Annotated in this window: 47 protein-coding genes and 3 pseudogenes (2 of these 50 cut by a window edge); 14 read left to right on the top strand and 36 right to left on the bottom strand. The window is 72.9% G+C overall.

From position 1 onward, the window contains the following. From A8W25_RS27670 to pqqA, 9 genes are all read right to left on the bottom strand, one after another. A protein-coding gene (locus tag A8W25_RS27670) for a glycosyl hydrolase family 8 (RefSeq protein WP_107470803.1) crosses the window boundary here: on the bottom strand, positions 1 to 1,112 show its 5' portion. Its footprint begins 154 nt before the window's first position; the window shows 1,112 of its 1,266 coding nt (coding positions 1-1,112); it begins with the start codon at positions 1,110 to 1,112; its stop codon lies off the left edge, out of view. A gap of 10 nt (positions 1,113 to 1,122) precedes the next feature. Then, positions 1,123 to 2,001: a chitinase gene (locus A8W25_RS27665; protein ID WP_234386599.1), complete on the bottom strand. Its 879-nt coding sequence runs from the start codon at positions 1,999 to 2,001 to the stop codon at positions 1,123 to 1,125. A 304-nt stretch (positions 2,002 to 2,305) separates the two neighbouring features. Further along, complete coding sequence (locus A8W25_RS27660) at positions 2,306 to 4,105, bottom strand: discoidin domain-containing protein (protein ID WP_067166330.1); 1,800 nt, start codon at positions 4,103 to 4,105, stop codon at positions 2,306 to 2,308. Further along, complete coding sequence (locus tag A8W25_RS27655; protein WP_067167315.1) at positions 4,102 to 5,232, bottom strand: glycoside hydrolase family 88/105 protein; 1,131 nt, start codon at positions 5,230 to 5,232, stop codon at positions 4,102 to 4,104. The genes A8W25_RS27660 and A8W25_RS27655 overlap by 4 nt, the downstream gene beginning before the upstream one ends. Continuing rightward, entirely contained in the window at positions 5,142 to 6,356 is a 1,215-nt protein-coding gene (pqqE, locus tag A8W25_RS27650) for a pyrroloquinoline quinone biosynthesis protein PqqE (protein WP_234386598.1), read from the bottom strand. The genes A8W25_RS27655 and pqqE overlap by 91 nt, the downstream gene beginning before the upstream one ends. Continuing rightward, positions 6,353 to 6,640: a pyrroloquinoline quinone biosynthesis peptide chaperone PqqD gene (pqqD, locus tag A8W25_RS27645; protein WP_067166327.1), complete on the bottom strand. Its 288-nt coding sequence runs from the start codon at positions 6,638 to 6,640 to the stop codon at positions 6,353 to 6,355. Before pqqD ends, pqqE begins: the two co-directional genes overlap by 4 nt. Next, positions 6,637 to 7,395, bottom strand: coding sequence for a pyrroloquinoline-quinone synthase PqqC (gene pqqC / locus A8W25_RS27640; protein ID WP_067166325.1), 759 nt, complete (start codon positions 7,393 to 7,395; stop codon positions 6,637 to 6,639). Before pqqC ends, pqqD begins: the two co-directional genes overlap by 4 nt. Next, positions 7,392 to 8,303, bottom strand: coding sequence for a pyrroloquinoline quinone biosynthesis protein PqqB (gene pqqB, locus A8W25_RS27635; protein WP_067166323.1), 912 nt, complete (start codon positions 8,301 to 8,303; stop codon positions 7,392 to 7,394). Before pqqB ends, pqqC begins: the two co-directional genes overlap by 4 nt. Before the next feature lie 10 nt (positions 8,304 to 8,313). Then, positions 8,314 to 8,424, bottom strand: coding sequence for a pyrroloquinoline quinone precursor peptide PqqA (gene pqqA / locus A8W25_RS27630; protein ID WP_067166320.1), 111 nt, complete (start codon positions 8,422 to 8,424; stop codon positions 8,314 to 8,316). Between the two features lie 317 nt (positions 8,425 to 8,741). Between pqqA and A8W25_RS27625 the strand changes: the two genes are divergently transcribed. Beyond that, the gene (locus A8W25_RS27625) at positions 8,742 to 9,584 is read left to right on the top strand and encodes an aldo/keto reductase (RefSeq protein WP_067166317.1); all 843 of its coding nucleotides are present in this window, start codon (positions 8,742 to 8,744) and stop codon (positions 9,582 to 9,584) included. A 228-nt stretch (positions 9,585 to 9,812) separates the two neighbouring features. Here A8W25_RS27625 and A8W25_RS27620 read toward each other — a convergent pair whose 3' ends face one another. Next, the gene (locus tag A8W25_RS27620) at positions 9,813 to 10,802 is read right to left on the bottom strand and encodes a class I SAM-dependent methyltransferase (protein ID WP_079126432.1); all 990 of its coding nucleotides are present in this window, start codon (positions 10,800 to 10,802) and stop codon (positions 9,813 to 9,815) included. After that, positions 10,799 to 11,785, bottom strand: coding sequence for an AraC family transcriptional regulator (locus A8W25_RS27615; protein ID WP_067166314.1), 987 nt, complete (start codon positions 11,783 to 11,785; stop codon positions 10,799 to 10,801). The genes A8W25_RS27620 and A8W25_RS27615 overlap by 4 nt, the downstream gene beginning before the upstream one ends. 155 nt (positions 11,786 to 11,940) lie before the next feature. Here A8W25_RS27615 and A8W25_RS27610 point away from each other — a divergent pair, with 155 nt between their 5' ends. Together A8W25_RS27610 and A8W25_RS27605 are read left to right on the top strand one after the other, a co-directional pair. Continuing rightward, on the top strand, positions 11,941 to 12,852 hold the full coding sequence (locus tag A8W25_RS27610; protein ID WP_079126431.1) for an NmrA family NAD(P)-binding protein: 912 nt from the start codon (positions 11,941 to 11,943) through the stop codon (positions 12,850 to 12,852). Positions 12,853 to 13,088: 236 nt separating this feature from the next. Continuing rightward, on the top strand, positions 13,089 to 13,967 hold the full coding sequence (locus A8W25_RS27605; protein WP_067166312.1) for a sigma-70 family RNA polymerase sigma factor: 879 nt from the start codon (positions 13,089 to 13,091) through the stop codon (positions 13,965 to 13,967). Between the two features lie 36 nt (positions 13,968 to 14,003). Here the strand turns inward: A8W25_RS27605 and A8W25_RS27600 are convergent, their stop codons facing one another. Continuing rightward, the gene (locus A8W25_RS27600) at positions 14,004 to 14,315 is read right to left on the bottom strand and encodes a 4a-hydroxytetrahydrobiopterin dehydratase (protein WP_067166310.1); all 312 of its coding nucleotides are present in this window, start codon (positions 14,313 to 14,315) and stop codon (positions 14,004 to 14,006) included. A 78-nt stretch (positions 14,316 to 14,393) separates the two neighbouring features. Here A8W25_RS27600 and A8W25_RS27595 point away from each other — a divergent pair, with 78 nt between their 5' ends. Next, positions 14,394 to 15,398, top strand: a complete 1,005-nt coding sequence (locus A8W25_RS27595) for an NAD-dependent epimerase/dehydratase family protein (RefSeq protein WP_079126430.1) — start codon at positions 14,394 to 14,396, stop codon at positions 15,396 to 15,398. Positions 15,399 to 15,424: 26 nt separating this feature from the next. Here the strand turns inward: A8W25_RS27595 and A8W25_RS27590 are convergent, their stop codons facing one another. The 5 genes from A8W25_RS27590 to A8W25_RS27570 form a co-directional block, all read right to left on the bottom strand. Next, complete coding sequence (locus tag A8W25_RS27590; RefSeq protein ID WP_067166307.1) at positions 15,425 to 17,227, bottom strand: DUF2201 family putative metallopeptidase; 1,803 nt, start codon at positions 17,225 to 17,227, stop codon at positions 15,425 to 15,427. Further along, positions 17,224 to 18,285, bottom strand: a complete 1,062-nt coding sequence (locus A8W25_RS27585) for an ATP-binding protein (protein ID WP_067166304.1) — start codon at positions 18,283 to 18,285, stop codon at positions 17,224 to 17,226. Before A8W25_RS27585 ends, A8W25_RS27590 begins: the two co-directional genes overlap by 4 nt. A 77-nt stretch (positions 18,286 to 18,362) precedes the next feature. Continuing rightward, positions 18,363 to 19,745: an amino acid permease gene (locus A8W25_RS27580; protein ID WP_079126429.1), complete on the bottom strand. Its 1,383-nt coding sequence runs from the start codon at positions 19,743 to 19,745 to the stop codon at positions 18,363 to 18,365. A gap of 66 nt (positions 19,746 to 19,811) precedes the next feature. Continuing rightward, on the bottom strand, positions 19,812 to 21,938 hold the full coding sequence (locus tag A8W25_RS27575) for a phage holin family protein (protein ID WP_067166300.1): 2,127 nt from the start codon (positions 21,936 to 21,938) through the stop codon (positions 19,812 to 19,814). Between the two features lie 97 nt (positions 21,939 to 22,035). Continuing rightward, positions 22,036 to 22,440, bottom strand: coding sequence for a hypothetical protein (locus tag A8W25_RS27570; protein WP_067166297.1), 405 nt, complete (start codon positions 22,438 to 22,440; stop codon positions 22,036 to 22,038). Between the two features lie 268 nt (positions 22,441 to 22,708). On the opposite strand from A8W25_RS27570, the gene A8W25_RS27565 reads away from it, so the two are divergent. Together A8W25_RS27565 and A8W25_RS27560 are read left to right on the top strand one after the other, a co-directional pair. Then, entirely contained in the window at positions 22,709 to 23,479 is a 771-nt protein-coding gene (locus tag A8W25_RS27565; protein ID WP_067166296.1) for an MBL fold metallo-hydrolase, read from the top strand. Further along, positions 23,479 to 24,135: a DedA family protein gene (locus tag A8W25_RS27560; protein ID WP_234386628.1), complete on the top strand. Its 657-nt coding sequence runs from the start codon at positions 23,479 to 23,481 to the stop codon at positions 24,133 to 24,135. The genes A8W25_RS27565 and A8W25_RS27560 overlap by 1 nt, the downstream gene beginning before the upstream one ends. Positions 24,136 to 24,138: 3 nt before the next feature. On the opposite strand, the pseudogene A8W25_RS27555 reads toward A8W25_RS27560, so the two are convergent. The 3 genes and pseudogenes from A8W25_RS27555 to A8W25_RS27545 all read right to left on the bottom strand — a co-directional run. Next, positions 24,139 to 25,017 (bottom strand): annotated as a pseudogene (locus A8W25_RS27555) (MBL fold metallo-hydrolase); the annotation flags it as partial. 145 nt (positions 25,018 to 25,162) lie between these two features. Further along, entirely contained in the window at positions 25,163 to 26,377 is a 1,215-nt protein-coding gene (locus A8W25_RS27550) for an aminotransferase class I/II-fold pyridoxal phosphate-dependent enzyme (RefSeq protein ID WP_067166293.1), read from the bottom strand. Between the two features lie 128 nt (positions 26,378 to 26,505). Beyond that, positions 26,506 to 27,213 carry an ANTAR domain-containing response regulator gene (locus tag A8W25_RS27545; protein ID WP_067166290.1) on the bottom strand — a complete coding sequence of 236 codons (708 nt, stop codon included), beginning with the start codon at positions 27,211 to 27,213 and terminating at the stop codon, positions 26,506 to 26,508. Positions 27,214 to 27,284: 71 nt separating this feature from the next. Between A8W25_RS27545 and A8W25_RS27540 the strand changes: the two genes are divergently transcribed. After that, positions 27,285 to 28,487, top strand: a complete 1,203-nt coding sequence (locus A8W25_RS27540) for a PAS domain-containing protein (RefSeq protein WP_067166288.1) — start codon at positions 27,285 to 27,287, stop codon at positions 28,485 to 28,487. Here A8W25_RS27540 and A8W25_RS27535 read toward each other — a convergent pair. Then, positions 28,399 to 29,232 (bottom strand): RNA polymerase sigma factor SigF, encoded by an 834-nt coding sequence (locus A8W25_RS27535; protein WP_067166285.1) that lies wholly within the window; start codon positions 29,230 to 29,232, stop codon positions 28,399 to 28,401. The genes A8W25_RS27540 and A8W25_RS27535 overlap by 89 nt on opposite strands. 245 nt (positions 29,233 to 29,477) lie before the next feature. On the opposite strand from A8W25_RS27535, the gene A8W25_RS27530 reads away from it, so the two are divergent. Then, on the top strand, positions 29,478 to 29,954 hold the full coding sequence (locus tag A8W25_RS27530; protein ID WP_067166283.1) for a CBS domain-containing protein: 477 nt from the start codon (positions 29,478 to 29,480) through the stop codon (positions 29,952 to 29,954). Between the two features lie 7 nt (positions 29,955 to 29,961). On the opposite strand, the gene A8W25_RS27525 is transcribed toward A8W25_RS27530, so the two are convergent. Continuing rightward, complete coding sequence (locus A8W25_RS27525) at positions 29,962 to 30,552, bottom strand: TIGR03086 family metal-binding protein (RefSeq protein WP_067166280.1); 591 nt, start codon at positions 30,550 to 30,552, stop codon at positions 29,962 to 29,964. Between the two features lie 74 nt (positions 30,553 to 30,626). Between A8W25_RS27525 and A8W25_RS27520 the strand changes: the two are divergent. Next, positions 30,627 to 32,229 (top strand): annotated as a pseudogene (locus tag A8W25_RS27520) (bifunctional phosphatase PAP2/diacylglycerol kinase family protein). Between the two features lie 63 nt (positions 32,230 to 32,292). Here A8W25_RS27520 and A8W25_RS27515 read toward each other — a convergent pair. After that, positions 32,293 to 33,051, bottom strand: coding sequence for an MBL fold metallo-hydrolase (locus A8W25_RS27515; RefSeq protein WP_067166277.1), 759 nt, complete (start codon positions 33,049 to 33,051; stop codon positions 32,293 to 32,295). A 241-nt stretch (positions 33,052 to 33,292) separates the two neighbouring features. Between A8W25_RS27515 and A8W25_RS27510 the strand changes: the two genes are divergently transcribed. Together A8W25_RS27510 and A8W25_RS27505 are read left to right on the top strand one after the other, a co-directional pair. Then, positions 33,293 to 34,102: a methyltransferase domain-containing protein gene (locus A8W25_RS27510; protein ID WP_067166274.1), complete on the top strand. Its 810-nt coding sequence runs from the start codon at positions 33,293 to 33,295 to the stop codon at positions 34,100 to 34,102. A gap of 24 nt (positions 34,103 to 34,126) precedes the next feature. After that, positions 34,127 to 34,474 (top strand): VOC family protein, encoded by a 348-nt coding sequence (locus A8W25_RS27505; RefSeq protein WP_067166271.1) that lies wholly within the window; start codon positions 34,127 to 34,129, stop codon positions 34,472 to 34,474. A gap of 155 nt (positions 34,475 to 34,629) precedes the next feature. On the opposite strand, the gene A8W25_RS27500 is transcribed toward A8W25_RS27505, so the two are convergent. Both A8W25_RS27500 and A8W25_RS27495 read right to left on the bottom strand, forming a co-directional pair. Beyond that, a complete protein-coding gene (locus tag A8W25_RS27500; RefSeq protein ID WP_067166268.1) occupies positions 34,630 to 35,067 on the bottom strand; it encodes a YdeI/OmpD-associated family protein in 438 nt (145 codons plus the stop codon). 104 nt (positions 35,068 to 35,171) lie between these two features. Next, a complete protein-coding gene (locus A8W25_RS27495; protein ID WP_067166266.1) occupies positions 35,172 to 35,420 on the bottom strand; it encodes a lipopolysaccharide assembly protein LapA domain-containing protein in 249 nt (82 codons plus the stop codon). Positions 35,421 to 35,637: 217 nt separating this feature from the next. Here A8W25_RS27495 and A8W25_RS27490 point away from each other — a divergent pair, with 217 nt between their 5' ends. Further along, the gene (locus A8W25_RS27490; RefSeq protein WP_067166265.1) at positions 35,638 to 36,378 is read left to right on the top strand and encodes a GntR family transcriptional regulator; all 741 of its coding nucleotides are present in this window, start codon (positions 35,638 to 35,640) and stop codon (positions 36,376 to 36,378) included. Positions 36,379 to 36,410: 32 nt separating this feature from the next. Beyond that, on the top strand, positions 36,411 to 37,502 hold the full coding sequence (locus A8W25_RS27485; RefSeq protein ID WP_067166263.1) for an adenosine deaminase: 1,092 nt from the start codon (positions 36,411 to 36,413) through the stop codon (positions 37,500 to 37,502). 76 nt (positions 37,503 to 37,578) lie between these two features. Here A8W25_RS27485 and A8W25_RS27480 read toward each other — a convergent pair whose 3' ends face one another. The 7 genes from A8W25_RS27480 to A8W25_RS27450 form a co-directional block, all read right to left on the bottom strand. After that, a complete protein-coding gene (locus A8W25_RS27480; RefSeq protein ID WP_067166261.1) occupies positions 37,579 to 38,526 on the bottom strand; it encodes a S66 peptidase family protein in 948 nt (315 codons plus the stop codon). After that, complete coding sequence (locus tag A8W25_RS27475; protein ID WP_067166260.1) at positions 38,523 to 40,544, bottom strand: prolyl oligopeptidase family serine peptidase; 2,022 nt, start codon at positions 40,542 to 40,544, stop codon at positions 38,523 to 38,525. Before A8W25_RS27475 ends, A8W25_RS27480 begins: the two co-directional genes overlap by 4 nt. 15 nt (positions 40,545 to 40,559) lie before the next feature. Continuing rightward, positions 40,560 to 41,885, bottom strand: a complete 1,326-nt coding sequence (locus A8W25_RS27470) for a M20/M25/M40 family metallo-hydrolase (RefSeq protein WP_067166258.1) — start codon at positions 41,883 to 41,885, stop codon at positions 40,560 to 40,562. Further along, the gene (locus A8W25_RS27465; protein WP_067166256.1) at positions 41,878 to 42,711 is read right to left on the bottom strand and encodes a M55 family metallopeptidase; all 834 of its coding nucleotides are present in this window, start codon (positions 42,709 to 42,711) and stop codon (positions 41,878 to 41,880) included. The genes A8W25_RS27470 and A8W25_RS27465 overlap by 8 nt, the downstream gene beginning before the upstream one ends. 231 nt (positions 42,712 to 42,942) lie before the next feature. After that, positions 42,943 to 45,570: an RICIN domain-containing protein gene (locus A8W25_RS27460; protein ID WP_067166253.1), complete on the bottom strand. Its 2,628-nt coding sequence runs from the start codon at positions 45,568 to 45,570 to the stop codon at positions 42,943 to 42,945. A 41-nt stretch (positions 45,571 to 45,611) separates the two neighbouring features. Continuing rightward, on the bottom strand, positions 45,612 to 47,996 hold the full coding sequence (locus tag A8W25_RS27455) for a non-reducing end alpha-L-arabinofuranosidase family hydrolase (RefSeq protein WP_067166250.1): 2,385 nt from the start codon (positions 47,994 to 47,996) through the stop codon (positions 45,612 to 45,614). A gap of 352 nt (positions 47,997 to 48,348) precedes the next feature. Beyond that, on the bottom strand, positions 48,349 to 49,965 hold the full coding sequence (locus tag A8W25_RS27450; protein ID WP_067166247.1) for a sigma-70 family RNA polymerase sigma factor: 1,617 nt from the start codon (positions 49,963 to 49,965) through the stop codon (positions 48,349 to 48,351). Between the two features lie 352 nt (positions 49,966 to 50,317). Between A8W25_RS27450 and A8W25_RS27445 the strand changes: the two genes are divergently transcribed. Then, entirely contained in the window at positions 50,318 to 51,169 is an 852-nt protein-coding gene (locus tag A8W25_RS27445) for a lytic polysaccharide monooxygenase auxiliary activity family 9 protein (protein WP_067166244.1), read from the top strand. Positions 51,170 to 51,197: 28 nt separating this feature from the next. Here A8W25_RS27445 and A8W25_RS27440 read toward each other — a convergent pair whose 3' ends face one another. The 4 genes and pseudogenes from A8W25_RS27440 to A8W25_RS27425 form a co-directional block, all read right to left on the bottom strand. Beyond that, positions 51,198 to 51,923, bottom strand: coding sequence for a class I SAM-dependent methyltransferase (locus A8W25_RS27440; RefSeq protein ID WP_067166241.1), 726 nt, complete (start codon positions 51,921 to 51,923; stop codon positions 51,198 to 51,200). Between the two features lie 105 nt (positions 51,924 to 52,028). Then, on the bottom strand, positions 52,029 to 54,470 hold the full coding sequence (locus A8W25_RS27435; RefSeq protein WP_067166238.1) for a SpoIIE family protein phosphatase: 2,442 nt from the start codon (positions 54,468 to 54,470) through the stop codon (positions 52,029 to 52,031). Positions 54,471 to 54,604: 134 nt separating this feature from the next. Then, positions 54,605 to 55,618: pseudogene (locus A8W25_RS27430) on the bottom strand (MSCRAMM family protein); the annotation flags it as partial. A 350-nt stretch (positions 55,619 to 55,968) separates the two neighbouring features. Then, positions 55,969 to 56,388, bottom strand: partial view of an SRPBCC family protein gene (locus A8W25_RS27425; RefSeq protein ID WP_067166235.1) — the 3' portion only. Its footprint extends 24 nt past the window's final position; 420 of the gene's 444 nt are visible here — the last part of the coding sequence; its start codon lies off the right edge, out of view; its stop codon occupies positions 55,969 to 55,971.

Raw genomic sequence — 56,388 nt, 5'->3', positions numbered from 1 at the left:
GCGAACGGGGCGGTGAACGCCATGTCGTCGCCGTTCTCGAAGGCCGAGCCGTTGAGGTGGTAGCCGGTACCGATCTTGTTCGGATCGCCGCCGGCCTTGGCCTTGATCCAGCCGTTGATCTTGCGCGCGGAGGCGAGCGAGGCGGCGTCGCCGCTGGTCACGGCGTCCGCACCGATACGCCATGGGTCACGGCAGGCGTTCCAGCCGAAGTCGCCGTCGTGGGAGCTTTCGAGCACCTTGCCCGACGCGGGCCTGGGTGTCTTGTCGGTACTGACGACGAAGTCGGCCAACAGCCCGGTCGTGGAGGCGTACTTGGACTGCTGCGAGGTGATCAGGTGCTGGTGCGCGGCGCGGATCGTGTCCCAGGCGCTGTCGCCGGTGGCGGTCCGGAACGCCCGGAAGTGGTCGATCATCCAGTCCGAGGAGCGGGTGATCCAGTGGTGCGACTCGCCCGACCCGGACCAGTCACCGAGCAGCATGAGGTGGGTGGTGGAGTTGACCTCGCTCTTCTTGATGGCGGCGATGTGCTTCACCGCCAGACTCCTGTAGTCGTACGTACCGCCGCTCCCCCACTGCCGGTCGGCGAGCAGCAGTCCGTACGCCACATCGAGGTCGCCGTCGGTGGCCGAGTCGGAGCCGTCGACGCTCTTGCAGGAGGAGTCCTGCTCGGCGGCGAGCAGCCCGGAGTTGTTCACCGAGGGGTGGGCCAGGGTGTATTTCACGAGCCCGTCGAAGATCTTCCTCGCGTCGGCGTCCGCGCCCGCCATCAGCGCGGTGACGACCATCCCGTAGCCCTGCCCCTCGGCCACATAGGGGTGGTCGGCGTCCGGCGAGCGCACCTGGTACCAGCCGTTGCCGCAGTTCTGCTTCACGAACGCGGACTTCCACGCCTTGTACGTGGCGACGACCTGCTGGTCGAGCGCCGACTGCGTGCCGCTGGGCTTCAACGTGCCCGCCGCGTAGGGGAACTGGTGGCTGCCGAAGGGGACGGCCGGGCCGGCGCTCGCCGCGGCGGCGGGCTGGGTGGTGGCGAGCGCGGTGACCAGGAGGCCCGCCACGGCCGCGAGGGCACCGGCCGCGGGGAGGCGGCGTCGTATCCGCTGCTGTGTCATCTCCACTCCCTCAGCCGGTGTACTGGACGACGATCTTGGTGAAGGCGTAGGGCGCCTGGGAGACACCGCTGCAGGCGTCGCCGCTGCCGCCCGAGCCGCACTGGCGGTCCCGGTTGACCGACCAGAAGGAGAACCGCGCGATGTGGTGCTGCCTGGCGTAGCCGAGGATGGTCTGGAAGTCGCCGGTGGTGACGGTCTCACCGGCCTCGTCGGTCCTGCCGTTCATGGAGGACACACCGATGTGCCGGTACGCGGTGTCGTCGCCGTAGCCGTACGCGCTCTTCACCGCCGCCTTCAGCCCTTCGAGGGCGCTCACGGTCGCCGAGCCCATGGAGCCGCTGCGGCCCCCGAAGTCGAACGGCATGATCACCCAGCCGTCGTTGGCGAGCCCGGCGGCGGCGCCCTTCTTGATGAGGTCCTTGCCGTTGGCGTCCGGCCCACCGGGTGTGGTCCCCATGGTCACGTAGGTGACGATCCCGGGGTTGTCGGTCTTGACGATCTTCAGCGCGTCGACGACCCGCTTGCGCACGGTGGCGTTGGAGAACTCGGTGTCCTCGATGTCGATGTCCAGCGCCTTGAGGTGATACGCGTTGATCACCTTCTGGTAGGCGCCGGCCAGCGCGGAGGCGCTGGAGCACTTCTCGCCGAGCTTGTTCCCGCTCCAGCCGCCGACGGAGACGACGACATCGCCGCCCGCGCCCCGGATGGCGTTGATCGCGGACTGGTCCGAGCCGCCGGTGAGCGCCCGCGACCCGTCCCACTTCGGGTTGCAGCCGCCGTCGGAGAGGATGAACGCCAGGGTGAACCACTTGACGCCGGTGGCGGCCATGACGTCGGTGGGCTTCTGCGGGCTGCCCCAGCCCAGGTACTCGTAGGGGGCGGCGGCCATGGTGCCCGCGGCGAGCGGCGGGGAGGCGACGGTCCCGGGCGCGGAGGCGAGGGCCCTGGGGGCCGGCCGCGACCAGGGGCAGGACGAGACAGCCGAGGCCGGCGGCGACCGCGGCGGCGCGGCGTCGGGGAGCGGCAGCGTGCATGGGGGGTTCCTTCCGAGGGGGGAGGGGAAGAGGGTTAGGAAAGCTTCCTAACCAACACTGCATAGCAGTGCCTGAAGGGCCTGATGTCAATGGCCTGCGTAGGCTCAACTTCCGTTGGACATGGGCCCGTTGGGTGATTTGCGGTGGGAGCGCCCGGGATCAGCCCCGGCCGGCGCGGTCCGGGTTCGCCTTGGCGGCCGTGGCGTAGGCCGAACCCAGCCAGGACTCGTCGATCCGCAGGCGCTTGTAGCGGGCGGTGTCGGTGGAGGCCGCGTAGGTGCTGGTCACTTCGAGGCGGACGTGGCGGGTGGTGGTCGCCGGTAGGTCGATGACCGCCACACCCCGCGCGCTGGGCAGCGTCCCGGACTTCACCGGACTCCCCCAATGGGAGCCGTCCGCGCTGACGTACACCCTGTAGCCCTTGATGCGCGCCGACTGCTCGGTGTCGGAGCGCGCGTAACTCACCGAGTCCTCGCGCTGGTTGACGCCCAGGTACTGGACCTTCCTGGCCGCGCCGAGGTCGTAGTCGAGCCGCACGGGGAGGGTCTTGCCGTTGTCCCAGTACGTCAGGTGGCTGCCGTCGGCCGCCGCGGCGGCCTCGTGCCCGCTCGCGGAGGCGCTGGCGGTCACGGTGCAGGCAGAGGCGGGGATGATCCCGGCCCGCCCGGCCGTGGTCACCTTGAAGACGGTGTCGTACGGGTCCCAGCCGCCCAGACCGCGGAGGGTGAGCGTGCCGCCGGACTGGCTGTACGGGATCGCCGCGCCGGTACGGAGGTTGGTCACCCCGGTCACCCGGTAGCCGTTGTCGCGCAGCTTGAGGGTGGAGGTGGTGGGCGGGGTGATGACGTGGACGTACTGCCGGTCGGGGTCGGCCTTGCTGACGGTGGTGACGCCGTGGGCGCCGTCGTTCCAGGACCCGGGCTTGAGCCCGCCGTACAGGTACCCGCCGCCCTCGACGCCGTGCAGTGACTCCCGGATGGGGTCCAGATAGCCGTCGGCGAAGTCGTTGAAGGCGGCCTGGTTCGACGGGAACTTCCCGTTCACCTGGGCCGTTTCCGCCATGAGGGCTTTCACCGACGACCCGGCGTTGGTGACGAGCCGTCCCAGGGTGAGTTTCCTGTCGACTTCCGGATTCGATCCGTCGTACCACCAGGCGCCGGTGGACGGCAGTTTGAAGTCGGCTTCGGTGAGCCGTGGTTGGGCTGTGTAGAGCGCCTGCGGATAGTCGTAGGCGGGGCTCATCCCGGTCTTCTGCTCATTGCTGATCATATCCATGACCGGCGTGTCCTCGTTGTTGTTGCTGAGCGTGAAGGAGGGGCGTTTCCGCTGGATCTGCTCGTAGAGGTGGTGGCTCTCCCAATAGGCGTTGTCGTTGTCGATCCAGAAGCCGCCGAGGTCGGGGTAGCGGTCCATGACCTCGAAGAAGTTGTCGTAGCTGAACTGCCCGAACCCGTCACGGGTGGTCAGGTCGACACTGCTGCCCTTGTACGAGGAGTAGGCGGCGGAGTCCAGCCACTCATGGCCGCCCTGGTCGTGCCACTGGGGGTCGTCGGTCATATAGAGGATGGTCTTCAGGCCCTCGGCCTTGGCGGCCGCGATCAGCTCGCCCAGGAAGTCCCGCCCGGTCGAGCAGCTGCCGGGGATCTTCGACGGCCAGGGGCGGGCGTAGCCGAGGCGGCTGTGGAAGGTCGCGAGGACCAGATACTGCGCGTGCAGCTTCTGCGCCTCACCCACCCAGTATCCGGGCGTCCAGCCGCCGCCGGTGACGTCCGACTCCCAGCCCGAGCAACTGGTGTGCGCGGGCGCGGTCCGCTCGCCCCAGTGCAGGAAGAGCCCGGAGGTCGAGGCGCGCAGGAAGTCCTGGCGCGGGTTCTGGAGGTCGGCCCGGGCGGGCCCCTGGAGGGTCAGCGCCCCGAGCACGAGCGCGAGGACGAGCAGGATCCGGGAGCGTCTCTTCACTTGTCCTCCGCCAGTTGCTCGTTCATGATCAGGAAAGCGCCGAGGCCGTGGAAGTCGTTGGTGGCCCGGGTGCGGGCGGCGTAGTAGGCGTACTCACCGACGTTGGTACCGATGGAGATGTCGGTGAGGTCGGTCCTTCCGTCCGCGCCGAGCGAGATCCTGGCGAGGACGCCCCGGTAGCCGCGCCGGGCGACCGCTTCGTAGTGCGGGTCGAGATAGCCCTGCTGAACCGCGCGGTCCAGCGCGTAGGTGAACATGCTGGAGCAGGACGTCTCGGTCCAGTTGTCGGACCGCGCCCCCTTGTCGACGACCTGGAACCAGCGGCCGGACTTCGGGTCCTGGTAGCGCTCCAGCCCGCCCGCGAGGTTCCGCAGATGCGTCAGGAGCCCGGCGCGCCGGGGATGCCCGGTGGGCAGCGCGTCCAGGACGTTCACGAGCGCCATCGCGTACCAGCCGATGGCCCGGCACCAGTGCTCGGGGGCGAGCCCGGTGGACGCGTCGGCCCAGCTCGCGGTGCGCGACTCGTCGTAGGCGTGCTTCAGCAGACCACCTGGCACCTGCAAGTGACGTCCGTAGACGGCGAGTTGCCCGGCCGCCTCGTCATGGGCGTACGCGGCGTCGCCGAACTCCTTGCCGTACTCGACCAGGAAGGGGTTGACCATGTACACCCCGTCCGCCCACAGCTGATGGGCGCGGCTGCTGCTGTCGGCGTGCCAGAAGCCTCCGTCGGCGGTGCGGGGATAGGTGTTCAGCCGGTCGCGGATCTTCTTGGCGGCGATCCGGTAGCGGTCCTGCCCGGTCTCGTGGTGGAGGATCACGAGCAGCCGCCCCGCCTGCATGCTGTCGAGGCTGTTGAAGCTCTGGCCGATCCTGCCCGAGGCGTCCACGAACCGGTCGACGTAACTCCTGATGTAGGAGAGCAGCTTGGGGTCGTGGGTGCGCTGGTAGACCTGGTACTGACCGAAGAGGTAGAGGCCGACGGGGTACGACCAGCCGCCTATCGAGGCCGGTGTGTAGCGGGCCATGGTCGACGCGGTCATGGCGACCGACCAGTCCGTGGCGGCCCGGACGTCGGAGCGCGGGTTCGGCCCGTGCGGGGCGGCCGTGGCGGGCGCCGTGGCGGCGATCCGGCCGTGAACGCCTCGACGAGGTGGTGGTCGGGAGCGCGATGGCAGGCCGGGTCGGTCCGGGCCGGGTCGCCGGTCAGCGCGTACGCCTGGCAGCGGCAGCCGCCGAAGTCGGTGGTGCGCAGCGCGCAGCCACGGCAGGGGTCGGGCATCCAGGCGGTGCCCCGGTAGGCGTGGAACGCCGGGGACTCGCGCCAGATCCACTCCAGCGGCCGGTCCCGGACGTTGGGCGGGTCGAGGCCGGGCAGTGAGGCGGCGGCCGGGCAGGGCAGTACGGTCCCGTCGGGCGCCACGGTGAGCGAGACCGCACCCCAGCCGCCCATACAGGGCTTCGCGGTGCCGTCGAAGTAGTCGGGGACGACCCAGACGAGCTCGACACGCCCGGCGAGCCGCGCCCGCCAGCGGTCCACCGCCACGCGGGCACGCTCCAACTGGCCGCGTCCGGGGAGGAGTTGCTCGCGATTGAGCAGGGCCCACCCGTAGAACTGGGCGTTGGCCAGCTCGATGCGGTCGACGCCCCAGGCGAGTCCGAGCTCGACGATCGCGTCCAGCGCGTCCAGGTTGTCGCGGTGCAGCACCACATTGAGCCCCAGCGGCAGCCCCGCCTCCCGCACCAGGGTGGCGGCCCGCTCCTTGGCCGCGAAGGAGCGGCGGCGGCCCGCGATGCGTTCGGACGCCGACGCGTCGGCGTGCTGCACCGAGAGTTGCACGGCCCGCAGCCCGGCGCGCACCAGACCCTCCAGGCGCTCCGCGTCCAGACCGATCCCGCTGGTGACGAGCTGGGTGTAGATGCCGGCCGCGTCGGCGGCGGCGACGATCGCGGGCAGATCGCGACGCAGCAGCGGTTCACCGCCGGAGAGGTGGGTGTGGACGACGCCCAACTCCCCCGCCTGACGCATGACCTCACACCAGCCCTCGGTGTCCAGCTCGCGGGTGCGGCGCACCAGCTCCACCGGGTTCGAGCAGTACGCACAGTGCAGCGGGCAGCCGTGGGTGAGCTCGGCGAGCAGCGCCCAGGGCGGGTCGACGGCCACCCCCGGCTCGACGGCCGTCGCAGCGTCGGGGTTCAGTGCGGGATCAGGGTTCAGCGCGGGATCGGGGGTCATCGCGGGATCGGGGGTCATCGCAGCCACCCTTCCTCCCGTAACTTCCCGAGGAACGCAGGGACTTCGTCGGCCACGGGCGCGCCCGGGAAGCGCGCGCCGAGCTCGTCGACGATGGCCCGCAGATCGCGTCGGCCGTCGCACAGCCGGACGATGTGCCCGGCGGGTCCGCGCAGCACGACCACGCGCTCGGGCAGCACCAGCAGATCGCAGCCGCGCACACGGTCGTGGCGCAGCAGCACGGACCGGGAGAGCACCGGCCGCCAGGTGCCGGCCTGCGCACCCGGGACCCCGGCGGCGCTCATGACACACCCCCGGGCGCGCCCGCTCCCCCGTACTCCTGGACTCCGCCGTGCTCCACCGCGTCGAGCAGTGACCACAGGACGTCGCACTTGAAGGCGAGCGCGGCGACGGCCCGTTCCTGCTGCTCACGGGTGCGCGCCCAGGCCTTGACGAGCGCGAGCGCCTCGCCGCCGTCGCGGCCGCCCTGCTCGATACGGGTACGGAAGTATGCGAGCCCGCCGGCCTCGATCCACGGATAGTGCTCCGCGAACGCCTCGATGCGGGTGCGCATGAGACCGGGCGCGGCGAGTTCGGTGAGCGAGGCGGCGACGGCGTCGAGCGGCGGCCGCAGCCGGCAGAAGTTGACATATCCGTCGACCGCGAGCCTTACGCCCGGCAGCACTTCGGCCCCCGAGGCGAGCCGCACCCGGTCGATCCCGGCGGCCTCCCCGAGCCGCAGCCAGCGCTCGATGCCGCCTTCGCCGTCCCGCGTCCCGTCGTGGTCCTGGATGCGCCGCAGCCAGGTCCGCCGCAGCGCCGGTGTGTCGAACTTCGCCAGGACGTGGGCATCCTTGACGGGGATGTGCCGCTGGTAGTGGAAGCGGTTGAGGATCCAGCGCCGCAGCTCGTCGGGGCGCAGCTCGCCCTTGTGCATCCGTACGTTGAAGGGGTGCCGGTCGTGGTACCGCGCTTCGGCGACGGCACGCAGGCGCGACTCCAACTCCTCGCCGGTCCACGGCACTTGGACGCCGTCGACGGCGGCTCCGCCGGAACTCATATCTCGATCACCATCCGCTCGGCGGCGACTTCGATCCCCAGTTCGGCCAGCCGGACGTGCTCGGCCGCACCCGGGTCCGTAAGGGGGTTGGTGTTGTTGAGGTGGGTGTAGAGGCACCGGCCACGCACCCCGGCGAGCCGACGGGCGGTGCCGTCGGGCCCGTCGATGGGCAGATGGCCCATGGCGGTGGCGGTGCGGAGCGAGATTCCCGTACGTACGGGCTCGTCGTCGTCCCAGAACGTGCCGTCGACCAGGACGCAGTCGGCGTCCTCGACGGCCTTCCCCAGGGCGTCCGGCCAGGCGGCGAGGGCGGGGGCGTACACGGCACGGGCCCCGGTGGCGGGTTCGTGGAGCCGCAGGGCGACGACCCAGGCATCGCCGGGCGGCTCCGGGGGCGTGGGCGACGGCAGTCCGACGGCGTACCGGGGCCGTTTGGCCGAGATGGACAGGGCACTGATCTCTACGGCATCGCCGAGGAGACGGGGCTCCCTCCCCAACTCCCCCCATTCCAGAGGCGCATAGGGCCCGATCACCTCACCCAGGCGCTGTCCGGCGAGCAGTGCGTGGCGTACGGGCGGGGTCGCCCACACCTCGACTCCGGCGCGGGCCTCGCGGAGCCGGACGATGCCGAGGGTGTGGTCGAGTTCGGCGTCCGTGAGGACGACACCGGCGACGGGGGTCTCGCGCGGGCCCGGGCCGGGGTGGAGGGCGGGGGCGGCCTCGATCTGGTCGGTGAGGTCGGGTCCCGCGTTGACGACGTACCAGCGGTGGTCGGCCACCCGTACGGCCAGTGACGCGTGGCGGCGGCGCCGGTGCGGGTGGGCGCGTGCCCCGGCACAGCCGGGGCACGCGCAGTTCCACTGGGGCAGTCCGCCGCCCGCCGCGGTGCCCAGCACCTGCAGCAGCATGGCGGTGGGTCTACCGGTCGGCGAGGAAGTAGGCGGTGACTTCGAGCGCGGTCTCGACGACCACATACTCCGGAGTCACCCAGACGGGGGTTTCCTCCGATGTTTCCTTGCGTTCATTCATGGGGGCGTGCCTGCCTTTCCGTAACTTCGTGGGGGGCGGGTTCAGCTGTGAACCCTGTACGGCATATGCGGGGCAGAGGCGAACGCGGCGTTCACAAGGATGTACCGCGTTCAGTTATGTGCCATAGGGTCGCGTCTCGCGGGAGTGCGGTCAATGGTCTGAATCGAGAAGGTCGGATCTGTAGCGCGGAATTCTGATGACGCCCACCATCGGGGAAGGGTTCGGGGGACGATGCGGGGCCCGATTCGGGGAATGGTTCTGTCCGCGTGATCGTTGATGTTCCGAGTACCAACCGACGACGTAAGGATCGACCGCTCGTGAGCAAGGTCCCCTCCATCACCCTCAACAACGGCGTCGAGATGCCGCAGCTCGGTTACGGTGTCTGGCAGGTGCCGGACGACGAGGCCGCGCAGGCGGTCACGACCGCGATCGAGACCGGGTACCGGTCGATCGACACAGCCGCGATCTACGAGAACGAAGTGGGCACCGGCAAGGCGATCGCGTCGTCCGGAGTGGCCCGCGAGGAGCTGTTCGTCACCACGAAGCTGTGGAACAGCTCGAAGGAGACGTGGACGCGTGACAGCGTCCTGCGCGAGTTCGACGCATCGCTGGCGAAGCTGGGCCTCGACCACGTCGACCTGTACCTGATCCACTGGCCGCGCGCGGTGCGCGAGGACTACGTGACGATCTGGAACGCGTTCGGCGAGATCGCCAAGAGCGGCCGCGCCAGGGCGATCGGCGTCTCCAACTTCAAGGAGCCGCAGCTGCGCCGGATCATCGACGAGTCGGGCGTAGTCCCGGTGGTCAACCAGGTCGAGCTGCACCCGCAGCTCGCCCAGCCCGAGCTGCGCGCCTTCCACGCCGAGCACGGCATCGCGACCGAGGCCTGGTCGCCGCTGGGCCAGGGCAAGGGCCTCCTGGAGGTCCCGACGATCGTCGCGATCGCGCAGAAGTACGCGAAGACCCCGGCGCAGATCGTGCTGCGCTGGCACCTCCAGCTCGGCACCATCGCCATCCCGAAGTCGGTGACGCCCTCGCGCATCGCCGAGAACTTCGACGTGTTCGGCTTCGAGCTCGACACGGAGGACATCACGGCGATCGCCGCGCTCGACGAGGCGAAGCGGCTGGGGCCGGACCCGGACGACTTCGACTCCAACTGAGGCCGCACGCCCGTACCGGGGTCGTGGCGAGGGACCGCCGCCCCGACAGCTCGGTCGTCGTGAGCGGCGGGCATCGCACCGCACGGGGCGCCCGGTCCGTCTGCGGACCGTGCCGGGTTGCTCGCGTACTGCCCCGCGCCCCCGACTGCCTGGGGGCGCGGGGCAGTACGCGACCAGCCCTGTGCGGCCCGCAGACGAGCCCCGGGCCCAAAGGCGAAGTCCGCCTTCTCAGCCCGCGCGCCTCGCCGTGTGGATCGACCTGGCCGTCAGGAGGAACACATCCGGGCGGCGCGCCAGACCCGCCTCGTCCGCCGGGTCCACCAGACGTCGCAGCACCGCCGCGTCCTGCGCCGACAACTGGTCCCCCACCGTCTCCGAGGTCCGGGCGAACGCGTACGCCACCTGCTCGCGTACGGCCGGGTCCAGCGGCGCCGGGAAGTCGACGAGGAAGCTGCGGGTGGCCGGGGACGTCAGCCCCACGGACGTGAGCAGCGCCGCCCAGTCCTCGGTCTCCTCCTTGGCCTCCGGCAGCTCCGCCCGCATCCGCGCGAACCGCTCGTCCACCAGCACGTCGATCCTGGCCTCCAGACCGGGCTCCCCCATACCGATGTCACGGGGCAGCCGGCGGGTGGGCAGCCCGCCTTCGGCGAGGGCCACCGTGCCGCCCGGCCGCAGCAGACCCGCGAACCCGGCGAGCGCGGCCCGCTGGTCGCCCAGGTGGTGCAGCGAGTTGCCCGCCCACACCAGGTCGGCCTCGCCCAACGCGCCGAATCCGTCGGGGAGTTCCGTCTCGATCGTACGGACGCGGTCCCCCAGGCCCAGGCGCTCCGCGCGGGCCAGCGCATGGCCGAGGAGCGCCCGGTTGCCGTCGACGGCGACGACCTCCGCCTGCGGGAAGGCCTCCGCGAGCAGACAGGTCACCACGCCGGGGCCGCTGCCGATGTCGAGGATCCGGCGCACCTCGGCACCCGGCCGCCGCCCGGCGATCCAGGCCGCCGCCTCCCGGTACGCCCCAGAGAACAGTTCGGCCTCGCCGACCAGGAGCGGGAGCAGGGCCTCCCAGTCGAAGTCCACCCAGCCGTCGCCGTGCCCGTGGCCATGACCGTGTCCGTGACCGTGGGTGCGGCCGTGGGTGTGTTCCCGGCCGCCGCCGTCGTCGCCGTGGCCGGTCCGGCTGTTCTGGGTGTCCTGGCCGTCGTGGCCGCGCGAGTCGCTCATGGCTCCACCCTGCCCCCGACCACCGCGGAGCCGGGAATCTCTTTGCCGTTTCGGCAATTCGTCCGGTGCTCCTGCGGGCTGATCCCCCGCACCCGTTTGAAGGCGGCGCTCAGCGCGAACGCGCCCCCGTACCCCACCTGCCGCGCGATCGCCTCGACCGTCGCGTCGTCCTCGCGCAGCAGATCCGCCGCGAGCGCGAGCCGCCAGCCCGTGAGGTACGCCATCGGCGGCTCCCCCACCAGTTCCCCGAACCGGCGGGCCAGACCGGCCCGGGAGACCCCGCACTTCGCGGCGAGCGCGGCGACCGTCCACGGGTGCGCGGGCTCGTTCTGGAGCAGCCGCAGCGCGGGCCCCACCACCGGGTCGCCCATCGCCCGGTACCAGGCGGGCGCGTCGGCGCCCGGCCGGTTGAACCAGGCCCGCAGCACCGCGATCAGCAGCAGGTCGAGCAGCCGGTCGAGGACGACGCTCTGGCCGGGCTCGTCCCTGGAGATCTCCTCGTCGAGCAGCGGCATCACCGAGCAGTTCCACTCCTCGGCGGTGAGCACGAGCAGCGGGGGCAGCGCGTCGAGCAGCCGCCCGCTGATCTCACCCTCCATCAGATACGTGCCGACCAGCATGGTGGCCGAGCCGTCGGCGGCGTTGCCCCAGGTCCGTACGCCCAGCTCCATCGACTGCGCCAGCGGCTCGCCGCGCAGGGTGGTGCACACCCCGCCCGGCCCGATCCTGGCGGACGGCTCGGCGTCCGGCGCGTGCGTGACGGTGTACGGGTCGGGGCCGCGGGCGACGACGATGTCACCGGGGCGGGCCAGGACCGGCCGCCCGGAGTCCGGGACGATCCACGCCTCGCCCCGGGTCACCGACATCAGACAGATCGGCGCCCGGTCCTCGATCCGTACGGACCACGGCGGTTCCATCACCATCCGCAGCAGAAACGCCCCTCGGGCGCGCGGTCCGTCGAGCAGTCCGGCGAGTGCGTCCATGGGGCCGAGCCTATGCGCTCCGCCGGACGTGCGGTGAGTTCGGCCGCGGGTCCGCCGGGGCCGGTCGGAGCGGGCGGCGGCCCCGTGGACGCAGACGTATGCGCATGAGCCCCTGAAGCATGGAGAGACCGGACCGCGCCCACGAAGCTGGACACATGACGAACACAGCGCAGAACACCGAGCGGAACACCCACCTGAACACCGACGCGAACACCGGCCTGAGCACCCGTCAGGACACCCCGGACACCACGCGGACGGTGCTCGTGACCAACGGCACCGGCAAGACCGGGCACCGCGTCGTCGAGCGGATCACCGCGCTCGGTGTGCCGGTCCGGGCCGGCTCGCGCAACGGCGAGGTGCGCTTCGACTGGGCGGACGAGTCGACGTGGGGGCCCGCGCTCCAGGGTGCGGACGCCGCCTATGTGACCTACTTCCCGGACCTCGCCGCACCCGGCGCGGTCGAGGCGATGCGGGCCTTCGGCGAGCTCGCCGACCGGCACGGTGTGCGACGCCTGGTGCTGCTCTCCGGGCGCGGTGAACCGGCGGCGGTGCTCGCCGAGGACGCCCTGCGCGCCTCTGGCGCCGACCTCACGGTCATACGCTGCGCCTTCTTCGCCCAGAACTTCAGCGAGGGCGCGCTGACGGAGGCCGTACTCGCGGGCGAGATCGCGTTCCCGGCCGGTGACACGGCCGAGCCGTGGGTGGACGCCGACGACATCGCCGACGTCGTGGTCAAGGCGCTCACCGAGGACGGACACGCGGGGCTCACCCATGAGTTGACGGGCCCTCAGCTGCTGACGCTCGCCGAGGCCGCGGCGGCGCTGTCGGACGCGGCCGGCCGCCCGGTGCGCTATGTGCCGGTGACCGGGGCGCAGTACGCGGAGCTGCTGGTGCAGTACGGTCTGGACGAGGGGGAGGCACAGTGGCTCGCGGAGCTGTTCACGACGCTGCTCGACGGGCACAACTCCTCGACCACGGACGACGTCAAGCGTGTCCTGGGCCGCGAGCCCAAGGCGTTCGCGGACTTCGCGCGGGATGCCGCGGCGACCGGTGACTGGCAGGGCTGAGCGCCCCGTTGAGCACCCGGCGGGGTACCCGGACGACCGCTCCGGGTACCCCGCCGACCGCCTCAATCGTTGCTCTCAGGCCAAGTGACCGAAACGTGCCGTGACCAAGACCACGCCCTCCGTGAGTGTCCGATTACCGCAATCGGGGCCTGCCGTCGGGTCGCCGCCATTCCTTCGCACTAGGTTTTCGTCTGTCACCGCATTGACGGCACGCCGCGACGAAGGAAGCTGAACCGATGGACGAGAACGAATCCCTGGCCGAGCGTTTCGAGGAGAACCGCCCGCGCCTGCGGGCGGTCGCCTACCGGATGCTCGGCTCGCTGAGCGAGGCGGAGGACGCCGTCCAGGAGGCCTGGTTGCGGGCGGCCAGCTCCAGCGAGGGCGTGCAGAACCTGGGCGGCTGGCTGACCACCGTCGTCTCGCGGGTCTGCCTCGACATGCTGCGCTCGCGCCAGGCCCGGCGCGAGGACCCGCTCGACGTCCATGTGCCCGACCCGATCGTGGACCGTCCGGACCGGGTGGACCCCGAGCACGAGGCGCTGCTCACCGACTCGGTCGGGCTCGCCCTGCTCGTCGTGCTCGACACCCTGGCCCCGGCCGAGCGGCTGGCGTTCGTCCTGCACGACATGTTCGGTGTGCCGTTCGAGGAGATCGCGCCGATCGTGGACCGCGCCCCGGCGGCGACCCGACAGCTGGCCAGCCGGGCCCGCCGCCGGGTGCAGGGCCGGGCCGTTCCCGACCCGGACCTGAACCGGCAGCGCAAGGTCGTCGACGCCTTCCTCGCGGCGGCGCGCGGCGGCGACTTCGAGGGCCTGCTCGCCACCCTCGACCCGGACATCGTGCTCCGGGCCGACTACGGGCCGGGCTCGCTCACCCCGTCCAAGACGGTGCTCGGCGCCCACGCCGTGGTCCAGAACGCGCTGTCCTTCGCCCAGTACGCCAAGTTCGCCCGTCCGGCGCTGGTCAACGGCGCCATGGGCGTGGTCAACGCCCCGGAGGGCCGGACGATGGCGGTGCTCGGCTTCACGGTCCGGGACGACAGGATCGTCGAGATCAACATCCTGGCCGACCTGGAACGACTGGCCGAGCTCGATGTGGCGGCGCTCGACGCGTGACCCCGGCGCCTCCCGGGGCCCGAGCGCCCCGGGAGGTCAGCCCGCGCCGTGGCCGGGGGCGATCGCCTCGACGCGGTGGGCGAGCTCGAAGTCCTTCTCGGTCACCCGGCCGCCCGCGTCGTGGCTGTTCACCGTGAGCGCCACCGTGTTGTAGCCGAGCGTCAGATCCGAGTGGTGGTTCAGCTCGTCCTGGATCTGCGCGATGTGGATGACCATCGCGGTGGCCGCGAAGTGCGAGGCCAGCCGGTAGGTGCGGGCGAGGCGCTCCTCGCCGTCCGCGAGCGACCAGCCCGGCAGTTCGCGCAGGCGGTCCTCGATGTCCTTCTGCGACAGCGGCTCAACGGGCATGACCGGACTCCTTACGAGGTGGTGACGGTGCGGAGTGGAGCGCGGTGTCTCCGGCTCCGTATCCGTAGCGTCGCCCCTATGCGTGTACTTGTCACGGGAGGCGCGGGCTTCATCGGCTCGCAGATCGTTACGGCCCTCTCCGCCCGGGGCCATGAACCAGTCGTCCTCGACCGCGCGGTCGACCCCGCCGACGACGTCCGCGACCGCGAGGCCGTCGCCCGGGCGCTGCACGGCGTGGACGCCGTCTGCCACCAGGCCGCGATGGTCGGCCTCGGCACCGACTTCTCCGACGCGCCCGACTACGTGTCCTGCAACGACCTGGGCACGGCGGTGCTGCTCGCCGCGATGGCCGAGGCGGGCGTGGACGATCTGGTGCTCGCCGGATCGATGGTGGTGTACGGGGAGGGGCGCTACGAGTGCCCGCGCCACGGCCCCGTACGCCCCGGGCCCCGGCCGTACGAGGAGCTGGCGGCCGGGCGCTTCGAGCCGCTGTGCCCGCGCTGCGGCGCGGAGCTGACGCCGGGCCTGGTCGGCGAGGACGCGCCCGCCGACCCGCGCAATGTGTACGCGGCGACCAAGCTGGCCCAGGAACATCTGACGGCCGCCTGGGCACGCGCCACCGGCGGCCGTGCGGTGTCGCTGCGCTACCACAACGTGTACGGGCCGGGGATGCCCCGCGACACCCCGTACGCGGGGGTCGCCTCCTTCTTCCGCTCGTCCCTCGCGCGCGGCGAGGCGCCCCGGGTCTTCGAGGACGGCCGCCAGCGCCGGGACTTCGTGCACGTACGCGATGTGGCCTCGGCGAACGCGGTCGCTCTGGAGGCCCTGCGCGAGCGCCCGCCGGGCACCCTCACCGCGTACAACACGGGCAGCGGGACCCCGCACACGGTGGGCGAGATGGCCGAGGCGCTGGCGGGGGCGTACGGCGGGCCCGCGCCGGTGGTGACGGGTGAGTACCGGCTCGGGGAGCAGCGCGGCCACCACGAGCAGCACCACGACGGCGCGGCGCAGGGCGGCGAGGAGAACGGGCGGCATGCCACAACCCTGCCCGCGAAAGCCCATGAACTGCCCGGATCCGGGTGATATCCGCTCTCCCGGGTGAACGCCCGTCAGTGCACCCGGAACACCGGCCCCTTGGGGGTGAACGGCAGCGCCCCGCCCTGCGGCACGAGATAGGCGTGCTCGCGCCCCACCCGCAGCACATCGCACCAGCCGTCGGTGATGATCAGTACGGGAGCGGCGGCCGGGAAGTCCTCGGCGCGCCGCAACAGGTCGATGCCGGGCTGCAGGACGGTCCCACCGCGCCCCCGCACCCGTACCCGCCCGGCGATCTCGGCCGGGGGCAGGAAGCCCGCGTCGTACGGGGCGGCGTCGCAGAACACCACCCGCGCCGCCGGTACGTCACGCGCCTCGGCGTAGGAGGCGATGGCGCCCAGAGCCTTGCCGAGCAGGCGCCGGTCCATCGAGCCGGAGGTGTCCAGGACCACCCCGAAGGTGCAGCGGCTGGTCTCCTCGGGCGGGAAGTAGCGGCCCGCGCGCGGGATGTCCGGGGTCGCGGCCTGGCGCCGGGACGGGCGGGCGTAGCTGCGCACGGGCTGCGGCCGGGGCACGAACTCGTCGAACCAGCGCGCCAGTCGGGCGTCCCACGGCACCGGCGGGTGGGCCAGCGCCCGGATCTCCTCGACGAGCCCGGCCGGGAGCAGCCCGCGCTGCCGGTCGCCGTGCAGCTGGTGGCCCTGGACCAGGGCGCGCCGGTAGAACGCGTCGAGGTCGACCGCGTCGGACGGGCGGTGGCCGAGCGGTTCGCCGAGGATGTCGCCGACGCCCTTGCCGCGCAGGGTGGCGAGCCGGCGGCGACGGCGCAGATCGGTGGCGATCCGGTCGTACACCTCCTCGGCCGAAAGGCCCTTCAACGACGGGTCGTACAGCAGCCCTTCGGGCATCTGGCCCACGCCCATCTCGACCAGCCAGCCGTTGATGACGTAGTCGGCGGCGACGTTGAAGAGGTACGGGTCGCGGGCGCCGCGCCGGTCGCCGTGGCGCAGGGCGGCGTGCAGCATCTCGTGGCCCAGGACGAACCGCCACTCCTCGTCGTCGTACCGCACCAGGGGGTTGAGGTAGATCTCGCCGAGCGTGGCGTCCACGGCGGCGACGGCGATGCCGTGGGCGCGGGCGAGTTCGGCGTCCGCGACCACGCGCATCCCGGCGGCGACGCCGCCGAGCAGCGGGTAGGAGGAGACGAACCAGCTCAGCGCCCGCTCCCAGGGCTGCTGGACGAGCCGCTCGCCGGTGAGGCTGTCGCGGCGGCCGCCCGCCACGTCCATGGCGGCGGAGACGGTCCGGGTCAGCGCGTGGGCGAAGCCGAGCTGCCAGTCGGGGGCGGTGCCCTGCCAGCCGTGCCACTCGACGAGGAGCTGGTCGGGCGTGCCGTCGGCGGTGCCGCAGCGCTCGTAGACGGCGGGGATGCCGTCGCGCCGCCAGCGGGCGGCGAGCTGCTCCTCCTCGCCGTCCGGGTAGCTCTCCGGCAGGTGGTCGGGCGCGACGCCGACCGGGAAGCCGAGCAGGAAGCGGTTGACCACCGTGCAGCGGGCGGCGAGGTCGAAGCGGTCGGGCTGGGTGCGGGCGCCCTTCTCGGCCGGGACGTGCCCGAAGCCGAGGTGGATGAAGGCGTGCGCGAGCGTCCAGGCCCACTCCTCGGGCTCGGCCCGCCGGGTGGGGTGGACGTGGACGCACCCGTCGGAGTCGACGACCGCGAGCCCCTGGCCGGGGTGGACCGAGCAGGTGGCGCCGCGGCACACGCTCGCCTCGACGGCGGCGAGCGCCGGGTTGCGCTTGACCAGTGCGAGCCCGGCCGCGAAGGCCTCGGCGGCCGGGTCGGGACGCGCCGGGGAGACCTTGCGGGGACGGCTCACTGGCGCGCCTCCACCAGGCGGGGCATGTCGCGCGCGGCCTCGACGAGGAACCAGGCGGGCAGCACCGGCCGGCCGTCGGCGTCCTCGGCGATGACGGTCTGGGCGACCTCCACGGAGATCTCGGCGAGCTGCACCAGCAGGGACTTGGCCCGGTAGGCGGTCTCGCGGACGGCGGCCGAGGCGTGCCCCTTGGACGTGGGCAGCTCCTTGACCAGCCGGCCGCGGAAGGCCTCGGCGAGGTAGTAGAGCAGGTCCCGGTCCTCGATCCGGCGGGGCCAGGAGGCGTCGCCCTTGATGATCGCGTCGATCCCGTAGGTGTGCCGCACGATCTTGGCGTAGCCGCAGAAGGAGACGGCGTGCGCCGGGGTCAGGGTGCCGTGCGCGAGGACCTTGAGGGTCTCCTCGTCGAGCGCCGTCCCGAACGAGTGCAGGGCGTCGGAGAGCATGTGCCAGGAGCGCGGGGTGGAGAACGGCTCCTCGCTCTTGGGCGGCTGCGACCACAGGTGGTCGGGACGGTCGGCGAGGTAGTCGGTCACCCAAGGGTGGATGCCGTGCTCACCGGCCCACACCAGCCAGTCGGACGAGGAGGCCCGCAGATGGACGTGGGCGAGCCGGTTGACCAGCGCGGAGGCGATGGGGCGGGCCAGCGCGTTGTCGGTGGCGCGGTTTCCGGCGCCGATCACTATGGATCCGGCGGGCAGTTCGTAGCTGCCGATGCGGCGGTCCAGGATCAGCGAGTAGAAGGCCTTCTGGACGTCGGGAGTGGCCGCGTTGAGCTCGTCGAGGAAGAGGCAGTACGGCTCGTCGCGCGCGATGGCCTCCGGCGGGCAGAACACCGAGCGGCCGTCGCGGATCTGCGGCACGCCGATCAGGTCCTCGGGCGCCAGCTGCGTACCGAGCAGGCTGACGCACTCCAGGCCGAGCGACTCCGCGAACTTCCGCACCAGCGACGACTTCCCGATGCCGGGCGCTCCCCAGAGGAACACGGGCCGCACGGTGGCGAGTCCGAGCAGCAGCTCGGGTATCTGCGCGGGCGTGACGGTGACGGTGGCCTGCAAGTGCGGGGCTCCTCAAAGGGGTACGTGATGTCCGGAACGCCCAGTGTGGGCGGGCCGGACATCGCCCCGCACCCCATTTACGCGCGGGCGCTCTCCCGTACCGCCTGCTCGGGGAGCTCCGCCGCGTCCTCGCGGGCGGCCTGCTTGCGGGCCGCGAGCAGCGCGTACACCAGCACGCCCGCGAAGAGGAACAGCACGCCCTGGTAGACCGCCTCGTAGCCGGAGCCGGCCACCAGCCACAGGGAGAAGGCGGCGGCGAGGCCGGCGAGCAGCCCGTCGCGGACCAGCTGGCCCCGGTGGACGCGGTCGGCGCGGCCGGAGGCGAGGAAGTAGATCTGGGCGGCGGTGGACAGCAGATAGGGCACGGTCGCCGTGAAGGTGGTGACCAGGACCAGCATCTCGAAGACGCCCTGGGAGCCGGCCGTGTAGTTGTAGACGGTCAGCGACGAGGCGAGGACCACCGTGACCAGGACACCGGCGATCGGCACGCCCCGGGTCCTGCGGGCGAAGACCTTCGGGAAGAGACCGTCCTGGGCCGCGGCGTACGGGGTCTGGGCGCTCAGCAGGGTCCAGCCGTTGAGGGCGCCGACCATGGAGACCAGCGCGGCGACGGCGACCGCGGTGCCGCCCCAACTGCCGCCGAACATGGCGTTGACGGCGTCGGTGAAGGGCGCGGTGGAGGTCACCAGACGGTCGTGCGGCACGGTGCCGAAGACCGAGAGGGTGCCCAGGAGGTAGATCAGGGCGGCGCCGACGGTGCCGAGGATGGTGGCGCGGCCGACGTTGCGGCGCGGGTTGCGGACCTCGCCCGCGCTGACCGCGGCCGACTCGACGCCGATGTAGCTGAAGAGCAGGATCGCGGCCGAGGCGGAGACGGCGCCCATCGCGCTCCGGTCGTCGGCCTGGAGCGGGCCGAGGTTGGCCGGGTCGAAGAAGAAGAGCCCGCCGACCGCCACGAACAGCAGGGGCGCGAACTTCAGGACCGTGGAGACCAGTTGGACCGCGCCCACGTACCGGGTGCCCGCGAGGTTGGCGAGCGCCGGGAGCCACTGGAGGGCCAGCGCCGCCGCGATGGTGGCCGCTTTGTCGCCGTGCAGGGGTATCAGCACGTCGAGGTAGCCCACGGCCGCCACGGCGAGCGCCGCGTTGGAGACCCAGGTGGTGATCCAGTACGACCAGGCGGCGAGGAACCCGGCGAAGTCGCCGAACGCCTCGCGCGCGTAGACGTAGGGCCCGCCGGTCTGCGGCAGCCGCTGGGCGAGCCGCCCGAAGACCAGTGCCAGCGCGATCGCGCCCACGGTCAGGACCGCGAAGGCGACCAGGCTGATGGTGCCGAAGGGGGCGACCGACGCCGGGAGCAGGAAGATCCCGCCGCCGATGATGTTGCCCATGACCAGTGCGGTCGCCACCGGCAATCCGAACTGCCGGGCATGCCTGCTCTGGGTCTCTTGCGTGGTCATGGGGTGGTGCGCCTCTCTCCGTGCCAAAACCCGTTCATGGTCGGGTACGGAGGGCCCCGCTCAAAATCACGCGGATTTGTCCCGCAGGGCCGCCCCTTCAACCGGAAAAGGTCCGTCCACTTCGTCTTCCGACCGGGGAATCTGCGCGGCGGGGGAAACCGGCACCTGCGGTCCCATGCACTCGCGCAGCCAGCGCCGCAGCACGTGGTGCACCTGCTCGGCGCCCACCAGCCGGTCCCCGTCGGCGACCGGCGCCGACAGCTCGCGCGGCGACAGCAGGAACGGGTGCGCCTGCTCGCCGCCGAGCCCGCCGTGCGAGCCGATCTGCTCCTCGAAGGCGTGCACCTCGCCGGTGACCGGGTCGTACATGGAGTTGACCATGATGTCGGCGGTGTGCGGGAAGGTGTCGGTGCGCCGCACGGCCTCTGCGGCGCCGGGGGCGAACCCGGTCAACGGGCCCTTGCCGTCCTCCAGCTCGGCGAGCGGCACCTCCTGGATCCGGTCCGTGCCCGCGCCGCCGATGACCACCGCGCCGCACTCCTCGCTGCGCACCAGGAGGAACCCGATGCCGGGGTGCCCGGCGAGGGTGCGCAGCAGCGCGGGGTGGCGGCGGTCGATCTCCTCGCGGGCGATCCGCCCCTCGGTGTCCGGGAAGGAGACGAGCCCGAGGTTGCCGGAGGCGAGCACGACGGGGTCGGAGGCGGGCCCCGGCTCCCCGTTCTCCGGGACCGGCCGGTGCAGTGCGACGCGCACCGCGTCCCGCGCCTCCGCGCCGCTCTTGGTGCGCCCGGCGCTGCGCGGCACGGGCAGCCCGCAGCCGGCCCGCACCAGGTCCTTCAGGGTCAGCCCGTAGGCACCCGCGAACGTCTCGCCCGGGCTCTGCCCGTGGTCGGAGAGCAGCACGATCCGGTACGCGCGCGGGGCGTGCTCGGCGACCTTGGCGAGCAGCGCGATCGACCGGTCCAGACGCTCCAGGACCTTCTGGGCGTCCCGGCCGTGCGGTCCGGAGTGGTGGGCGACCTCGTCGTACGCCACCAGGTCGGCGTAGACGGCGGTGCGCCCGGCGAGCATGTCCCCGATCACCGCGGCGACCACCACATCACGCTCGACGACGGTGGCGAAGGCCCGGATGAACGGGTAGAGCCCGCCGCGCCGCACCCGCGGCGCGTCCCCGCGCAGCCGGGCGCGGGTGGACTGGCCGATCTCGCGGCCGACCTCGGCGACGAAGGAGAGCGCGGTACGGACGGCGTTGGCCGGGTCCGAGAAGTACGCGAAGTAGCCCGCCCGGGAGCGGTTGCGGCGACCGCGCCGGGCCGCCATCGACAGGACCAGGGCGAGCTGGTCGGCGCCGCCGGAGAAGAGGTTGCCGCGGCTGGCGCCGTCGACGGTGAGCAGCCCTCCGTCGCCGGTGCGCTGCACGGCCCGGCGCTGGAGCTCCACGGCGGAGGCGGGCCGGTTGGAGACCATCAGCTCGCCGGTCTCCTTCTCGTACCAGCGGAAGGCGGGCACGTCGAAGGTGCAGCCGTGCAGGATGCCGAGCTGGCTGGCACCGGTCTGGCTGGACCAGTCGGTGCGCCACGGGGTGAGCCGGTGGGTCCGCTCCAGCCAGCCGGCCACGGTCGGCATCAGACCGGCCGCGACCGCGTGGCACAGCACGTCGTGGCCGACGCCGTCGAGCTGGAGGAAGACCGTGCCGGGCGGCTCCGTTCCGCGGTCCTCGTCGCCGCGCCGGCGGCGGCGCCGGTCGGCCAGACGCGAGAGCCGGCGCCGGTAGGCGTTGTCGTCCCGCACCGCCAGCGCGGTGGAGGTCGCCGAGGCGACGGCCGACATCGCGGCGGCCACCACCACCGCGGTCTCCGGCTGGGCCGCGCCGCGCCCGCTGGGGATCAGGCTCAGCGCGATCAGCAGCAGCGAGCCGTTGAGGAAGAACACCAACAGGCCCAGGACGAGGGCCGGGACCAGCAGGAACGCGCGCACCACCAGGGGCCACACCAGGGCGCTGAGCAGACCGAACGCCCCGGCGCCCCAGGCGGCGGTGAGCGCCACGCGGGTGATGCTGTCGCCGCCCGCGGACTTCAGCCGGAAGTCGGGCAGGATCCCCGCGAGCACCATCATGGTGAGGGTGGAGACCACCCACACCACGATCACCCGCACCAGGGCGCTGCCCGCCGTCCGCCATCGCCCTGTACTCACGCCGCTCGTCACTGCCTCTCGCCTAGCCGATCCCTCCCAGCGTGTCACAGGGAGGGAAACCGGCCGACGCAATTGATCCCGGCAGGTGGCGGCCGCCTCAGCAGCCGTCGTACCCGGCGGTCGGCATCGAGAGCCTGCGGTGGATGTGGGCCTTCTTGGCCGCGTCGTACGACGGTTCGTCGAGCCCGGCCGTCTCCAGGCGCACCCCGCGCCGCTCGCACTCGGCGGAGAAGTCCGGCACCGACGTCAACGCCCGCTCCAGGACGCGCTCGTTGGGCGCGACGAAGAGGTCCACCTGGCCCGCGTCCACGTCCGCCCACAGTCCGACGTGGTCGGGGCGCAGCCCGTAGAAGAGCAGCTGCCGGGTGACCACGTACCCCTTGTCGGCGGCCCAGCGCGCGCACATCTCGTGCTGGCTGCGGGTGTCCACCAGGAAGGGGTCCAGGTCGAGTTCCTCCAGCGGGGTCAGACTGGCGATCGCCGCCACTCGCACGTCACCCATGACCGACCCCCATGCCCTTCGTTGTGGTGCCGACCCTACTCCTGGTTCACGGCGGCGAGGAGTAGCCGCAGGAGTGGCAGATCTTCCAGCCGTCCTGGGTGACCGCGAGTATCCCGCCGCAGCGCGGGCACTGCTCAGAGTGCATGATCATGCCGGGCCTTCCCTTCGTGGACCGATGCCTACCCCGGACCCCGTCCGGTGCGCCCCACGACACTTAGGCTCGTACCCAACAGCGCGCGCGGTGGATTTCGAGCGGAGGAGATTTCGGGTGCCGGTGGAGATCACCTGGTGGGGTCACGCCACCTGCACGGTCGAGGACTCCGGGGTACGGGTGCTGACCGATCCGCTCTTCGCCCGGCGCCTGGCGCATCTGCGCAGGCGCCGGGGTGCGGTGCCGCCGCCCGAGGCCGCCGTCGCCGAGGTCGTGCTCGTCTCGCATCTGCACTCCGACCATCTGCACCTGCCCTCGCTGGCCCGGCTCCCGCCCGGCGCCCGGCTGGTGCTGCCGCACGGCGCGGTCCGGGCCGTGCCGGGGCTGCGCAAGCTGGGGCTGCGGCTGACCGAGGTCCGGGCCGGTGACCTCGTCGAGGCGGGTGACCTGCGCATCCGTGCGGTGAGCGCGCGCCACGACGGGCGGCGACTGCCGTTCGGGCCGCACCGCGCCGCCGCGCTCGGCTATGTCATCGAGGGCCGGGCGCGCACCTACTTCGCCGGGGACACCGGGCTGTTCGACGCGATGGCCGAGGAGGTCGGCCCCATCGACGTGGCACTGCTGCCGGTCGGCGGCTGGGGGCCGTATCTGGGCCCCGGCCATCTGGACGCGGGCCGGGCCGCCGAGGCCCTGGCGCGGCTCGGCGCGCGGGCGGCGGTTCCGGTGCACTACGGCACGTACTGGCCGATCGGGCTCGACGGGGTGCGCCCGCACGAGTTCCACGCGCCCGGCGACGACTTCGTCCGCCACGCGGCCCGGCTGGCGCCCGGGGTGACGGTGCACCGGCTGGCGCACGGCGAGAGCGTACGGCCCGAGGTCGCCCGGTGATCGGCGTGTTCCTGGCGCGGGCGGCGGGCCAGGTGCCACCGGAGTCGACCCAGCAGGCGCTCGGCTACCCGTCTCTGTTCATCCTGGTGGTGCTCGGCTCGCTGGTGCCCGTGGTGCCCACCGGGGCGCTGGTGTCGACGGCGGCGGTGGTCGCCTTCCACCAGACGGCGTGGTTCTCGCTGCTGCTGGTCTTCGCGGTGGGCGCGCTCGCCGCGTTCCTGGGGGACGTGGCCCTGTACTGGCTGGGGCAGCGCGGGGTGCGCTCGCGCGGCGGGTCGCGGTGGCTCGCGGCGCTGCGGGACCGGGCGGCGCCGGACCGGCTCGCGCAGGCCGAGGAGAAGCTGAACCGGCACGGCGCCGCGGTCCTGGTCCTGTCCCGGCTCGTCCCGGCGGGCCGGATCCCGGTGATGCTGGCGTGTCTGCTGGGCGGGATGCCGCTGCGCACGTTCGTACGCGGCGACGTGCCCGCGTGTGTGGCCTGGGCCGGTGCGTACGGGCTGATCGGCATCCTGGGCGGCTCGCTCTTCCCGGAGCCGTGGCAGGGCGTGGTCGCGGCGGTCGTGCTGACGCTGCTGATCAGCGGGGCCCCGACGGTGTGGCGCAGGCTGCGGCACGGGGCGGCGGCCGAACCGGCGAAGGCTCCGCACCCGAAGTAGGGCTCAGGCGGCCAGCACCCGGGAGGCCCCCACCGGCAGGTCCCACAGATGGGCGCGCGGCCTGCCCGTCCGCTCCCAGGCCGCCCGTACCCGGGCCAGGGGTTCGAGCACCGGCTCGGCGGAGAGCACGAAGGTGCCCCAGTGCATCGGCGCCATCCGCCGCGCACCGAGGTCCTCGCACGCCTGGACGGCCTCCTCCGGGTCGGCGTGCACATCTCTGAGCCACCAGCGCGGCGCGTACGCCCCGATCGGGAGCAGGGCCAGGTCGAGCGCGGGATGGCGGCGGCCGATCTCCTTGAACCAGTGGCCGTAGCCGGTGTCCCCGGCGAAGTAGACGCGCTGCCCCCGGCGGTCGCCGAGCACCCAGCCGCCCCACAGCGAGCGGCAGGTGTCGGTGAGGGAGCGCTTGGACCAGTGGTGGGCGGGCACGAAGTCGAACCGCACGGGTTCCCTGCCGGGCACGGCCAGTTCGGCGGACTCCCACCAGTCGAGCTCGGTGACCCGGGTGAACCCGCGCCGTCCGCACCAGCGGGCGAGGCCCGCCGGGACGAAGAGCGGGGTGCGGCGCGGGAGTCTGCGCAGGGTCGGCGCGTCCAGGTGGTCGTAGTGGTTGTGGCTGATGACGACGGCGTCGACCGGCGGCAGGTCCTCCCAGCGCACTCCGACGGGGGTGAGCCGGGCCGGGGTGCCCAGGATGCGGCGGGGCCAGACGGGGGCGGGCAGGAAGGGGAGCCCGCCGATCCGCATCCGCACCACCCAGCTGGCGTGCCCGGCCCAGGTCACGGCGACCGTCGCGGTGTCCACGGCGGGCAGCGGCCCGGGCGCGAACGGCAGCTCGGCGATACCGCGCAGCCCCTGCGGGGACGGCCGCAGCGCGCCTTCCCCGCAGGCGCTGGGCCCGTTCCGTCTCTTCCGTCTGTTCCGTCATCGAGGCGGCTCCTGATTCATGGCGGTACCTGTTCGGTGGCGGCTTCCGCTCCGGTGGCGGCGGTCTCCCGCGGAGCGCCCCGGTGGCCTCGGCCACGGGTCACAGCCCGTCGAGCGCCTCCCGGAACGCGGCCAGCGCCCGCCGTACATGCGGCAGTTCCAGCGGGTGCGCCGCGTCCAGCGTCCGCGCGCACTCCTCCTCGGTCGCCCCGAGCAGCGGCCCCGTGGCGAGCCGGGCGCGCAGCGCGCCGAGTTCGTCGCCGAAGCGGTGGCCGCCGGGGGCCGGGGCGCCGAGCCGGCCGGTCAGACACTCCTCCAGCTCCATCGAGTCGGTGACCCCGCGGGCGGCCAGCCGGTTGCGGAGCGGGCCGAGGTCGGCGTAGAGGTGGCGGCCCGCCTGCGGGGGCCGGGCGAAGGCCCCGGCGGCGAGGAGCGCGCGGTGGGCCTCGGTGGCGAGGGCGCCGTGCAGGGCGGCGGCCCGGCGCATCCGTACCGCCACGGGGTCCGGCTCGCCCAGGGCGTAGGCGGCGGCCTCCGCGACCGGGCCCGCCACGACCGAGCCGAGCGCGGTGAGGACGTCGAGGGTGCGGGCCCGGCGCTGGGCGCCGCGCTCGGTGGCCGGGAAGCGGGCGACGGCCGCGGGCCACCCGGCGGGGGTGAGCGCGCCGGACAGGTCGGACAGGACGGTGACGTCCTCGGGGCACATCTCGGCGGGGCTGAACAGGACCGTGTCGTGCGGGCGGTGCAGGGTGTCGCGCCAGGTCTCGTCGCTGATGATGTGCAGCCCCTCCCCCACGGCCGCCTCGCAGGCCTCCCGTACGGTCTCGGGCGGCGCGACCGTCGCGGTCGGGTCGTCGGCGACGGAGAGCACCAGGAGCCGGGGCACCCCGCCCTCGGTGCGCACCCGGCGCACGGTCTCCAGGAGGGCGAACGGGTCGGGGACGCCGCCGCACTCCGCCGGGGTCGGCACGTGGTAGGCGGGCCGCCCGAGCAGCCGGGCCTGCGGGGTCCACCAGGCCGGGCAGGGACGGGGCAGCAGGACGTCGCCCCCGTACGAGGCGAGCAGGGCGAACAGGAGCGGCTGGGCGCCGGGCGCGGCCGCCACCAGGTCGGGCTCGCCGCGCAGTCCGCGGCGCCGCCAGTAGCCGCAGGCGGCCGTGCGCAGTTCGGGTCCGCCACCGGGCGGTTCGGGGCCGGTGCGCCCGGCGGCGCCCGCCAGGACCCCGGCCAGCTCGGGCAGGACGGGCAGCCCGGTGCCGGGTGCGGGCGGTCCGTAGCGGACGGGTCCACGGCCTTCCGCCACCGTCCCGTGCATGCGCCGCCTCCTTCGCACCCCGCGGTCCGCCGTTTCGGGCCCTTGAGCCCTTTATACGGAGGTTTGCTCGGCGGCGCCGCTCCGTATGCCCGCGCGGACGTACCGGACCGGTCCCGGGCGGGCGGCGGTCAAGTGGGGCGGGTGAGGGCGGCGAGCTCGTCCTCCAGGCCGCGGCCCTTGGTGCGGACCACGCCCTCGGCGACCTCCGACAGCTTGCGGTTGGCGTGCTGCGAGACGGTGCGCAGCACGGCGAAGGCCTCCTCGACGCCACAGCCGAGCACATGCATCACGATGCCGCTGGCCTGGTCGATCACCGGGCGGGAGCGCAGCGCCGTCTCCAGTTGCTCCACCTCGGCCAGGGCCGCGCGGTAGCGGCGGTCGCGGACGAGGCCCGCGGTGGTCTCCTCGCCGAGGATGCGCACCGGGCCGCACACGGCGTCGTCGAGCGAGCCGGGGCGGAAACTGTAGAGACTGAGGGTGACTTCGATGCCGGAGCGGCGGAACGGAAGGGTGACACTGGACCGTACGCCCGACTCCAGTGCCAGGGCCCGGTACCCGGGCCAGCGGCGCTCCGTCAGCAGGTCCTCGGTGTCCACCGGGGCGCCGACGTCCAGCGCGGTCGGGATGGGCCCCTCGCCGCAGTCCAGCTGGACGCCGGCCAGCGGCGCGAGGTCGGGGTGCGTGGCCGCGAACCGGCGCTCGGGCCCGCTGTCGGCGATGGTCGCGACGGCGCCGCAGGAGGCGGGCGCGCAGCGCACCGACTGCTCGGCGAGCCGGGAGAGCCGGCCCACGGGCGAGACGGACTGCGGTCGTTGACGTTCCGGCTCGGAGAGCATGGGAAAACCTCCTGACCCGCACCTTCCCCGCCCTTGGTCCGGGAAACGGTGCGAGCGGCTAACTTGCTGCTATGACGCAGACGGCGGACGATTTCGGCGACGAACTGGCGGATTTCGTCAGACGGGTCGGCGAGCTGCGCACCGCGCGCTCGCAGGACGCCGGGGAGCAGCTGACGGTCCTCGACGCCGCGCTCTTCGAACTCCAGCACGTGGCCGACCAGTTGTGGCCCCGGTACGAGCAGTTCGTCGCCGACGCCGCGGGCGCGGCCGGCTCACCGGGCGACCGGCTGGAGCGGCTGCTGCTGAAGGCGCTGTTCCAGCGGCTGCCGCTGCCGGTGGTCCTCGTCGACCGCGAGACCGTGGTGCGCAGGCTGAACTTCGCGGCCACCGGTCTCACCGGGGCCCGCGCCGGATACGCGACCGGACGGCCGCTGGCCTCCCTGCTGATGCCGGGCGACCGTGCCGCGTTCCGCTCCCAGGCGGCGGCGGTGGCCCGCGGCGAGGGCGACCGGGGGCTGACCGTACGCCTTCAGCAGCGCCCCGAGGAGCCGCTGCTCGCCACGCTGACCGCGCTGCGGCCGCCGGACGAGCCGCACCCGGCCGTCCTGGTGGTCTTCCAGCCGGGGATATCCCGGGCCGCCTCGGCCGCCGCCCCGCCGCCCGAGGTGCCCGACCTCGCCGAGTCGACGCGGCACGCCCGGCTGATGGACCTGGTGGACACGATGGCGGGGGCGCTGCTGCGGCTGCCGCCGGGCGACCGCGCCGAGGTGCTCGGAACGGCCGCCCGGGTGCTGTGCGGGCGGTTCGCCCAGTGGGTGATAGCCGATGTGGTGGAGGGCGGGCTGCGGCGCGTCGCCGTGCTGGGGCCGGCCGCCGAGGAGGACACCGGGCTGCGCCGCGCGGTCGCCGGGCAGGACCCGGCCCGCGCCCCGCTGGTGGCCGAGGCCGCCCGGGCCGGGGCCACCTCGCTCCAGGTGCGGCCCGAGGACTCCGACGGGTTCGGGCACGACCCCTCGGGCGCGCCGGTGCTGGCCCGCGCGGACGTGACGTCCCTGCTGTGCGTGCCGCTCGGCGCGCCCGGCCCCGTACAGGGAGTACTCACCCTCTTCCGCACGGGGTCGGCCCGGCCGTTCTCCATGGCCGAGGCGCAGGCGATGGACGTGATGTCCCGTCATGTGGCGCTGGCTATGCGGCGTCCCGCTCCACCGGACGGCGAGCGGCCGGAGCCTGCTCCCGCAGGGCCTGATCCCGCAGCCGAGTGCAGCAGCGACTGATCAGCCGGGAGACGTGCATCTGGGAGATGCCCAGGTCCTCGGCGATCCTGCTCTGCGTCATGTCGCGGAAGAAGCGCATGTAGAGGATCTGCTGCTCCCTCGGCGGGAGGCGGCGAAGGCCCGGTTTGACGGACTCGCGGTCGACGACGACGTCGAGCGCCGGGTCCGGCGCGCCCAGGGAGTCACTGAGGGTGTATCCGTCCTCGGCGCCCGGCAGTTCGGCGTCGAGGGAGAGCGCGGAGAAGCTGTCGAGGGCTTCGAGACCGGCCTTGACCTCGTCCTCGGTCATCCCGGTGTGGGCGGCGATGTCCGCCGTCGAGGGGTTGCGGGTGCCCGCGGTCTGCATCAGCTCCTGGCGGGCGGCGCGGACCCGGCCGCGCAGGTCCTGGACCCGGCGCGGCACATGGAGGGTCCACATGTGGTCGCGGAAGTGGCGCTTGAGCTCGCCGGTGATCGTCGGCACCGCGAAGCTCTCGAAGGCGGCGCCGCGCTCCGGGTCGTACCGGTCGACGGCCTTGACGAGGCCGAGGGCGGCGACCTGGCGCAGGTCGTCGAGGGCCTCGCCCCGGTTGCGGAACCGGCCGGCCAGCCGCTCGGCCATCGGCAGCCATGCCCTGACCAGCTCCTGGCGCAGCGCGTGCCGCTCGGGCCCGGGGGGCAGGGCGGCCAGGCGGGTGAACGCGGCGGCGGTGTCGGGTGCGTCGTCGTGCGGGTGCTTCGCTGTGGCGGGTGCGTACGTACGCATGCGGACAGCTCCCTGAACGGTGGAATCGGATGGTGGTCACCGCTGGGAAGGGCTGCGCCGGGGCCCGGCCGGAGCTCGGGCACGCCCGGAGCGGACAGCCGCTCCCACGGACGTGCCTCCGGTCCGAAGCACGATGAGCGCCTGCCCGGGGTCATCCGCTCCAAACGCCCCGGGTCCGGGCATGGTCGGCGCGGGGCGGGGTACTGCGGCGGAACCGACCCGAGACGGAGAAGAGGCGGACAGCGATGGCACGGTACGTCCGTGAAGTCATGACGGCGGGTGTCACGGCCGTGCGGCCCGATGCCTCACTGGTCGAAGCGGCCCAGCTGATGCGTGCCCAGGACGTCGGGGACGTGCTGGTCGCCCGGGGCGACCGGCTGATCGGGGTGCTCACCGACCGGGACATCGCGGTGCGCGCGGTGGCGGACGGCGCCGACCCGCTGACGGTCAGCGTCCAGTCCGTGTGCACCCGTTCACCGGTGTGCGTGGGGCCCGACGACGAGCTGGCGACGGCGCTGCGGCTGATGCGGCGGCACGCGGTGCGGCGGCTGCCGGTGGTCGAGGGCGGGCGGCCGCTGGGTCTGGTGAGCCTTCGCGACGTCGCCGCCCACCAGGAGCCGCGCCCGGCTCCGGCGGACCCCGGCCGGTCGGCTCCGCGCGGCTGCGGGGTGCCCCGGCAGGGCGGCCGGGGCGACCGGCCGGGGCCCTCCCAGGCGTTCTGACCCGCCGTCAGACGGAGCGGCCCAGCATCGCGAGGAGCCGTGTCTGGGCGTCGGCCCCGTCAGGCACCTCGACGGGCGCGTCGAACATGCTCGGAGGCAGCTGGTCGGCGTACCCGCCGAACTCCCGCGCCGCCGCCTCGACCAGGGCGTCCGGCAGCCGCTCGTCCGCGCCGATCGCCCGGGACAGGTCCCAGGAGTGCACCACGGCGTCCGCCACCATCTGCGAGCAGTACGCGGCGGCGGGCGTCTTGCCGTACGAGAGGTGGACCGTGCCGTCGAGCGCGCCCGGCTCGGCGAACGCGGCCACCGCGGCGGCCACGGCCGTGTCCCAGACGCCCACCGGCCCGGCGCCGAGGACATCGCCGTCGAAGGCGTCCCCGACGTCGGCGATGGTGCGGCCCTCGGCGACCAGCGGCGCAACCCACAGCTGCTCGACGGCCAGATGGTTGACGAGGTCCCGCACGCTCCACTCGGCGCACGGTGTGGGCAGGTCCCACTGGTCGGGCCGGACGGCGTGGACGCGGGAGCCGAAGAGGGCGACGGCCTCGCGATGGAGGCCGAGGAGACGGGCGTGGTCCGAGGACGCTGGGGAAGCCATGGGACCACTCTGTCCGACCGGGGCGTACGGCTCAAGCACGGATTGCGCTGACCGGGCGCGGGTACCCATGGGCCATGTCTTTTCCGTCCCTGCCGCCCGTCTCCTCCACCCGGCCGCTCCCGACGAGCACCCTGCCCCGCCGGCTCAGCGCCCATGACCGCGCGCTGTTCCAGGTGGCCGCCGACCGGAACTGGCCCGGGGCCCGCGCCGTGCTGCCGCGGCTGAGCCGGGCCGCCGACCACGGGCTGCTGTGGTTCGGCGCCGCCGCCGCGATGGCGGCCACCCGCTCGCCCCGGGCGCGTCGGGCGGCGCTGCGCGGGGTGGCCTCGCTCGCGCTCGCCTCGGCGACCGTCAACACGGTGGTCAAGCGGTCGGTGCGCAGGCCCCGGCCGATACTGGAACTGGTGCCGCTGGTACGGCAGTTGAAGAGCCAGCCGATCACCACGTCCTTCCCGTCCGGGCACTCCGCCTCGGCGGCGGCCTTCGCGACCGGGGTGGCCGCTGGTACGGCAGTTGAAGAGCCAGCCGATCACCACGTCCTTCCCGTCCGGGCACTCCGCCTCGGCGGCGGCCTTCGCGACCGGGGTGGCCCTGGAGTCACTGGGCTGGGGCGCGGTGGTGGCGCCGGTCGCCTTCTCGGTGGCCGCCTCCCGGGTGTACACGGGAGTGCACTATCCGGGTGACGTCCTGGTGGGCGCGGCCCTCGGTGTCGGCGCGGCGTTCGCGGTACGGGGCCTGGTCCCCACCCGGCGCCAGCTCCCCGCGCCCGGGCGGCCGTACGCGGACGCGCCCGCGCTGCCCGGCGGCGAGCACCTGGTGGTCGTGGTCAACGAGGCCTCCGGCACGGCCGCCGCGAAGGCCTCGGCGGTGCGCGACGCGCTGCCGCTGGCCGAGGTGGTCGAATGCGCCCCCGAGGACCTGACGGCGGCGCTCGACAAGGCGGCCCGGCGCGGCCGGGCGCTCGGGGTGTGCGGCGGCGACGGCACGGTCAACCGGGCGGCGGTGGCGTCCGCCCGACACGGCGTGCCGCTCGCGGTGTTCCCCGGCGGCACCCTCAACCACTTCGCGTACGACCTGGGCATCGAGGAGGTCCAGGACACCGCCCGCGCACTGGCCTCGGGCGACGCGGTCAAGGTGGACCTCGGCCGGTTCAGGCCGGGTCCGGACGGCACGGACGCCGGGTACTTCGTCAACACCTTCAGCCTCGGTGTCTATCCGGAGCTGGTGCGGCTGCGCGAGCGCTGGTCGCCGAGGATCGGCGGCTGGCCGGCCGGAGTGCTCGCGGCCTACGAGGTGCTGGGCGGCGAGCGCCCGCTGGAGGCCGAGCTGCACGGCAAGGCGCACGCGCTGTGGCTGCTGTTCGCGGGCAACTGCATCTACCAGCGCCTCGGCCCGGCCCCGGCCCACCGCTACGACCTGGCCGACGGGCTGCTCGACGTCCGTGTGGTGCACGGCGGCCGGCTGCCCGGCCTCCGGCTGCTCGCGGCCGCGCTCGCCGGGCCGCTCAGCCGCTCCCCCGTCCACGCGGCCCGGCGGCTGCGCCGGCTGCGCATCGGCGCGCTCGCCCCGCGCACTCCGGTGGCGTACGACGGTGAAGTCGCCCACATAGAGGGCGAGTTGACGGTCGACAAGCTGCCCGAGGCGCTGACGGTGTACCGGCCGCCGGTACGCGCCTGACCCGAGGGCCGGGCGCCCGGCGGCGGACGCCCGGCCGTTCCCGTACCGGCAGCCGTTCCCGTACTAGTCCGTGAACGTCGCCCCCGGCTTCAGCAGCCGCAGCCGCTCGCCGAGCCCGGCGGCGGCGAACGCCTCGGTCAGCGTGTCCGCGCCCTCGCTGAAGTGGCCCCAGTGCTCGAAGTGGAGCGGCACCACATGGCGGGCGCCCAGGATCTGGGCGGCCTCGGCCGCGGCCTCGCTGGTCAGGGTCAGCGGGGCGCCGTCGAAGAGCGGGGTGCGCGCGGCTCCGGCGAAGAGCACGGCCACGTCGACCGGGCCGAAGCGCTCGGCGACCGCGCGGACGTGGTCCAGCGAGGCGTTGTCACCGCTCACATAGACGGTCGGCACCGCGTCGCCGTGCAGGACGAAGCCGGTGACCTCGCCGGTCAGCGCCTCGGCGCCCGCGGGCCCGTGCAGCGCGGGCACACCGGTGATCCGCAGCCGCTCACCGAGCTCGTACGTCTCCCAGTTGGGCAGCGCCGTGACGGCGTCGCCGAGTCTGCCACGCGCGGCGGCCGTGGACAGGACGAGCGGAACCCGGGCCAGATAGGCGCGGCCGGACTCGTCCAGGTTGTCGGGGTGCTGGTCGTGCGAGAGCAGCACCGCGTCCACGGCCCCGGTCTCGTCGGCCTCGACCGCCGGGCCCGCCGTCTTCACCAGCTTGCGGTCGCCGATCGGATAGTCGCCGGGGGCGTCGAAGGTCGGGTCGGTGACCAGCCGGAATCCGCAGATGTCCACGACGGCGGTCGGCCCGCCCACGTACCGGATCGCTACCTCACCCATGGTGCCCTCCCAAGTGATCTTCCTTGCTCGGCAGGGGTAACGCACCCGACGCTACGACTTGTTCCACCTCGGCGGTAGTGCCGACTGGGCGGCGCGCGGCTGCCCCGGAGCGCGCCCGGCGGACCCGCCCGCGCTGTCCACATGCCGAAACACAGGTCTCACCATGCGACATGGCGGCGTACGGTGGCCGAACCGACCGAACGTCGGGAACACCCGAGAGAGTCGAGAGAGGGAGCCGGTCATGCCGAAGGAGACCGCCGTCTACACCCACGGCCATCACGCCTCCGTACTGCGCTCGCACAGCTGGCGCACCGCGGCCAACTCCGCCGGGTACCTGATCGGCGAACTCGGGCCCGACGCAAGGGTCCTGGACATCGGCTGCGGGCCCGGCACCATCTCCGCCGACCTGGCCGCACTGGTCCCCGACGGCCATGTCACCGCCGTCGACGCGGCACCCGGCATCGTCGAACAGGCGCGCGCGTACGCGAAGGAGCGCGGGCAGTCCAACATGGCGTTCGCGGTCGCGGACGTCCACGCCCTGGACCACCCCGACGACTCCTTCGACGTCGTCCACGCGCACCAGGTGCTGCAGCACGTGGGCGACCCCGTCCAGGCGCTGCGCGAGATGCGCCGGGTCACCCGGCCGGGTGGTCTGGTGGCGGTGCGCGACAGCGACTACGGCGCCTTCACCTGGTTCCCCGAAGTCCCGGCCCTGGACACCTGGCTGGACCTCTACCACCGGGTCGCCCGGGCCAACGGCGGCGAGCCGGACGCCGGGCGGCGGCTGCGGTCCTGGGCGCGCGCGGCCGGGTTCACCGACGTCAACTCCACCGCTTCCACCTGGTGTTTCGCCACGCCCGACGAGCGCGCCTGGTGGAGCGGGCTGTGGGCGGAGCGCACGGTGGCGTCCTCGTACGCACACCTGGCGGTGGACGGCGGACACACCACCGAGGCGGGCCTCGCGGCGATCGCCGAGGGGTGGCGGGAGTGGGCGGCCGACGAGGACGCGTGGTTCATGGTCCCCCACGGCGAGATCCTCTGCCGCGTGTGACCGTCACCAACTAGGCTCATTCATATGGAGATCCTCGGAGCCACCCTGCGCATCTGCGTCGACGATCTGGAGACCTCGGTGGTCTTCTACGAACGCCTCACCGGAAGCAAAGCCCTGCGCTCCGAACGCGGCGGGGTGTCGGTCGCCGCGGTCGGCTGCTTCCTGCTGATGAGCGGTGCGGAGTCGGAGCTGGAGATCCTGCGCAAGGTGTCGGCCACGATCGCCGTCAAGGACGTCGACGACGCCTACCGCGCCCTCACCGGGGTGGGCGCCCGCGTCCTGGTGGGCCCGGTCGCCACCCCGGGGGGCCGCAATCTGATCGCGGTACATCCGGACGGGTCGGTGTTCGAGTACGTGGACCAGGGAGGGTAGCCCGCGCCCCCTAGGGGGACGACGGCGGCCGCATCCGATAGGCGTACCGGTCGGGCAGCGGCTCATCGGTGAGCCGGGCCCACACCTCGTCCAGGATCTCCGCCCCCTCCCGCAGATCCGCCACCTCGAACCCGTTCGGGGGCGGGAGGCCGGGGTCACTTGCCCCGGAGCGACTCGACCAGCTTGTCGATGCGCCGCTGCCGCGTCTCGGGGCTCTTGGCGCTCTCGATCTCCCCCACCTGCTTGCGCTTGAGGCTGAAGGCCATCCGCTCGTACGCCCCGCGCAGCGCGGGGTCCGCGTCGAGCACGGCCGCGAGGTCGTCCGGCGCCTCCACCACGCGCGGCTCGTCGTCGAGCCGGAGGTCGACCTCGATCTCCTCGCCCAGGTCGACCCCGCTCGCCTCGCGGTTGGCCGCACTGATGCCGATGAGGATCTGGCCGCGCATCGCGGCGACCCTGGTGCGCCAGGAGTGGCCGTTGATCGCGACCACCACCGGGGGCCGCTTGCCCTGCCCGAGCTCGTCGATGACGTCCTGCGGCACCTCGACGCCCAGCGCGTTCCCGGACGGGATGACCTCGGCCTTGAACTTCATGCTCGCACTCCTCGTCCGTGCCGGTGTGGCGTCTCAACCGGCCACGATATACCGAGAGTTCTCGATCATTTGTCCCGTTCCCGTCGGCCCCGCCCCGCTCCCGCTCACCTGCCCCGCCGGCGGATGAAGTAGCCGCCGCAGATCACCCCGACCACGAACACCGCGAGCAGCGCCAGATAGAGCGGCATGGAGACCTCGGGGATCAGCAGCCGGATCTTGACCTGGCGGGTGTTCTCGAAGATGAAGACCAGGGCGAGGACCGCGATCGTGATGACCGCGACCCGCGACGGTGTGAGGGCGCCCCCGAACCCGGTGCCGCCCTTCGTCCCGCCCGACGCGTCCTTGGGGCTCATTGACCCGGCCCTTTCTGGGGTGCTTGGTCTGGAGTGCTCGGTCTGGGGTGGTTCTGTGGGTGGTGGCACCCCTTCCGTACAGGATGAGCTGATCTCGTACGGGAAGGGGCCCTGGAACGGTCCGTACGGGTGAGCGGGCCTGTCCGGTGCTTCGAGGCGTCCGACACCTGGTGGACCCGCCTTGTCAGACAAGTGAGGCCCGGGCCATGCTTGCGCCATGGCAGTCAGCGGACAGCAGCGCAGGCCGGTCGTCGCCCTGTACGAGCGGATCGCCGACGCGATCCACGACGGCACCTATCCGCCGGGCTCCACCCTGCCCTCGGAGCCCCGGCTCGCGGGCGAGCTGGGGGTGAGCCGTCCGGCGCTGCGCGAGGCGCTGCTGCTCCTCCAGGAGGACGGGCTGCTCTCGGTGCGCCGGGGCGTGGGGCGGACCGTGAACGACCGGCCGCCCCGGCGCGGCTTCGAGCAACTCCAGCCGCTGGAGGACCTGCTCGGCGCGGGCGGTCCGGTGCGGGTGCGCGCCCTGCTGCGCAGCGTCGAGGAGCCGACCGACTTCACCACCCAGCATCTGCTGCCCAGCGCCGGTGCGGAGCTGCGGTTCTGGGAGTCGGTGCTGGTCGGCGAGGCGCTGGCGGTGGCGCTCTGCCATGAGTGGGCCGCGCCCCGGGACGTGCTCGAACAGCTGCACCCGGCGTTCGCCGCCGCCCTGGCCGAGGAGCCCGCCCGCTCGATGCTCGCGGTGCTCGCGGACGCCTCCCGGGGTGTGCCGCTGACCGCGCACAGCGGGGTGACCGCGACCCTGCTCGGGCGCCGCCGGGGCGAGCAGCTGGACCGCCCGGCCGACACCCCCGCCGTCCTGGTCACCCAGGTCGTACGGGTCGCGGGCACCCCCGTCCTCGCCGCCAAGCACATGCTGCCCAGCGGGGCCCCGGCCCTCCCCGTCCTGCAGAACGGCTAGGGCCCGCGACCGAGGCTGTACACTCCCCGGTCATGCACTTGTCTGACAACCTCGCCGCCCAGCCCGTCGCCGACTGGATACGCCGCGCGCCCAAGGCCGTCCTCCACGACCACCTCGACGGTGGTCTGCGCCCCGCCACGATCGTCGAGCTGGCCCGCGCCTGCGGCTACGACGGCCTGCCGACCGAGGACCCGGCCGAGCTCGCGGTCTGGTTCCGCGACGCGGCCGACTCCGGCTCGCTGGAGCGCTACCTGGAGACCTTCGCCCACACCTGCGCGGTGATGCAGACCCGCGAGGCGCTGGAGCGCATCGCGGCGGAGTGCGCCGAGGACCTGGCGGCGGACGGGGTCGTCTACGCGGAGGTGCGGTACGCGCCCGAGCAGCACCTGGAGCGCGGGCTCACCCTCGACGAGGTCGTCGACGCGGTGAACGCGGGCTTCCGTGAGGGCGAGCGCCGCACCGGCGGCCGGATCACCGTGCGCGCCCTGCTCACCGGGATGCGCCACACCGACCGCTCCCTGGAGATCGCCGAGCTGACCGTCGCCCACCGCGACCGCGGGGTGGCCGGCTTCGACATCGCGGGCGGCGAGATCGGCAACCCGCCGGCCCGTCACCTCCCGGCCTTCCAGCACCTGAAGCGGTCGAACTGCCACTTCACCATCCACGCGGGCGAGGCCGTCGGCGCCGAGTCGATCCACGAGGCCGTGCAGATCTGCGGCGCCGAGCGCGTCGGCCACGGTGTGCGGATCACCGACGACATCACGGTGCACGAGGACGGCACGGCCGACCTCGGCCACCTCGCCTCCTACCTGCGCGACAACGGCATCGCCCTGGAGGTCTGCCCGACCTCCAACCTCCAGACGGGCGCGGCCAAGGACTACGCCTCGCACCCGATCGACCTGCTGCGCCGCCTCGGCTTCCGGGTCACCCTGAACACCGACAACCGGCTGGTCTCCGGCACCACCATGAGCGAGGAGTTCCAGCACATGGCGGACGCCTTCGGCTACGGGCCCGAGGTGTTCGAGCAGTTCACCGTCGCCGCCGTGGAGGCCGCGTTCCTGCCGCTGCCGGAGCGCCGCCGCATCATCGACGAGCTGATCCGCCCGGGCTACGCGGCCCTGTAGCGGACGAATGCCCGGTGCGCGCCCCGTCCGGCGCGCACCTGCCCGTCGTACGCCTCCCCCTCCTTCGGCGTACGGCCTACGCCAGCGCGGGCACCTCCAGAGTGAGCGTGCCCGCGTCGGCGTCGAGCACCGCGGGCACCCCGAGCGGCATGGTGGGCGAGGGGGCGCAGTGGCCGAAGCCGAAGTGCTCGACCCCCGGCACCCCGAGCGGGGCGAGCCGGTCGTACAGCACGGCCCGCAGCTTCTCGTACGGTCCGCACCCCTCCCAGGAGCCGAGCGCCACCCCGGCGACCCCGTCCAGCCACCCCGCGCGCAGCAGCTGGGTGAGGATGCGGTCGATCCGGTAGCCCTCCTCGCCGACGTCCTCAAGGAGCAGCAGTCCGCCGCGCACCGAGGTCCTGGTGTGCGGGGTGCCGACGCCCGCGCCGAGCAGGGCGAGGCAGCCGCCCACCGTCACCCCCCGGGCCCGGCCGGGCACCATCGGGCGGGCGCTCGCCGGGCCGAGGCTGAGGGCCGCCTCGGGTGCGAAGAGCGTGGTGTGCAGCGAGCGCTGGGTCGGGTCGTCCTTGAGGAACGTCTCGGCCGACACCATCGGCCCGTACAGGGTGGAGAGCCCCAGGCGCGCCGCGAACGCCTCGTGGAGCACGGTCGCGTCGCTGTAGCCGACGAACACCTTGGGCCCGGCGGCGCGCATCGCGTTCCAGTCGACCAGGTCCACCATGCGCTGGGCGCCGTACCCGCCCCGTGCGCAGAGCACCGCGTCGACCGACGGGTCGCACCACGCCTCCTGGAGGTCGCGCGCCCGCGCCTCGTCGCCGCCCGCGAGATAGCCGAACTCCGGGTGCCGGTCGCGGACGTGGGGCATCACCACCGGGTCCAGATCCCAGCCGCGCAGGATGTCAAGACCCGCGTCGAGCCGCTCCCCCACCACCGGCCCGCTGGGGGCGACCACCGCCACCCGGGCGCCGGGCCGCAGTCGGGCGGGCCGGGTGAGTGCGGCGGGGGCGTGGTGCGGCGAGGTCACTTGTTCAGCTCCAGCAGGGGGACGTCGGGCCGGTCGATGCCGAACGTCTGGGCGTACAGGGAGAGTTCGGCCTCCAGGGCGCGGATCATGGTGTCCGCCCGGCGGAAGCCGTGTCCCTCGCCTTCGAAGGCGATGTACGCGTGCGGTATGCCGCGCCCCGCCGTCCTGGCCAGGAACCGTTCGCACTGTACGGGCCTGCAGATCACGTCGTCGAGCCCCTGGAGCAGCAGGAACGGCACGGTGATCCGCTCCGCGTGGGTGATCGGCGAGCGCTGCGCGTACCGGCCGGGGAGGTCGGCGCGGGGGCCGATGAGGGACTCCATGTACTGCGACTCGAAGTCGTGGGTGCCCTCGTCCGACGACCAGTCGGTGAGGTCGAGGACCGGGTAGATGACGGTGCCGCAGGCGTAGACGTCGGTGGTGGCGAGCGAGGCCGCCGAGGTCCAGCCGCCCGCGCTGCCGCCCCGGATGGCGAGCCGCCGGGGATCGGCGGTGCCCTCGTCGGCGAGCGCCCTGGCCACGGCCGCGCAGTCCTCGACGTCGACGACGCCCCACTGCTCGCGCAGGCGGTCGCGGTACTCCCGTCCGTAGCCCGTGGAGCCGCCGTAGTTGACCTCGGCCACCCCGATGCCGCGGGAGGTGAAGTAGGCGATCTCCAGGTCGAGGACGAGGGGGACCTGGCCGGTGGGGCCGCCGTGCGCCCAGATCACATACGGCGCCAGCTCGTCGGCGGGCGCCACCCGGCCGGGGTGGTGCGGCGGGTAGACCAGGGCGTGGATGTCGCGGCCGCCCGGCCCGGTGAAGGTGCGGATCTGCGGTTCCGGGTAGTACGCGGGGTCCACCGGGTCGTCGTGGGCGCGCCCGACGACCCGGGTGCGGCCCGACCGGGTGTCCAGCTCGACGACTTCGGGCGCGGTGCGCGGGCTCGCGGCGACGCCGACGACCCTGCTGCCGTGCACCGCGAGCGTGCTCTGCCAGGCGGTCCAGGGCCCGGCCGCGTCCACCACCTCGCCGCTCTCCGGGTCGAGGATGCCGAGCGCGGTCGAGCCCCTGCCGTGGACCACGGCGATCAGGCCGTTGTCCAGCGGGTGGAACCAGCGGCGGCCGATCTGCCAGAGCGGTCCGCCGAACTCCTCCTCGCGCGGACAGAGCGCCACCGCGGCGCCCTCGCGGTCGGCCGGGTGGGAGGAGGGCGAGACCGCCGGCGCCGGGTCCGCCCGGTACAGGTTCCACCAGCCGGTGCGGTCGGAGGAGAACAGCAGCCCGCCGTCGGGCGCCCATTCCACCTGCGCGACGGACTCGCCGGGCCCGCCCGCGACCGGCCGCGCCCCTTCGAGGACCCCGTCGTCGCCGATGTCCGCGAGGATCAGCTCGGTGCCGTCCCACGGCATGTTCGGGTGGTCCCAGGCGAGGTGGGCCGCGCGGGAGCCGTCCGGGGAGATCCGGGGGCCGGTGACGAAGCGGTGCCGCCCGTCGGAGAGCTCGCGCACCCGGGAGCGGTCCTCGGCGGCCGACCCGTCCAGCGGCACGGCCGCGAGCACCCGGCGGACGTCGGTGGGCGCGTCCCCGGTGAACTCCTCAAGGACACACCAGACTTCGCCCCGCTCGGGTACGAGGACCGGGTCGGCCCAGCGCAGCCCCTCGCCGACCGCCGAGAGCGGGGTGAGCGGCCGCGGCTCGCCCGCGCCGTCCGGCTCGTACCCGTACAGCCGCTGGTCGGGGAAGTGCGCGAAGACCACGAGTGGGCCCCGGGCGCCGCGCTCCACGGCGGCCCAGGGCTTGCCGCCGTACTCGATGACCCTGGTGCGTACGTTCCACGGAGGCGGCAGCAGGGACTGGGTGGCGCCGTCCGCCCGGCGCCGGACCAGGGCGCGGCGGCCGCCCTCGGTGGGGCGCGGCTCGGTCCACCACACCTCCTCGCCGACGACGCCGACGAAGTCGGGCGACCCGTCACGGCCGGCGGCGAGCTCGGCGTCGATGGGCGACGGCCAGGTTCCGTAAGGCCCGATGGGCATCATGTCTTCCAACTCCCCCTACGCGGAACGCAGATAGTGATCGAGGACGCGCACGCCGAAGTGGAGCGCGTCCACCGGGACCCGTTCGTCGACGCCGTGGAACAGGGCCTGGTAGTCGAAGCCGGGCGGTAGTTTCAGCGGCGAGAAGCCGTAGCCGGTGATGCCGAGCCGGGAGAACTGCTTGGCATCGGTACCACCGGACATGCAGTAGGGCACGACATGCCCCTCGGGGGCGAACCGCTCGACGGCGGCCCGCAGTTTGGCGAACGTCGGGGAGTCGACCGGGGCCTGGAGGGCGACCTCGTTCTGGTAGAACTCCCAGTCGACGTCCGGGCCGGTGAGCCGGTCGAGCGTGTCGCGGAACTCCTCGCCGGCGCCGGGCAGGATCCGCCCGTCCACATACGCGGTGGCGCTCCCCGGGATCACATTGACCTTGTAACCGGCCGACAGCATCGTCGGGTTGGCGCTGTTGCGCACGGTCGCCTCCACCAGGGCGGCGGCCGGGCCCAGCTTGCCGAGGAACTCGTCGACGTCGAAGTCGGCGGCGGCCGGGTCGGCGCGGATCCCGTACAGCCCGGCCAGCTCGGCCAGGGCCGCCCGGACCGTCTCGGTGAGCCGGACCGGCCACTCGTGCTCCCCGATCCGGGCGATCGCGGCGGCCAGCCGGCTGACCGCGTTGGCCCGGTTCACCCTGGAGCCGTGGCCGGCGCGGCCCTGCGCGGTGAGCTTCAGCCAGCCGGTGCCGCGCTCGCCCGCCGCGATCGGGTAGAGCTCCATGCCGGAGCCCCCGTGGAAGGTGAACGCACCGGATTCGCTGATGCCTTCGGTGCACCCCTCGAACAGCTCGGGGTGGCGACTGACGAGGAAGCCGGCGCCGTCGATCGCGGTGGCCTCCTCGTCCGCGGTGTACGCGATGACGATGTCGCGGCGGGGGCGGATTCCCGCGCGTGCCCAGGCCCGGACGACCGTGAGGACCATCGCGTCCATGTTCTTCATGTCCACGGCGCCCCGCCCCCACACCACGCCGTCGCGGACCTCCCCGGAGAAGGGGGGCACGCTCCAGTCGGCGGCCTCGGCGGGCACCACGTCGAGGTGGCCGTGGACCAGCAGGGCGTCGGCGGAGCGGTCGGTGCCCTCGATGCGCGCCACGACGTTGGTGCGCCCCGGCGTCCGCTCCAGGAGGGTGGGCTCCAGACCGGTGGCGGCGAGCCGCTCCGCCACGTACTCGGCGGCGGGGCGCTCGCGGCAGTCCCCGCCGCCGCGGTTGGTGGTGTCGATCCGGATGAGCTCCGAGGTGAAGGCCACCACCTCGTCCAGCGCCCGCCCGTCGATGTGCTCAGCCATACTGCTCCTCCACCGCGGACGAGACGATCGTGGTGACCGCCTTGAACGTGCGGATGCCGTCGTACATGGTCTCGCTGGTGTAGGCCACGCGGCGCTCCCCCGTCCGTTCGGTGCCCGGGACCACCGTTGCGGCCATCGTCAGGTGCTCCGCGTCGAATTCGAGCTCCACGGTGAACGGCCCGCCCCGCACCGGATCGTGACGCCCCGCCAGGCCCGCTGCCTCCTTGGCGGCCGCCCTGATGTCGGCTGCCGTGCGCGAGGGGGTGCGGCACACCGCCGCGTACCGCGAGACGTGGTCCTTGACCGCCACCTTGTGCGCACCCGGCGCATACCCCTCGGCGTCCGCACAGGTCAGGTCGTCGCCGGTGACCAGGACCACCGGCACCCCGTACTCCGCGACCACGTGTGCGTTGAGCAGGCCCTCGCTCGCCCTGGTCCCGTTCAGCCAGACGCCCGTGATGGAGTTGGCGAGATAGGTGTGGGCCAGCACGCCTTCGGTGCCCGCGCCCGTGTGGTACCCGACGAAGGCGATGCCGTCCACGTCGCCGTGCTGCACACCCTCGACCATGGACAGCGACTTGTGCCGGCCGGTGAGCATCTCCACGCGCTCGTCCAGCCGTTCGAGCAGCAGATTGCGCATGGACCAGTGCGCCTCGTTGATGAGGACCTCGTCGGCGCCGCCGTCGAAGAAACCCAGCGCCGCCGCGTTCACATCCGAGGTGAAAAGGGCGCGGCAGCGCTCCCACTGCGGGGTGCCCGGCAGCACGTCGGCGGGCCAGGTGACACCGGTGGCGCCCTCCATGTCGGCGCTGATGAGGATCTTCATGCGTACGACGCTACCGGCCGCCGAATATGCCGGCCAGAGGCCGCACCGCCGCACCTGGGGCAGGGCCCGTAGTCGGCCCGGTGGTCCAGGCGATCGGGCGGGTCGCCCGGGGATGGGATTTCCCCGGGCGACCCGGCCTCTCGGCGCTTCGCGAAGTGGTGTCCGGAGCGTCGGTTCAGAGGTGGACGCGGACCGGCCGCAGGCCCGCACGCACGTGGGCCGATGCCAGGGTCAGGACGGGTCGCCGTACTGGAGGCCGCGTCCGTTGGTGCCGACGTACACGCGGCCGAAGGTGTCGGGGTCGCCGGTGATGACGCCGACGCCGCCGATGCTGCCCCACTGGTGGGCGTCGTCGTTGACGCGGAGCCAGGTGGCGCCCTTGTCGGTGGAGCGGAAGACCCCGGTGACGTCGTCGACCGTGCCGATCAGGTACAGGGCCTGGTAGGAGGCGCCGGGTGCGGACTTGCCGAAGCCGACGGCGGAGGCGGACTTCACCGTGGTGAGCGTGGTGAAGGTGCTGCCGCCGTCGGTGGAGTGCAGCAGCCCCTGGCCACCGCCGGCGATCCACAGGTCCCCCGCGACGCCGGGGACGGCCGTGAGCCGGCCGTCGGCGGGCAGCTTGGCGGCCCGCGCGTGGAAGGTCGCTCCGCCGTCGGTGCTGGCGTAGAGCGTGCCGCCGGCCAGCGAGTAGAACGTGCCGGCCGAGGAGCGGTCGGCGACGACCACGGCGTCGGTGCCCAGACCACCGGCCTTCGACCAGCTCGCCCCCTTGTCGGTCGAGCGGTACGGAACCTGGCCGGCCTCGGTCCAGACGATGGAGGAGCCGTCCGCCGCGAGCGCGACACGACCGTCCTGGGCACCGGCCACCGGCTCGGCCTTGAAGCCGTTCCAGCTGATGCCGCCGTCGGTGGAGTAGGCGCCGTCCTGCGCGCCGCCATGGCCGACGCGGACCATCACCGAGGGGGTGGACTGGGCGAAATCGATATCGGTGCTGTTGGACATCATCGGGTTCGCCAGCCGCCCGCCGGGCACCTCGGTCGGAGAGCCGTGACGGAAACCGCCCTGGTCGCCCATGGCGGTGATGACGGCGGCACCGCCGGGCGGGGCGATCGCGTCCATCAGCGCGGTCTCCTCAAGACCCCGTGCCCCCACGGTCCAGTGGCTGGTGCCGCCGCTGTCGGTGGCGTTGCCGTCCTTGCTGCGCCAGATGCCGTTGCCGGTGCCGTACAGCACGTGCCCGGAGTCGAAGGGGTCGATGGCCAGGGCGGTCATCCAGTGCCCGGTGTGGGTACCGATGTACGGAGCGGCCGAGGCGTCCCGCACCGACTTCCCGGCCAGCGCCGTCCACGTCGTGCCGCCGTCGGTGCTGCGGTAGATCTCGTCCTCGGGCCACCAGCGGTCGAGGGTGGTGACCATGACCGTGGACGGCTTGCGCGGGTCGAGGGCCAGACCGGAGAACCCGTGGCTGCCCTGGGACGGGGAGATGTTCTTCCACGCCCCACCGGCCGGTGTGTACTTCCACACCGAGCCCGCCGTCACGCCGTTGGGTCCGAGGGCGTTGGTGTACGTCAGGTACAGCGAGCCGTCCCCGGAGAACACGCCGTGCTGCGGCAGTTGACCGGTGGGCTGCCCGGAGACGGCGTGCCAGGTGCTGCCGCCGTCGGTGGAGCGGTACAGGGAGGTGGACCTGTCGGCGACGCCGACGTAGACCGTGTTGCTGCCGGCCGGGCCGTATGTCACGAAGGAGATGCCCGCGCCGCTGCTCGCCCCGTCCTTGACGGGGAACGACGACACCTGCCGCCATGACACACCGCTGTCCGTGCTGCGCCACAGGCCGTTCTTACGGGTACCCAGCAGCAGGGTGCGGTTGTCCGAGGGGTCGATCACGAGCCGTTCGCCCGCCCCGCGGCCGTCCTCGTTGCCGCCCAGCTTGAACGGCAGATCGGTGCGCCGGAAGGTGCGGCCCCGGTCGGTGGAGCGCAGGATCGCGCCGTTGCCGCCCCAGCTGTTGGTGTAGGTGCCCGCCGCGAGGTAGAGCCGGTCGGGGTCGACGGGGTCGGCGGCCAGCGCGTCGATCCCCAGCAGGTTCCAGTCCTTCTCGCCGAGCCAGTCGGTGAGCGGGATCCACTGCTCGGCCGCGGCGTCCCAGCGGTAGGCGCCGCCCATGTCGGTGCGCGCGTACAGCAGGCCCTTCTCCCGTGGGTTGAACACCAGCCCGGTGACATAACCGCCGCCCACTGCCTGGGCGTTCTTCCACACATACGGTCCGGCCGCCGGCGTCTGAGGGTCGGTCACCTTCACCAGCCTCCAGTGCTGGTTGGTGCTGCCCCTGCCGGGATACTGGATGATCGCCGCGCCCTGGGCCGTGGAGCCTCCGGAGACGTCCAGGACCTGGCCGCTCTTGCGGGAGGTGAAGGTGACGGCGCCGGAGCCGCTCACGTCGTCGATCCGCCACTCCTGGGAGGCGGACGAGCTGTCGGTCTGCTGTTCGGCGGCAGCCGACTGGGCGGTCGAGCCGCCCGCTATGCCCAGCACCTTGCCGCTGTTGCGGTTCACGAGCTCGTAGTAGCCGTCCCCGGTGGGCCTCAGTCTCCACTGCTGGTTGACGGTGCTCTGGTCGGTCCACTGCTGGATGCGGGTGCCGTCGGCCGTGGAGAAGCCGTTGACGTCCACCACCTTGCCGCTGCGCACGGAGACCAGCCGGTAGTAAGCACTGCCGTCGACCGTCGCGGCCTGCGAGTCCTCCTGGGTGAGCAGGAGGTACGGCACGACCGCTGCGGGCACACCGAGCAGCAGGGCGGTGGCGCTCCAGCGACGACGGTGACGCCCGCGGCGGCCGCCGTTCGTGGGGTTGTTCATAGGGAGGTGTTCTCCTTGCATGTCGCCGTGGATCGGGCAGGTCAGCGCTGGAGCGTCAGGAGACCCGGGCGGTACGGCAGTTGGTCGTACGGGCCGGTCGCGGTGGGCGACTTGCCCTGGTAGAGGAGTTGCAGGTGGCAGGGGTCGACGGTCATGGTCTGGTCGGGGTTGGTGCGGACCAGGTCACCGTGGCTGATGTCGTTGGTCCAGGTGGCACCGCTGTTGGCCTTCCCCGCGAAGGGGTTGCTCTCGCTCGCGGCCTGCGGGGTCCACGTGCCGTTCAGGCTGGAGGCCGTGAACGAGCGGAAGTAGCGCTGCTCATTGGCACCCCGGGCCTCGACGATCATGAGGTACTGGTTCTGGCCCTGGACCTTGTAGACCTGCGGCGCTTCGAACAGGTTCTTCACCGTGTCGCTCATGACCGTCGTGTACGAGGAGCCGAAGCTGCCCGGGAAGTTCCCGATCGGCATGCTCGCCCGGTAGATCTTGCCGTTGTCACCGGCGAAGAACAGGTACATGTTCTGGCTGTCGGCGATCAGGGTCTGGTCGATCGGGGCGGCGCCGGGGATGCCGCCGGTGAACAGCGGCTGCGGCGCGGACCAGCCGTTGGGGTTGGTGGGGTCGCTCGACGTGCGGTAGATGAAGGGCCACGCGCCCCACTGGTACGCCAGCACCCAGATCTTCTTGGGCGCGAAGTAGAACAGCGTGGGCGCCACCGCGGACTGGCCCATCCCGGTCTGGCGGGCCGAGGACATGTCCGACCAGTTGGTGAAGGGGGCGAAGGCCATCGAGCCGTACGAGGACCCCGCCACGTTCGAGGCGTAGACCAGGTGCTTGCCGCCGTACATCACGTGGGTGAAGTCCTTCACCGACCTCCACCCGTTCGCCGGCTGCGCCAGCGCTCCGGTCGACGTCCACCGGTACGTCGACGGAAGGGCACAGGTGCCGCCCGTCGGCGCGGGCGACGTCGGGGCCGGCGTCCCGGAAAGGCCGGTCCACTTCTGGTTGGCGCCGGACCAGCAGGAGTACAGCTGGATCCCGGTGCCGTTGGCGGTGGCCGCGCCGACGGCGTCGAGGCACAGCCCGGACCGGACGCCGGCTATGGTGCCGTCGGTGTTGAGGTTCCACTGCTGGTCGGCGCTGCCGTCGCAGTCCTGGATGACCACCGCGGTGCCGTTGCCGGTGCCCTTGGCCTTGGCGTCCAGGCACTTGTTGCCGTAGACCATCAGCTGTTTGCCGGCGGTGTGGGTCCAGCGCTGGTTGGTCTGCCCGTTGCAGTCCCACAGCTGCGCCTGGGTGCCGTTGGTGGTGGAGGAGCCGTTGATGTCGATGCAGCGACCGGAGGGAACGCCCTTGATCTCCCCGCCACTGCCGGATCCGCCGGTGCCGGATCCGCCGGGGGTGGGGCCCGGGGCGGACTTGAGGGCGTTCATGACGGCGGTGTAGGCGGGCTTGGGTTTGCCGTTGTTGTCGAACAGCAGGGGGCTCTCGCCGCTGCGCCAGGAGTCGCTGTCACGGACGCCCCACACCGTGATCCCGGTGCACCGGGACACGGACAGGCAGGCGTTGACCGCGTTGGCGTAGTGCGTGGGCGACGCACCGGCGATGTCCAGCTCGGTGAGCTGGACGTCGACGCCGAGCGCGGCGAAGTTGGACAGGGTGGTCCGGAAGCTGGACGGCGGCCCGCCGGTGCCGAAGTGGCTCTGGAACCCGACGCAGTCGATCGGCACGCCGCGGGACTTGAAGTCCTTCACCATGCGGTAGACGCCCTGGGTCTTGGCGTCCGTCCAGTTCTCGATGTTGTAGTCGTTGTAGCAGAGCTTGGCCGAGGAGTCGGCCGTCCGGGCGGTACGGAACGCCTCCTCGATGAAGCCGTTGCCGAGCACGTCCTGGAACACCGAACCGCGGTGCTGGCCGGAGCCGTCGGCGAACGCCTCGTTGACCACGTCCCAGGCGTAGATCCTGCCCTTGTAGTGGTTCATCTCGGTGGTGATGTGGTTCCTCATCACGCCGCGCAGGGTGTTGGCGTCGTGGATGGAGCGGACCCAGGCGGGTAGCTGCGAGTGCCAGACCGTGGTGTGGCCGCGCAGGCGCTGGCCGTGTGCCAGGGCATGGCTGACGATCCGGTCGGCGGCTTCGAAGGTGAATGTGCCGCGGGACGGCTCGACGGCGTCCCACTTCATCTCGTTCTCCGGGGTGACCATGGTGAACTCCCGGTCCGCGATCGCGGTGTACGCCGGGTCGCCGAGCCGGCCGGAGGCCAGAGCGGTGCCGAAGTACCGGCCCGAGGGGGCCGCCTGCGTACCCAGGGCGGCGGCTCCGGCGGAGTGGGGGAGCAGCGTCATGGCACCGGCCACCAGCGCGGCGGCGGACACTCCTGTCACCACGGTGCGGCGACGCCGGCCGAGCCGGTGCAGGCCCTTCATGATGTTCCTCGGAGGTCGTGGATGTGTCGCGTCATGGGAGCGGCTTCCTTCAGGGGATACGTCAACGGGAAAGTCGGGGCCCCTGCCGCGCCGGCACGCCAGGGCGAGCGGCGGGAAGAGCACCCCACACCAGGGGAGGCCGGTGAACCCACGGTCCCGTAACGGAAAAGTGGCGCCGCCCGGAGGATTGCCCGGTGATGCATCTCGCAGGCAGAAAGCGTTACGCGAGGCCCCGCGATCCGGTCGTCCCGGTGGGAAGGGCGTGCCTCGCCCCGGGGTGCCTACAGGTGGCGGTCGCGGCGCGGCGGCCGTCGTCCCGCCTGTCCGTACCGCCTGCTCAAGGAGCGGTTCCTCAGGCCCAGGCCCTGCGCACGATGAAGGAAGCCTGTCCGGCGAAGGCGCGGGTGCCGTCGGAGCCGTCGAGCCAGATACCGCCGTCGCGCCGGCGCAGGACCGACCCCGGGTAGTTGTGGGCGTGCAGGGTCACCGACCCGGCGACCGCCCCTGGGCGCGCGCAGAAGGTGGCGTCTTCGCGGAACAGGGCGCTGCCGTCGCTGCTGCTCAACCGCAGCCGCAGTTCACGATGGCGCAGATAGCGGCCGTCGGCGGCGCGGAAGGTGACGCACCGGGAGTCGGCCAGCCCCCTGACGACCGTGAAGGTGACCCGCTGCCGTGTCTGCGCGTCGCTGGACGCGGAGACCGGGCCGAGCGTCGCGAAGTCGCCGGAGTACGTGAGGTACCGGTCGGGGGCGTCCACCGACTCCAGCGACTGGGCGCCCAGCGGAACCGTGCCGGCGGCGGACGGACTCGCCACCGAGGACGGTCCGGCCGACGGGGTGGTGCGCGACGGGCTCGGCTTGGCGGAGCGCTTGGCGGAGCGCGAGGAGGTCGGCTCCGGATGACCGACCGTGGGCTGGACACCCCGGGGATCGCCGGCTGTGGGGGCGGCGCTGACACCGGGCGCCAGATGCGCCGGTTCGGGCCAGGTCACGTAGACGGCGGTCCCCGTGACGAGCACCGCGCCGGTGGCGAGGGCCAGCAGCGGATGCGCGGTCACCGCGGAGAGTTTGCCGATCAGCGAGCCGTGCAGACCGCCTCCCCCCGCCGCCGTGCCGAAGGCGACGGGGGTGGTGGCCAGTCCGGCGGCGCTCACGGCCGTACCCGACAGCAGGCCCTTGGCGGCCAGCGCGGCGACGAGCCCGGCAGGGACCGCCAGCGGCGCGAGGCCGAACAGCAGGAGTTCGGCCGGGACCCGCGCCGCCGTCGTCGCCCCGCAGCGGGCGCATCCGCGGGTGTGCCGCGCGATCCGCTTGCGCCACACCGATGTACGCGGGCCGTCCCACCCGGCGACGGTCTCGTCCAGGCCCGGGCAGCGCGGGTCGGCCTCCAGCGCGGCGACGATCGTACGGCTCAGCTCCAGTTGCTCGCGCATGCGTTGCAGGCGTACTCCGACGTGGGCGGCCGTGAGCCCCGTCGCGGCGGCGATGTCGTCACGGCTCAGCAGGCCGGCGCGTTCCTGCCACCACAGCGACAGCAGCACCCGATGATCCGCATCGAGCCACCGGGTGGCTTCGACGACCTGACGGCGCTCGTCGGACATGCGCAGACGCAGGATCGTCCTGTCCTCGGGTTCGGCGCCGGCGTCCGGTATCTCGCGTGCCTCGTCGATGACCGTGGTCCGCCCGGCGAAGGCGCGCTGCCGGTGGCGGTGGGTACTGATCTGGCGGATGGTGATCGACACCAGCCAGGACCGGAAGCTCTCCGGGGCCCGCAGGGCGGGCAGGTCGCGCACCGCGCGCAGCAGGGTTTCCTGGACGACGTCGTCGACGTCGGCATGTCCGCTCAGCGCCCGCCCGACGATGTTGTAGAGCAACGGCAGGTACGCGGCGATGAGTTCCTCGCGCGCCCGATCGTCACCGGCCTGCGCCGCGACGACCAGCTCCGCGTGGTCCGCGTCCATGAGCCCCATTCCCACCTTCTTCAGGGGAGCGATCCGCCGAGTACGGCGGCATACCTTAGCGTCGGCAAAGGTGTACGGCCAAAGCGTGTGGCGAGCGCGAGGTCGCTCTCGCCGTGCAGAAGGCGAACTTCCCGCCCCCTGACCCGTTTCGGCCACCACAGCGCCGCCGTGCGCTACCGGTCCGACCAGGGCCGTACGCGTCGCGGAACGCCCTCACCAGCCCTGTGGACAACCCCCGGCGCGTGCCCTTCGGCGCGCCCCGCCGACCGTCCCCGCAGCAGTCAATTGGTGCAGACCTCTTGCATGTTGGTCCAGACCAATGCCAGCCTCTGGTCTGAACCAGCTGAGAAGGAGCCCCCACATGTCCGTACGACGCACAGCAGCCTCGCTCGGTGTTCTCGGTGTGGCGTCCGCGTCACTGCTCTCCGTCGCCGTCTCGCCCGCGACCGCGCACGGCGCCGTGTTCAACCCGGTCAGCCGGGTCGCCGCCTGCTACGCGGAAGGCCCCGAGACGCCCAAGTCGCAAGTGTGCAAGGACCTCGTCGCCGACTCCGGCACCCAGCCGCTCTACGACTGGAACGAGGTCAACATCGCCAATGCCGACGGCCACCATCAACAGCTCGTCCCGGACGGCAAGTTGTGCTCGGCCAACCGCGAGAAGTACCGCGCGCTCGACTGGGCCCGCACCGACTGGCCGGCCACCGGTGTGTCGGCGGGCTCCTTCGGCTTCAAGTTCCGGGTGACGGCCGCGCACTCGGGGACGATGACGCTCTACATCACCAAGGAGGGCTTCGACCCCACGAAGCCGCTGAAGTGGTCCGACCTGGACTCCCAGCCGGTCGCCACGTACGCCACGTCGAGGAACGCCACCGACGGCTACTACAACTTCACCGGGAACCTGCCCGCGCGCACCGGCCGCCACATCATCTACAAGGTCTGGCAGCGCAACGACAGCCCCGAGGCGTTCTACAGCTGCTCGGACGTCGTGTACGGCAAGTCCACGCAGGCGGCGGCCCAGCCGGCCGCGCCCAGTCAGCAGAAGATCGACGCGGGGGCGGCCCTGTCCACCGTCAGCCACCAGGGCCACGGCGGCGGTACGCCGCCGAAGGACTCGTTCGCCTTCGGCTCCGCGGCACAGCCCGTCGCGGCGGTCTCCATGGCGGGCGTCCTGGCCGGCGGCGTCCTGCTGCTGCGCCGGCGCAAGGACTCCTGACCCACCGCCGATACGGCCACGCCGGGCCTCACCCGGTGCGCCCCACCACCCACCACTTGGAGGGCAGGGCGATCCGGGTGCCGTCCGGCCGGTACTCGGTCGTGGTCAGCGGCAGTTCGCCGCGGGCCACGACCGAAAGGCCGGCCGCGCCGAGCAGGGCGGGCACGGCCGCGTCGGCCACCTCGCCCGGGGTGAGGCCGTGGGCGAAGACCGGGCGCAGCTTCGGCGGCGCTCCCGCCGGGTCCTGGGCCAGCCCCATCAGGACCGGCTTGGCCGCCTCCGCGAGCTCCACCAGCAAGGCCCGGCCGCGGGTGCCCACCAGCGTGGCGACGGCGTCCGCCAGGGGCCGGCGGTCGGCCGGCTCGCACTGGTGGAGCACCCCGCGCACATACACGTTGGCGTCGCCGAGGCGCGCGTGCAGCTCCTGCACGGCCTTCTCCTCGGTCGCGTCCAGCTGCTCGAACCGGGCCCGCCCGTCCGGGTCCTGGCTTCTGGCACGCTCCACCGCCGCGGGTGAGAGGTCGACGCCGACGACGCTGTCGTAGCGGTCGGCGAGGAAGCGGGTCTGGGTGCCGTTGCCGCACCCCAGATCGACCATCGGCAGCGCCAGATCGGCGAGATGGGGCTCGAAGAGGGCCAGGTGGGGGCCCGCTGTCAGGGCCGGCTCGGCGTCCCAGAACACCGCGCCCGTCTCATCGGGCGCCTCGTTCCAGAAGCCTTCCCAGGCGTCCTTGTACCGACTCGTCACGCTCATGACCGACTCCCCAGGCTGGCACGCACAGTGTCAAGATCGGTCTATCGCTCCGGGGGCACGCCGACAAGCACCCGGCGCAATCATTCACCCCGCGTTCGAGCCGCTTCAGCGCCTCGTGCGCCCCCTGCGCGGCAGCGGCACCTCGAACCACGCGGTCTTGCCCTCGGCCGTGCGGCTGGTCCCCCATTCGCGGGCCAGTCGGCTCACCACCCGCAGCCCTCGCCCCGCCTCGTCGAGCGGTCCCGCGTGCGTCAGCATCGGCAGCGTGTGGTCGTCGTCGACGACCTCGCAGCGCAGCGTCTCGGCCCGTACCATCCGCAGCTGCAGCTGGCGGCTGTGCGCGTGCCGTACGGCATTGGTGACGACCTCGCTGACCAGCAACTCCACGGTGTCCGACACCTCTTCGAGGCCCCACTCGCGCAGCTGGTCGACGACCAGGCGCCGGGACCGGGCCACCTCGCGCGCGTCTATGGCGAGCGGCCACTCGGCCACGTCCTCGCGCGCGATGCCGTTGAGCCGCGCCATCAGGAGGGCGACGTCGTCCTTGCGGCCGCCGCGGATGTTCAGGGCGCGGATGATGGTGTCGCAGGCGTCGTCCATGGAGGCGGCCGGGTGCGCCGCGGACTCGCACAGCGTCGCGAGTCCCACGCCGATGTCCTCGCCCCGCACCTCGACCAGGCCGTCGGTGCACATCACCAGGCGGTCGCCCGGCTCGACGCGCAGCCGCACGGCCTCGAACGGCACCCCGCCGACGCCGATCGGCGCCCCGGTCGGCAGGTCGAGCAGCTCGCTGCGGCCGTCGGCGGCGCGGACCAGGACCGGCGGCACATGGCCCGCGTTGGCCATCAGGAGCTCGCCCTTGATGGGGTCGTAGACCGCGTACAGACAGGTCGCCAGATAGTGCTCGCCGAGCCGCTGTGCCAGGTCGTCCAGATTGCGCAGGAGCTGCGCGGGCGGCAGGTCCAGGGCCGCCATGGTCTGTACGGCGGTGCGCAACTGACCCATCATCGCGGCGGAGTTGAGGCCGTGGCCCATGACGTCGCCGACCACGAGGGCGATCCGGGAGCCGGGCAGCTTGACGGAGTCGAACCAGTCGCCGCCGACCCGGCCGAGCAGGGTGCCAGGCAGATAGCGCGTCGCCGTGTCGCAGCCGGTCATCTGCGGGGTGACCTGCGGCAGCATCGAGTCCTGGAGGGTCTCGGCGACGCTCTCCTGGTAGGTGTACATCCGGGCGTTGTCGAGCACGAGCCCGGCGCGGGCGGCGAGTTCGGCGCCGGTCACCCGGTCCATGTCGTTGAACTCGGCCCGCTCCGCGTGGCGCAGCAGGATCATGAAGCCGAGCACCACATTGCGCGCCTTGAGGGGAACCACCAGCATCGACCGGCCGTTGATCAGAGGCCGGATGTCGCGCTTCTCGAACTGCGAGGCGATGGCGGTGCCCATCTGCTCGCTGATCCGCGGGACGAGCACGGGCTCCCCAGAGGTCATGCACTGGAAGAAGGGGGTGTGCGCGGGGAACGGCATGGACTCGCCGACCGGTACGACGTCGTCCCACCGCCCGGGTGCGTCGACGTGCTCCACGGCGACGCGGTGCCACAGGGTGGTCTCGTCCGGCGGCCCGTCCGGGAACCCCTCACCGGCGATGACCTGTTCACGCAGATAGGTGCCCGCGACATCGGTGAAGCGCGGCACCACGGCGGCGCTCACCTCGTGGATCGTCCGGGACAGATCGAGGGAGGAACCGATTCGGCCACTGACCTCGTTGAGGAACTCCAGCCGCTCGCGCACGGCGGCGTACTCGAGATCCTGCTCGAAATCGGGGGCGGGCGCCGTGCCGACGGCGGCCGGTGCCTGTCCGGCGCCCTGGACGGCCCTGCGCCCGGGGCGGCGGGGCACACCCCAGTCGGGCGTCACGGGCACCCGGTCGTGCTGGCTGAACTCCAGGACGGGATAGCCGAGTTCGAGCACCTGCGAGACGATCCGGGAGCTCTCCCCGACGCTCATGCTGGGCAGGATCTCGGGCAGCCGTCCGGCCAGCTCCTCGGCGCCCTGGAACTCGGTGTGCAGCGCGAATCCGGGTGCTATCCGCTCCACGCCGCCCCGGCCGGGCCCCGGGTGCTCGGCGTGCAGCAGCCGGGCGTCCGCCGCCAGCACGAGGAGCTGCTCGGAGCCCGGCCCGACCAGCGGATACGCCCACCAGAGCACATCGACGCGAGGCCGCCCGGGATCCGAGAGGGTGGCCCGCCCGGCCGTGGGGTACGAGGTCAGACCGTTGAGCGAGGCGTCCAGGGCGGGGCCGAACGCGTCGTAGGCGTCCAGCTCCCGCAGGACGTCGTCGGACGGGTCCTCGCGCAGCGCCCCGGAGACCGGGAGCAGATCGAGGGCGGGCCTGCCGACCGCCTCCTCGCGGGCGGGCCCGAAGAGCCGGCGCGCACCGGTCGACCAGTGCGAGACCAGCCCGTCGCCGTCCACGACGATCACGGCAAGCGGAATCCGTCCGGCCACGGCGGACTGCCGCGGCAGTGTCGGCGGAGTGCCACTGTCCATGGGTGGAGGCTCCTTCCCCGCCGCAAGGATCTGCGGCTGTGCCACCTACCGTACGGCCATGCGAAGGCCCCGCGCGGGGCAACGCCGGAATAGGGCGCACGCCCGCGTGTAGCGGGCATGCGGTTGACGAACAGTCAGTCCTCGTGGCCCAGTTGGAGGTCCCGCTCGGTGCGTCCGCCGCCCGCGACCTGGAGCACCGTGGCCACCGGCGGATAACCGGCCGCGATCACGGTGTACTCGCCGGACGAGAGGTCGACGAAGCGGAAGGTGCCGTCGGGGCCGGTGGTGAGGGTGTCCACCACGTTCCCGGCGGCGTCGAGCAGTGTCACGCGCGCGTCCTCGACGGGCCGCCCGCCGGTCGCCCTGACCGTGCCGCGCAGCACCGCGCCGCCCGCGAGCTCGATGTCCTGGCGGGTCTCGCGCGAGGCCTGGACGCTGACCGGGAGGGCCGCGGGCCGGAAGGCGGGGGCACTGGCGGCCAGGGTGTACTCGCCCGCGACCAACTCGCTGATCACATAGGCCCCTTCGCGGCCGCTTCGGGTGGTGGCGACGACCTCGCCGCGTACGTCGGTGAGGGTGACGGCGGCGTCGCGTACCGGGGTGCCGTCGGCGGTGACCACCGAGCCGGCCAGCCGTCCGGCTCCGCCGAGGACCACGTCGAGGTCGACCGGGCGCTCGCCGACGGTCACCGAGACGGCCTGGGGCTGGTGTCCTCCGGCGGCGGCGATCAGGACGTACGACCCGGCGCCCGGCACGCTCAGCGCGTACCGCCCGTCCTCGCCGCTGCCGCCGCGCCCGACCTGCTGCCCGCGCACGTCGACGAGGGTGAGCGCGGCGCGCGGCACGGTGGTCCCGTCGCTGTGCTGGACGGTTCCGCAGACGGGAACTCCGCTCGCGTACGGGGCGTTGGCCGTACGGGCGTGGGGTACGGGTGCCGGTTCGACGGCGGGGGCGTTCTGGGACACCAGCGGTTTCTCCTTGAGGAAGAAGGCGAGCAGGAGGCCGAGCACGAGCACCGGCACCAGATAGAGGAAGATCCGCGGCATCGCCTCGGCGTAGGCGCGGATGTAGCCGTCGCGCACGGCCGACGGCATGGTGTGGACCAGCTGCGGGGTGATCGACTCGGGGTCGGGGAGGCGGGTGCCCGCGGGGAACTGCTCGGTGAGGGGGGCGCCGCGCCCGCCGCCGCGCCCCCTCGGACCCGCCCTGCGCCGGGTCCTTCACCAGAGTGATCCCGCCCACGTCTGCTCCCCTCGTCGCGCCGCCTGATTCGCCTGCGCGGCGTACATACTGCGCATCGGGCGCTAATAGGGAGCAAGCGGAAGGGAAGCGGGGCGCGGGCGCACAACTCGCCCTGGAGGGGCGCGTGTCCACGGCCCCATCAGCGTGTTTCACACGGCCCGGGACGCGCGGGCGCACCACCGGGCCGCCATGAAAACCACTCGAACCGGTGACCGCGACCGGGAACGCCCAGGGGCAGCGGCCTGTCGGCCCGGTCCTACTTCTCGACCTCGGCGGCGAGCTTGTCCAGCACGGTGTCGTAGATGCGGTTGAGGCCCTTGGGGGCGAAGGTCTTCTCGAAGAAGCCGCCGATGCCGCCCGCGCCGTTCCACACCGTGGTGACGACGACCCTGGAGCCGCCCTCCCCGGCGGGGGTGACGGTCCAGGTGGTGACCATGGAGGAGTTGCGGTCCTTCTCGACCAGCTGCCCTTCGGTCGGCTCGGAGACCTCCAGGAGGCAGTCGCGCACGCGCTTGCTGGTGGCCTGGAGCTTCCAGTGGACGAGGGTGCCCTCGCCGTCGCCGCCCTCGCGCACCTGGTACTCGCTGAAGTGCTCGGACAGAAGCTTCGGGCGGCTGTCCTTGTAGTCGGCCACGGTGTCGAACACCGTCTCCGGGCTCGCCGCGATGATCCGCTC

The organism is Streptomyces sp. ERV7, assembly GCF_001653515.1.
In the GTDB taxonomy this organism is placed as follows: domain Bacteria; phylum Actinomycetota; class Actinomycetes; order Streptomycetales; family Streptomycetaceae; genus Streptomyces.
The sequence above is the reverse complement of the archived record's forward strand: the minus strand, read 5'-3'. Positions and strand labels throughout refer to the sequence as shown.

Coding starts and splice junctions, on each gene's coding strand:
- A8W25_RS27665 (WP_234386599.1), bottom strand. CDS start 2,001: ATGGCCGCCGCCCCCTACGAGTACCTGGGCTGGGGCAGCCCGCAGAAG.
- pqqE (WP_234386598.1), bottom strand. CDS start 6,356: ATGACCCCCGATCCCGCGATGACCCCCGATCCCGCGCTGAACCCTGAT.
- pqqD (WP_067166327.1), bottom strand. CDS start 6,640: ATGAGCGCCGCCGGGGTCCCGGGTGCGCAGGCCGGCACCTGGCGGCCG.
- pqqC (WP_067166325.1), bottom strand. CDS start 7,395: ATGAGTTCCGGCGGAGCCGCCGTCGACGGCGTCCAAGTGCCGTGGACC.
- pqqB (WP_067166323.1), bottom strand. CDS start 8,303: ATGCTGCTGCAGGTGCTGGGCACCGCGGCGGGCGGCGGACTGCCCCAG.
- pqqA (WP_067166320.1), bottom strand. CDS start 8,424: ATGAATGAACGCAAGGAAACATCGGAGGAAACCCCCGTCTGGGTGACT.
- A8W25_RS27620 (WP_079126432.1), bottom strand. CDS start 10,802: ATGAGCGACTCGCGCGGCCACGACGGCCAGGACACCCAGAACAGCCGG.
- A8W25_RS27615 (WP_067166314.1), bottom strand. CDS start 11,785: ATGGACGCACTCGCCGGACTGCTCGACGGACCGCGCGCCCGAGGGGCG.
- A8W25_RS27610 (WP_079126431.1), top strand. CDS start 11,941: ATGACGAACACAGCGCAGAACACCGAGCGGAACACCCACCTGAACACC.
- A8W25_RS27605 (WP_067166312.1), top strand. CDS start 13,089: ATGGACGAGAACGAATCCCTGGCCGAGCGTTTCGAGGAGAACCGCCCG.
- A8W25_RS27600 (WP_067166310.1), bottom strand. CDS start 14,315: ATGCCCGTTGAGCCGCTGTCGCAGAAGGACATCGAGGACCGCCTGCGC.
- A8W25_RS27595 (WP_079126430.1), top strand. CDS start 14,394: ATGCGTGTACTTGTCACGGGAGGCGCGGGCTTCATCGGCTCGCAGATC.
- A8W25_RS27580 (WP_079126429.1), bottom strand. CDS start 19,745: ATGACCACGCAAGAGACCCAGAGCAGGCATGCCCGGCAGTTCGGATTG.
- A8W25_RS27570 (WP_067166297.1), bottom strand. CDS start 22,440: ATGGGTGACGTGCGAGTGGCGGCGATCGCCAGTCTGACCCCGCTGGAG.
- A8W25_RS27550 (WP_067166293.1), bottom strand. CDS start 26,377: ATGCACGGGACGGTGGCGGAAGGCCGTGGACCCGTCCGCTACGGACCG.
- A8W25_RS27545 (WP_067166290.1), bottom strand. CDS start 27,213: ATGCTCTCCGAGCCGGAACGTCAACGACCGCAGTCCGTCTCGCCCGTG.
- A8W25_RS27540 (WP_067166288.1), top strand. CDS start 27,285: ATGACGCAGACGGCGGACGATTTCGGCGACGAACTGGCGGATTTCGTC.
- A8W25_RS27535 (WP_067166285.1), bottom strand. CDS start 29,232: ATGCGTACGTACGCACCCGCCACAGCGAAGCACCCGCACGACGACGCA.
- A8W25_RS27530 (WP_067166283.1), top strand. CDS start 29,478: ATGGCACGGTACGTCCGTGAAGTCATGACGGCGGGTGTCACGGCCGTG.
- A8W25_RS27525 (WP_067166280.1), bottom strand. CDS start 30,552: ATGGCTTCCCCAGCGTCCTCGGACCACGCCCGTCTCCTCGGCCTCCAT.
- A8W25_RS27515 (WP_067166277.1), bottom strand. CDS start 33,051: ATGGGTGAGGTAGCGATCCGGTACGTGGGCGGGCCGACCGCCGTCGTG.
- A8W25_RS27510 (WP_067166274.1), top strand. CDS start 33,293: ATGCCGAAGGAGACCGCCGTCTACACCCACGGCCATCACGCCTCCGTA.
- A8W25_RS27505 (WP_067166271.1), top strand. CDS start 34,127: ATGGAGATCCTCGGAGCCACCCTGCGCATCTGCGTCGACGATCTGGAG.
- A8W25_RS27500 (WP_067166268.1), bottom strand. CDS start 35,067: ATGAAGTTCAAGGCCGAGGTCATCCCGTCCGGGAACGCGCTGGGCGTC.
- A8W25_RS27495 (WP_067166266.1), bottom strand. CDS start 35,420: ATGAGCCCCAAGGACGCGTCGGGCGGGACGAAGGGCGGCACCGGGTTC.
- A8W25_RS27490 (WP_067166265.1), top strand. CDS start 35,638: ATGGCAGTCAGCGGACAGCAGCGCAGGCCGGTCGTCGCCCTGTACGAG.
- A8W25_RS27485 (WP_067166263.1), top strand. CDS start 36,411: ATGCACTTGTCTGACAACCTCGCCGCCCAGCCCGTCGCCGACTGGATA.
- A8W25_RS27475 (WP_067166260.1), bottom strand. CDS start 40,544: ATGATGCCCATCGGGCCTTACGGAACCTGGCCGTCGCCCATCGACGCC.
- A8W25_RS27470 (WP_067166258.1), bottom strand. CDS start 41,885: ATGGCTGAGCACATCGACGGGCGGGCGCTGGACGAGGTGGTGGCCTTC.
- A8W25_RS27465 (WP_067166256.1), bottom strand. CDS start 42,711: ATGAAGATCCTCATCAGCGCCGACATGGAGGGCGCCACCGGTGTCACC.
- A8W25_RS27460 (WP_067166253.1), bottom strand. CDS start 45,570: ATGAACAACCCCACGAACGGCGGCCGCCGCGGGCGTCACCGTCGTCGC.
- A8W25_RS27455 (WP_067166250.1), bottom strand. CDS start 47,996: ATGAAGGGCCTGCACCGGCTCGGCCGGCGTCGCCGCACCGTGGTGACA.
- A8W25_RS27450 (WP_067166247.1), bottom strand. CDS start 49,965: ATGGGGCTCATGGACGCGGACCACGCGGAGCTGGTCGTCGCGGCGCAG.
- A8W25_RS27445 (WP_067166244.1), top strand. CDS start 50,318: ATGTCCGTACGACGCACAGCAGCCTCGCTCGGTGTTCTCGGTGTGGCG.
- A8W25_RS27440 (WP_067166241.1), bottom strand. CDS start 51,923: ATGAGCGTGACGAGTCGGTACAAGGACGCCTGGGAAGGCTTCTGGAAC.
- A8W25_RS27435 (WP_067166238.1), bottom strand. CDS start 54,470: ATGGACAGTGGCACTCCGCCGACACTGCCGCGGCAGTCCGCCGTGGCC.